The organism is Roseomonas sp. CAU 1739 (assembly GCF_039839775.1).
Classification (GTDB): Bacteria; Pseudomonadota; Alphaproteobacteria; order Acetobacterales; family Acetobacteraceae; genus Neoroseomonas.
Window position 1 is genome coordinate 1 of sequence record NZ_JBDOQQ010000024.1, and the last position, 56,486, is coordinate 56,486.

Annotated in this window: 52 protein-coding genes (1 of these 52 running past the window's edge); 33 read left to right on the plus strand and 19 right to left on the minus strand. The window is 70.5% G+C overall.

Annotation, left to right across the window (positions count from 1 at the left end):
* Window positions 1-223: 223 nt before the first annotated feature.
* Genes thiL through ribD form a run of 6 tightly spaced genes read right to left on the minus strand, consistent with a single transcriptional unit; the run spans window position 224 to window position 5,012 of the window.
* Window positions 224-1,192, minus strand: a complete 969-nt coding sequence (gene thiL, locus AAFN86_RS26465; RefSeq protein WP_347546617.1) for a thiamine-phosphate kinase — start codon at window positions 1,190-1,192, stop codon at window positions 224-226.
* The gene (gene nusB, locus AAFN86_RS26470; protein WP_347546618.1) at window positions 1,189-1,683 is read right to left on the minus strand and encodes a transcription antitermination factor NusB; all 495 of its coding nucleotides are present in this window, start codon (window positions 1,681-1,683) and stop codon (window positions 1,189-1,191) included. The genes thiL and nusB overlap by 4 nt, the downstream gene beginning before the upstream one ends.
* A complete protein-coding gene (gene ribH, locus AAFN86_RS26475; RefSeq protein ID WP_347546619.1) occupies window positions 1,680-2,165 on the minus strand; it encodes a 6,7-dimethyl-8-ribityllumazine synthase in 486 nt (161 codons plus the stop codon). Before ribH ends, nusB begins: the two co-directional genes overlap by 4 nt.
* Window positions 2,162-3,298 carry a 3,4-dihydroxy-2-butanone-4-phosphate synthase gene (ribB, locus tag AAFN86_RS26480; RefSeq protein ID WP_347546620.1) on the minus strand — a complete coding sequence of 379 codons (1,137 nt, stop codon included), beginning with the start codon at window positions 3,296-3,298 and terminating at the stop codon, window positions 2,162-2,164. The genes ribH and ribB overlap by 4 nt, the downstream gene beginning before the upstream one ends.
* Window positions 3,295-3,906, minus strand: coding sequence for a riboflavin synthase (locus AAFN86_RS26485; RefSeq protein ID WP_347546621.1), 612 nt, complete (start codon window positions 3,904-3,906; stop codon window positions 3,295-3,297). The genes ribB and AAFN86_RS26485 overlap by 4 nt, the downstream gene beginning before the upstream one ends.
* The gene (gene ribD / locus AAFN86_RS26490) at window positions 3,906-5,012 is read right to left on the minus strand and encodes a bifunctional diaminohydroxyphosphoribosylaminopyrimidine deaminase/5-amino-6-(5-phosphoribosylamino)uracil reductase RibD (protein WP_347546622.1); all 1,107 of its coding nucleotides are present in this window, start codon (window positions 5,010-5,012) and stop codon (window positions 3,906-3,908) included. The genes AAFN86_RS26485 and ribD overlap by 1 nt, the downstream gene beginning before the upstream one ends.
* Before the next feature lie 240 nt (window positions 5,013-5,252).
* On the opposite strand from ribD, the gene AAFN86_RS26495 reads away from it, so the two are divergent.
* Window positions 5,253-6,074 (plus strand): class I SAM-dependent methyltransferase, encoded by an 822-nt coding sequence (locus AAFN86_RS26495; protein ID WP_347546623.1) that lies wholly within the window; start codon window positions 5,253-5,255, stop codon window positions 6,072-6,074.
* Between the two features lie 105 nt (window positions 6,075-6,179).
* Here AAFN86_RS26495 and nrdR read toward each other — a convergent pair whose 3' ends face one another.
* Genes nrdR through rpiB form a run of 3 tightly spaced genes read right to left on the minus strand, consistent with a single transcriptional unit; the run spans window position 6,180 to window position 8,450 of the window.
* Window positions 6,180-6,635, minus strand: a complete 456-nt coding sequence (nrdR, locus tag AAFN86_RS26500) for a transcriptional regulator NrdR (RefSeq protein ID WP_347546624.1) — start codon at window positions 6,633-6,635, stop codon at window positions 6,180-6,182.
* Between the two features lie 13 nt (window positions 6,636-6,648).
* On the minus strand, window positions 6,649-7,983 hold the full coding sequence (glyA, locus tag AAFN86_RS26505; protein WP_347546668.1) for a serine hydroxymethyltransferase: 1,335 nt from the start codon (window positions 7,981-7,983) through the stop codon (window positions 6,649-6,651).
* The gene (rpiB, locus tag AAFN86_RS26510) at window positions 7,983-8,450 is read right to left on the minus strand and encodes a ribose 5-phosphate isomerase B (protein ID WP_347546625.1); all 468 of its coding nucleotides are present in this window, start codon (window positions 8,448-8,450) and stop codon (window positions 7,983-7,985) included. The genes glyA and rpiB overlap by 1 nt, the downstream gene beginning before the upstream one ends.
* Before the next feature lie 95 nt (window positions 8,451-8,545).
* Here rpiB and AAFN86_RS26515 point away from each other — a divergent pair, with 95 nt between their 5' ends.
* Entirely contained in the window at window positions 8,546-9,673 is a 1,128-nt protein-coding gene (locus AAFN86_RS26515; protein ID WP_347546626.1) for a glycosyl transferase family 90, read from the plus strand.
* Window positions 9,674-9,998: 325 nt separating this feature from the next.
* Here AAFN86_RS26515 and AAFN86_RS26520 read toward each other — a convergent pair whose 3' ends face one another.
* Together AAFN86_RS26520 and AAFN86_RS26525 are read right to left on the minus strand one after the other, a co-directional pair.
* A complete protein-coding gene (locus AAFN86_RS26520) occupies window positions 9,999-10,751 on the minus strand; it encodes a methyltransferase domain-containing protein (RefSeq protein ID WP_347546627.1) in 753 nt (250 codons plus the stop codon).
* A 174-nt stretch (window positions 10,752-10,925) separates the two neighbouring features.
* A complete protein-coding gene (locus AAFN86_RS26525) occupies window positions 10,926-11,729 on the minus strand; it encodes a sulfotransferase (protein WP_347546628.1) in 804 nt (267 codons plus the stop codon).
* Between the two features lie 81 nt (window positions 11,730-11,810).
* Here AAFN86_RS26525 and AAFN86_RS26530 point away from each other — a divergent pair, with 81 nt between their 5' ends.
* The 7 genes from AAFN86_RS26530 (at window position 11,811) to AAFN86_RS26560 (ending at window position 19,578) form a co-directional block, all read left to right on the plus strand.
* Window positions 11,811-12,764, plus strand: coding sequence for a sulfotransferase (locus AAFN86_RS26530; RefSeq protein WP_347546629.1), 954 nt, complete (start codon window positions 11,811-11,813; stop codon window positions 12,762-12,764).
* 106 nt (window positions 12,765-12,870) lie between these two features.
* Window positions 12,871-13,485, plus strand: a complete 615-nt coding sequence (locus AAFN86_RS26535; protein ID WP_347546630.1) for a hypothetical protein — start codon at window positions 12,871-12,873, stop codon at window positions 13,483-13,485.
* Window positions 13,478-14,455, plus strand: coding sequence for a glycosyltransferase family 2 protein (locus AAFN86_RS26540; RefSeq protein ID WP_347546631.1), 978 nt, complete (start codon window positions 13,478-13,480; stop codon window positions 14,453-14,455). Before AAFN86_RS26535 ends, AAFN86_RS26540 begins: the two co-directional genes overlap by 8 nt.
* A complete protein-coding gene (locus AAFN86_RS26545) occupies window positions 14,445-16,718 on the plus strand; it encodes a glycosyltransferase (protein WP_347546632.1) in 2,274 nt (757 codons plus the stop codon). Before AAFN86_RS26540 ends, AAFN86_RS26545 begins: the two co-directional genes overlap by 11 nt.
* A 172-nt stretch (window positions 16,719-16,890) precedes the next feature.
* Window positions 16,891-18,216, plus strand: coding sequence for a PLP-dependent transferase (locus tag AAFN86_RS26550; protein ID WP_347546633.1), 1,326 nt, complete (start codon window positions 16,891-16,893; stop codon window positions 18,214-18,216).
* Window positions 18,213-19,268 carry a porphobilinogen synthase gene (gene hemB, locus AAFN86_RS26555; RefSeq protein WP_347546634.1) on the plus strand — a complete coding sequence of 352 codons (1,056 nt, stop codon included), beginning with the start codon at window positions 18,213-18,215 and terminating at the stop codon, window positions 19,266-19,268. Before AAFN86_RS26550 ends, hemB begins: the two co-directional genes overlap by 4 nt.
* Window positions 19,261-19,578, plus strand: a complete 318-nt coding sequence (locus AAFN86_RS26560) for a hypothetical protein (RefSeq protein WP_347546635.1) — start codon at window positions 19,261-19,263, stop codon at window positions 19,576-19,578. Before hemB ends, AAFN86_RS26560 begins: the two co-directional genes overlap by 8 nt.
* Window positions 19,579-19,630: 52 nt before the next feature.
* On the opposite strand, the gene AAFN86_RS26565 is transcribed toward AAFN86_RS26560, so the two are convergent.
* A complete protein-coding gene (locus AAFN86_RS26565; RefSeq protein ID WP_347546636.1) occupies window positions 19,631-19,966 on the minus strand; it encodes a GYD domain-containing protein in 336 nt (111 codons plus the stop codon).
* A 222-nt stretch (window positions 19,967-20,188) separates the two neighbouring features.
* On the opposite strand from AAFN86_RS26565, the gene AAFN86_RS26570 reads away from it, so the two are divergent.
* Complete coding sequence (locus AAFN86_RS26570) at window positions 20,189-20,983, plus strand: SDR family oxidoreductase (RefSeq protein WP_347546637.1); 795 nt, start codon at window positions 20,189-20,191, stop codon at window positions 20,981-20,983.
* On the opposite strand, the gene AAFN86_RS26575 is transcribed toward AAFN86_RS26570, so the two are convergent.
* Both AAFN86_RS26575 and AAFN86_RS26580 read right to left on the minus strand, forming a co-directional pair.
* Window positions 20,977-21,813, minus strand: a complete 837-nt coding sequence (locus tag AAFN86_RS26575) for an alpha/beta hydrolase (RefSeq protein WP_347546638.1) — start codon at window positions 21,811-21,813, stop codon at window positions 20,977-20,979. The two genes, AAFN86_RS26570 and AAFN86_RS26575, sit on opposite strands and share 7 nt — an antisense overlap.
* A 32-nt stretch (window positions 21,814-21,845) precedes the next feature.
* A complete protein-coding gene (locus tag AAFN86_RS26580; protein ID WP_347546639.1) occupies window positions 21,846-23,051 on the minus strand; it encodes a CaiB/BaiF CoA-transferase family protein in 1,206 nt (401 codons plus the stop codon).
* Window positions 23,052-23,185: 134 nt separating this feature from the next.
* Between AAFN86_RS26580 and AAFN86_RS26585 the strand changes: the two genes are divergently transcribed.
* Window positions 23,186-24,697: an aldehyde dehydrogenase family protein gene (locus AAFN86_RS26585; RefSeq protein ID WP_347546640.1), complete on the plus strand. Its 1,512-nt coding sequence runs from the start codon at window positions 23,186-23,188 to the stop codon at window positions 24,695-24,697.
* Between the two features lie 265 nt (window positions 24,698-24,962).
* Window positions 24,963-25,460 (plus strand): surface-adhesin E family protein, encoded by a 498-nt coding sequence (locus AAFN86_RS26590; RefSeq protein WP_347546641.1) that lies wholly within the window; start codon window positions 24,963-24,965, stop codon window positions 25,458-25,460.
* A 102-nt stretch (window positions 25,461-25,562) separates the two neighbouring features.
* On the opposite strand, the gene AAFN86_RS26595 is transcribed toward AAFN86_RS26590, so the two are convergent.
* A complete protein-coding gene (locus tag AAFN86_RS26595; protein ID WP_347546642.1) occupies window positions 25,563-29,114 on the minus strand; it encodes a tetratricopeptide repeat protein in 3,552 nt (1,183 codons plus the stop codon).
* 144 nt (window positions 29,115-29,258) lie between these two features.
* Between AAFN86_RS26595 and AAFN86_RS26600 the strand changes: the two genes are divergently transcribed.
* Both AAFN86_RS26600 and AAFN86_RS26605 read left to right on the plus strand, forming a co-directional pair.
* Window positions 29,259-31,652 (plus strand): penicillin acylase family protein, encoded by a 2,394-nt coding sequence (locus tag AAFN86_RS26600; RefSeq protein ID WP_347546643.1) that lies wholly within the window; start codon window positions 29,259-29,261, stop codon window positions 31,650-31,652.
* Between the two features lie 169 nt (window positions 31,653-31,821).
* Window positions 31,822-32,595, plus strand: coding sequence for an arginyltransferase (locus tag AAFN86_RS26605; protein ID WP_347546644.1), 774 nt, complete (start codon window positions 31,822-31,824; stop codon window positions 32,593-32,595).
* Between the two features lie 105 nt (window positions 32,596-32,700).
* Here the strand turns inward: AAFN86_RS26605 and AAFN86_RS26610 are convergent, their stop codons facing one another.
* Window positions 32,701-34,308: a GMC family oxidoreductase N-terminal domain-containing protein gene (locus AAFN86_RS26610; protein WP_347546645.1), complete on the minus strand. Its 1,608-nt coding sequence runs from the start codon at window positions 34,306-34,308 to the stop codon at window positions 32,701-32,703.
* A 79-nt stretch (window positions 34,309-34,387) separates the two neighbouring features.
* A complete protein-coding gene (locus AAFN86_RS26615) occupies window positions 34,388-35,350 on the minus strand; it encodes an MBL fold metallo-hydrolase (RefSeq protein ID WP_347546646.1) in 963 nt (320 codons plus the stop codon).
* 118 nt (window positions 35,351-35,468) lie between these two features.
* Here AAFN86_RS26615 and AAFN86_RS26620 point away from each other — a divergent pair, with 118 nt between their 5' ends.
* From AAFN86_RS26620 to AAFN86_RS26640, 5 genes are read left to right on the plus strand one after another with little or no spacing between them, the layout of a single operon-like run.
* A complete protein-coding gene (locus AAFN86_RS26620) occupies window positions 35,469-36,509 on the plus strand; it encodes a uroporphyrinogen decarboxylase family protein (RefSeq protein ID WP_347546647.1) in 1,041 nt (346 codons plus the stop codon).
* Window positions 36,509-37,366, plus strand: coding sequence for an amidohydrolase family protein (locus AAFN86_RS26625; RefSeq protein WP_347546669.1), 858 nt, complete (start codon window positions 36,509-36,511; stop codon window positions 37,364-37,366). Before AAFN86_RS26620 ends, AAFN86_RS26625 begins: the two co-directional genes overlap by 1 nt.
* Window positions 37,367-37,393: 27 nt before the next feature.
* Window positions 37,394-37,720, plus strand: a complete 327-nt coding sequence (locus AAFN86_RS26630; RefSeq protein WP_347546648.1) for a hypothetical protein — start codon at window positions 37,394-37,396, stop codon at window positions 37,718-37,720.
* A gap of 46 nt (window positions 37,721-37,766) precedes the next feature.
* The gene (locus AAFN86_RS26635) at window positions 37,767-38,111 is read left to right on the plus strand and encodes a hypothetical protein (protein WP_347546649.1); all 345 of its coding nucleotides are present in this window, start codon (window positions 37,767-37,769) and stop codon (window positions 38,109-38,111) included.
* Window positions 38,112-38,127: 16 nt separating this feature from the next.
* A complete protein-coding gene (locus tag AAFN86_RS26640; protein ID WP_347546650.1) occupies window positions 38,128-38,571 on the plus strand; it encodes a hypothetical protein in 444 nt (147 codons plus the stop codon).
* A gap of 77 nt (window positions 38,572-38,648) precedes the next feature.
* On the opposite strand, the gene AAFN86_RS26645 is transcribed toward AAFN86_RS26640, so the two are convergent.
* The gene (locus AAFN86_RS26645) at window positions 38,649-39,110 is read right to left on the minus strand and encodes a hypothetical protein (protein WP_347546651.1); all 462 of its coding nucleotides are present in this window, start codon (window positions 39,108-39,110) and stop codon (window positions 38,649-38,651) included.
* Window positions 39,111-39,160: 50 nt separating this feature from the next.
* The gene (locus tag AAFN86_RS26650) at window positions 39,161-39,661 is read right to left on the minus strand and encodes a hypothetical protein (RefSeq protein WP_347546652.1); all 501 of its coding nucleotides are present in this window, start codon (window positions 39,659-39,661) and stop codon (window positions 39,161-39,163) included.
* A gap of 258 nt (window positions 39,662-39,919) precedes the next feature.
* Here AAFN86_RS26650 and AAFN86_RS26655 point away from each other — a divergent pair, with 258 nt between their 5' ends.
* From AAFN86_RS26655 to AAFN86_RS26720, 14 genes are all read left to right on the plus strand, one after another.
* The gene (locus AAFN86_RS26655; protein ID WP_347546653.1) at window positions 39,920-40,894 is read left to right on the plus strand and encodes a helix-turn-helix domain-containing protein; all 975 of its coding nucleotides are present in this window, start codon (window positions 39,920-39,922) and stop codon (window positions 40,892-40,894) included.
* 54 nt (window positions 40,895-40,948) lie between these two features.
* On the plus strand, window positions 40,949-41,518 hold the full coding sequence (locus tag AAFN86_RS26660) for an ANTAR domain-containing protein (protein WP_347546654.1): 570 nt from the start codon (window positions 40,949-40,951) through the stop codon (window positions 41,516-41,518).
* A gap of 234 nt (window positions 41,519-41,752) precedes the next feature.
* A complete protein-coding gene (locus tag AAFN86_RS26665) occupies window positions 41,753-42,865 on the plus strand; it encodes a CmpA/NrtA family ABC transporter substrate-binding protein (protein WP_347546655.1) in 1,113 nt (370 codons plus the stop codon).
* Window positions 42,862-44,136: a CmpA/NrtA family ABC transporter substrate-binding protein gene (locus AAFN86_RS26670; protein WP_347546656.1), complete on the plus strand. Its 1,275-nt coding sequence runs from the start codon at window positions 42,862-42,864 to the stop codon at window positions 44,134-44,136. Before AAFN86_RS26665 ends, AAFN86_RS26670 begins: the two co-directional genes overlap by 4 nt.
* Window positions 44,136-45,017 carry a nitrate ABC transporter permease gene (ntrB, locus tag AAFN86_RS26675; RefSeq protein ID WP_347546657.1) on the plus strand — a complete coding sequence of 294 codons (882 nt, stop codon included), beginning with the start codon at window positions 44,136-44,138 and terminating at the stop codon, window positions 45,015-45,017. Before AAFN86_RS26670 ends, ntrB begins: the two co-directional genes overlap by 1 nt.
* 11 nt (window positions 45,018-45,028) lie before the next feature.
* Complete coding sequence (locus AAFN86_RS26680; protein ID WP_347546658.1) at window positions 45,029-45,820, plus strand: ABC transporter ATP-binding protein; 792 nt, start codon at window positions 45,029-45,031, stop codon at window positions 45,818-45,820.
* A 2-nt stretch (window positions 45,821-45,822) separates the two neighbouring features.
* Window positions 45,823-47,016: an FAD-dependent oxidoreductase gene (locus AAFN86_RS26685; protein WP_347546659.1), complete on the plus strand. Its 1,194-nt coding sequence runs from the start codon at window positions 45,823-45,825 to the stop codon at window positions 47,014-47,016.
* Window positions 47,016-48,746, plus strand: coding sequence for a NirA family protein (locus AAFN86_RS26690; protein ID WP_347546660.1), 1,731 nt, complete (start codon window positions 47,016-47,018; stop codon window positions 48,744-48,746). The genes AAFN86_RS26685 and AAFN86_RS26690 overlap by 1 nt, the downstream gene beginning before the upstream one ends.
* A complete protein-coding gene (locus tag AAFN86_RS26695) occupies window positions 48,743-50,305 on the plus strand; it encodes a sulfite reductase subunit alpha (protein ID WP_347546661.1) in 1,563 nt (520 codons plus the stop codon). Before AAFN86_RS26690 ends, AAFN86_RS26695 begins: the two co-directional genes overlap by 4 nt.
* Window positions 50,305-52,932 carry a molybdopterin-dependent oxidoreductase gene (locus AAFN86_RS26700; RefSeq protein ID WP_347546662.1) on the plus strand — a complete coding sequence of 876 codons (2,628 nt, stop codon included), beginning with the start codon at window positions 50,305-50,307 and terminating at the stop codon, window positions 52,930-52,932. The genes AAFN86_RS26695 and AAFN86_RS26700 overlap by 1 nt, the downstream gene beginning before the upstream one ends.
* A gap of 2 nt (window positions 52,933-52,934) precedes the next feature.
* Complete coding sequence (gene cysG, locus AAFN86_RS26705) at window positions 52,935-54,266, plus strand: siroheme synthase CysG (RefSeq protein WP_347546663.1); 1,332 nt, start codon at window positions 52,935-52,937, stop codon at window positions 54,264-54,266.
* Between the two features lie 108 nt (window positions 54,267-54,374).
* Window positions 54,375-54,659 carry a hypothetical protein gene (locus AAFN86_RS26710; protein WP_347546664.1) on the plus strand — a complete coding sequence of 95 codons (285 nt, stop codon included), beginning with the start codon at window positions 54,375-54,377 and terminating at the stop codon, window positions 54,657-54,659.
* An 86-nt stretch (window positions 54,660-54,745) separates the two neighbouring features.
* Entirely contained in the window at window positions 54,746-56,347 is a 1,602-nt protein-coding gene (locus AAFN86_RS26715) for an efflux transporter outer membrane subunit (RefSeq protein ID WP_347546665.1), read from the plus strand.
* A gap of 5 nt (window positions 56,348-56,352) precedes the next feature.
* Window positions 56,353-56,486, plus strand: partial view of an efflux RND transporter periplasmic adaptor subunit gene (locus AAFN86_RS26720; RefSeq protein WP_347546666.1) — the 5' portion only. Its footprint extends 1,216 nt past the window's final position; 134 of the gene's 1,350 nt are visible here — the first part of the coding sequence; it begins with the start codon at window positions 56,353-56,355; its stop codon lies beyond the right edge, outside the window.

A 56,486-nucleotide genomic window follows, 5' to 3' on the forward strand; every position in this document is an offset into this window, starting at 1 on the left:
CCGAAGATCCTCCGACAGCGCCTTGGTCATGACCGTCGGCCTCCACTCCGACCGTCAGCTTGAATCAGATCCCTCCCGCGTCGCGGAAGAACAAAGATTCAGGCAGGTCGGAAAACGCTCTAGTGGGGGCGTGAGGCACCGCCTCTCGCGGAGGGGGCAAAGCCCTCGCGGTCTTTTCACCGAGGCACGCGGTCCCGGCCCCGACGGCCCGATCAGACCGGGCTCAGAAATGGCTCCATCCGCCGCGCACCAAGTTGATCGGCCGCCCATTCCGGCCAAGCACCGCCACCTCCGGCTCACCGGCGACCATGCGCCCGATTCGCGTGATGGCCACGCCGGCCTGCGTCGCCGCGTCCAGCAGCGCCGTGGCCGCGCCCGGGGCCGCGGCAAACAGCAGTTCATAGTCGTCGCCGCCGGATAGGATGGTCGTCAGCAACGCCGGATCGGCCATGATAAGGCCGCGCGCGGCCGCCGAAAGCGGCACGGCCTCCGCCTCGATCACCGCACCGCAGCCCGCCGCCCGGCACAGATGCCCAAGGTCCTGCACCAGGCCATCCGACACATCCATACCGGCGCGGGCGATGCCGGCGATCCCCTGCCCCAGCGCCAGCCGGGGTTCCGGCAGGCGGTAGCGCCGCGCCAGATGCCCCGCCACGTCGCCGGGGAGGTCCCCACGAAGAACGCGCAGGCCCAGCGCGCCGTCCCCGATCGACCCTGACACCCACACATCGTCGCCCGGCTGCGCGCCGGCGCGACGCATCACCGCGCCGGGAGCCACGGTGCCAAGGATGGTCAGCGAAAGACAGGTCGGCCCCGGCGTGGCTGCCGTGTCACCACCGAGCACCGTCAGGCCGAAATCGCGCTGATCCTCGGCCAGGCCCTGGGCGAAGCCGGCGATCCAGGCGTCGGGCGTGCCGCGCGCCAGCACCGTCGTCATCAGGTAGCCAAGCGGCACCGCACCCATCGCCGCCAGGTCCGACAGGTTCACCCGCAGCAGCTTGCGCCCGATGGTCCCGGGCGGATCGTCGGGCAGGTAGTGCACGCCCTCGACCATCGCGTCCGCAGCGATCACCAGCCGCCGCCCGGCGGGGATGTCCAGCACCGCCGCGTCATCCGCGAGGTCGAGCGCCCCCTCCCCCGCCAGCGGGCGGAAGTGGCGGGCAATCAGCGCGAATTCAGCGGGCAGGCTCACCGCGCCGCCCCGAACTCCGTCGGGCGCAGCGTGTGGGCCATGGCGTCCAGCACGCCATTGGCGAAGCGCGAGGTTTCCTCATCGAGGAAGCCGCGCACGATATCGAGGTATTCGTTGATCACGACGCGGGCCGGCGGCTCGGTGCCGGCCATCAGCTCGGCCGCGGCGGCGCGCAGCAGGGCGCGCAGCACCGGGTCCAGCCGCTCCAGCGTCCAGTCCTTCTGGAGATGCGTGCGGATCTCGGCATCCGTCGCCTCGGACCGCGTCGCGGCGGCCTTCAGGATCGCCTCAAACAACGGGATATGGGCGAGCGGGATGCGGCCATCCTCGAAGGTATCGTCAGACCCGCCGGCGCCGATGCGGTGGCGGATGAACTGGTGGGCGACCGTCTCGGTCGTCTCGCCGGTCTGCTCGGCCTGGAACAGGGCCTGCACGGCGGCGACGCGCGCGCCGGTGCGCGGCCGGCCGGTCGGCTTGGGCGGCTTGCTCATCCTGCGATGCCCCATCCGCGGGCGAGCGCGATCTGGGCCAGCACGGCGTGCGCCGCCTCGCCCCCCTTGTTCATGCGGTCGTCGCGCGACCGCGCCTCGGCCTGGGCCAGGCTGTCCACCGTCAGCAGGCCGAAGCCGATCGGCGCGGCGGAGGCGGTCGAGATGTTCATCACGCCGTTGCAGATGGCATCGCAGATGAAGGTGTAGTGGTCGGTCTCCCCCTTCACCACGCAGCCCAGCAGCAGGAAGCCATCCCAGCGGCCCGGCAGCTTCAGCGCCATGGCGAGCGCGGCCGGCAGTTCGAAGCCGCCGGCGACCTCGGCGACATCCACCTTGGCATCGACATCGGCGAAGACGCGCCGCGCGCCGCGGAGCATGCCGTCCACCACCTCCCGGTAATAGGGCGCCGCGAGGACCAGGATGCGCGGCGCGGGGCCGGCGAGCGTGGCAGCGCCGCGCTCGGGGGAATCAAGGGTGCTCAATTGGTGCTGTCCGTGGTGATGGGCCGGATCTCGACGTCTTCGATGCCGTAGCCCTCGAGGCCGACGATCGGCCGCGGGTGGTTGGAAAGGCGGATCATGCGCGACACGCCGAGATCGGCGAGGATTTGCGCGCCGATGCCGTAGTCGCGCAACTCCGGCGCGGCGGCGCGGCCACGGCCGCGGCGGATCTGGTCCGACAGCCCGTCGGTGCGGCTATCGCGCAGCAGCACGACGACGCCGCGCCCCGCCTCGGCGATCATGCGCATCGCGCCGTGCAGTTCCCCGATCGTGCGGCCGGCCACGAGGTCGTTGATCAGGGACGCGGCGTGCATGCGCACCAGCACGGGATCGTCGCCGGCGGTCACATCACCCTTGATGAGGGCGAGGTGCTCGCCCGGTGCGACGGTGCTGCCATAGACCACGGCGCGCCATTCGCCGCCGATCGCCTGCGGCAGGATCGATTCCTCGACGCGGCGGACCAGGCGCTCGGTGCGCCGGCGATGGCCGATCAGGTCGGCGATGGTCCCGAGCTTGAGCCCGTGATGCTGAGCGAAGGCGACCAGGTCCGGCATGCGGGCCATGGTGCCGTCGTCGTTCATGATCTCGCAGATCACGCCGGCCGGGTTCAGCCCGGCGAGGCGCGAGAAATCCACCGCCGCTTCGGTGTGGCCGGCGCGGACCAGCGTGCCGCCTTCGCGCGCCACCAGCGGGAAGACATGGCCGGGCGTGACGATGTGGTCGCGCCCCAGGTCGGGGTTGATGGCGACGGCGACGGTCTTGGCGCGGTCGGCAGCGGAGATGCCGGTGGTCACGCCGTCGCGCGCCTCGATGCTGACCGTGAAGGCGGTCGCGTGGCGCGTGCCATTCGACTGTGCCATCAGCGGCAGGCCCAGTTGCTCGACCCGCTGGCGCGTCATCGCCAGGCAGATCAGCCCGCGCGCATAGCGGGCCATGAAATTGATCGCATCGGGCGTGGCGAACTGGGCCGGGATGACGAGGTCGCCCTCATTCTCCCGGTCCTCGTCATCGACCAGGATGAACATGCGCCCCGAACGCGCTTCCTCGAGCAGTTCCTCGGTCGGTGAGAGGAAGTCCGAGAAGGTCGTGCGGACGGTGTCGGTGGTCGCGCTCAACGCTCATACTCCCGCAGCCGCGCGACATAGCGCGCCATCATGTCCACTTCGATATTGACCTTGTCGCCGGGCTGCAGCGTGCCGAAGGTGGTGATCGAGGCGGTATGGGGGATGATGTTGACCCCGAAGACCGGCCCGTCAACCTCGTTGACGGTCAATGAGACGCCGTCGATCGCCACCGACCCCTTGGGCGCCACGAAACGGGCCAGCGCTTCCGGCAAGCGGAAGCGCCAGCGCACGGACGCATTCTCCGGCGTCGCGGACACCACCTCGGCCACGCCATCGACATGGCCCGCGACGAGGTGGCCGCCGAGCTCGTCGCCGATGCGCAAGGCGCGTTCGAGATTGATCCGCGCGCCCTGCTTCCAACCGCCCAGGGTGGTCATGGCCACCGTCTCGGCGGAACAATCGACCGAGAAGGCATCGGCGGCCAGATGCACCACCGTCAGGCACACGCCCGAACATGCGATGGAGGCGCCAATGGCGGCCGGCGCCGGTTCCGCCAGGAAGGCGGGCGAGGTTCCGATGACCAGGCGCAGGTCGTGGCCGCCGCCGATCGGCTGCACCTCCCGCACCGTGCCGAGGTCCGTCACGATCCCGGTGAACATCAGGCGACCTCCGCAATGGATTCGTATTCGGTGAGCAGATCCGCCCCGAGCGGCCGGATGGCCACCCTGCGGAAGCGTGGCATGGCGGCGAGTGCCGCGAGGCGCAAGCCCTCGGTCGCCGGATGGCCATCCCCGCCCATCACGGCCGGGGCGTGGAACCAGGCGAGACGATCGACAAGCCCGGCGCGCAGCAATCCGGCGGCAAGGCCGGCCCCACCTTCGGCCAGCACCCGCGTCACGCCGCGCCGGGCCAGCGCGCCGAACATCGCCCGCAGATCGAGCCCCGTCTCAGCGGCGGGGACGGTCAGCATCTCGACCCCGGCGGCGATGAAGGGGGCGAGCACGCCCGGCGCATGGCCGGGGGTGGTGACGATGCAGGTGGGCGCGGTGGTGGCGGTGGCGACCAACCGCGCGGTGGGCGGGCTGCGCAGCCGCGCATCGGCGACGACGCGCAGCATCCGCACGCGCTCCATGCCCGGGATGCGGCAGGTCAGGTCCGGGTCATCGGCCAGCACGGTGCCGGACCCGACCAGGATGGCATCGTGGCGGGCGCGCAGCGCATGGGCCTCCCGCCTGGCCTCGGGGCCGGTGATCCAGCGGGATTCGCCGGTGGCGGTGGCGATACGGCCGTCGAGGGTGGTAGCGAGCTTCAGCGTCACCACGGGCAGCCCGGCTTCGATGCGGCGGAAGAAGCCGGCGTTGAGGGCGCGGGCCTCGGCTTCCAGCAGGCCTTCCTCGACCACGATGGCGGCGTCGCGCAGCAGGCCGACGCCACGGCCATTCACCCGCGGATCCGGATCGCGCATGGCCATCACCACGCGGGCAACGCCGGCCGCCGTCAGGGCATCGCAGCAGGGCGGTGTGCGGCCGTGATGGGAGCAGGGTTCCAGGGTGACATAGGCGGTGGCACCGCGGGCATTGGCGCCGGCCCGGCGCAGGGCCTCGGTTTCCGCATGGGGCCGGCCGCCCGGCTGGGTCCAGCCGCGGCCGATGACGCGACCATGCTTCACCAGCACACAGCCCACCGCGGGGTTGGGCCAGGTGTTGCCGAGGCCACGACGGGCCAGCGCCAGGGCGGCGCGCATGTGCTGGAGATCGTCCGACATGGAGGGATGGTGATGTAGCCCTTGTGCGGCGCGGCGACCATCCGGCTGTCGCGCAGCCCAGCCCCGCTACCACGCCGGCGTGGCACGCCCCCGGCGGCAGACAAGAGCCCGGCGCCATGATGCCCGGAACCGCGCCGTCGCATCCGGCGCCGCATGGCGCATTTTCCCTTGCGAATTGAAAATTATTTACCGCCCCGGTCGTGTGCCATGATCGGCACCGGATACCGCAAGGAGGCGTGAGTGACTCAGGACGTGGCGAGCCACTACAGCAGCACGGTCGATCTGGCCGGCAGCATCCTCGCCGCGCTGCGCGGGGCGGGAAAGGATCTCGACACGCTGACGACCGCCGACCTGCGATCGGTCGATGAATTCCACATCCGCGGCCACGCCGCGACGCTGGAGATCGCCGGTCAACTTGGCCTCGATTCTGCGTCCCATCTGCTCGACATCGGCAGCGGGCTGGGCGGCCCCGCCCGCAGCATCGCCGAGGCCGAAGGCTGCCGCGTCACCGGCATCGACCTGACGCAGGCCTTCTGTGACGCGGCGACTGCGCTCACGGCCCGGGTGGGCCTCGCCGACCGGGTCGGGTTCCGCCAGGCCGACGCGACCCGGCTGCCATTCGACGACGCGGCCTTCGATGCCGCGATGACCATTCATGTCGCCATGAACATCGCGGGCAAGGACAGCATGTACGCCGAAGCGCGGCGCGTGCTGAAGCCCGGCGGTCGCTTCGTGGTCTACGACGTCCTGCAGGGAGAAGGCGGCGACGTCGTCTTTCCGGTCCCCTGGGCCCGCGACCCGTCGATCAACCATCTGGCGACGCCGGAGACGATGCCCGCGCTGCTGGCACAGGCAGGCTTCCGGCTCCTGGAGACGCAGGACTCGACGGCAGAAAGCCAAGCCTGGTTCGAAGCCATGGCCGCGCGGCTGGCGACAGCCCCGCCGGCCGTCAGCTTCCGGATCTTCCTCGGCGAGGACTTCCCGGTCATGGCGCGAAACCAGGTCACCAACCTGCGGGAGCGGCGGATCCGCACTGTGACCTATGTGTGCGAGGCCCTCTGAAGCGAACGGCAGCGACACCGCCGATGCCGGCTTGCCGGCAGTGGCGGGGCGCTGGCAGCCCCAGGCCAGCACGGTAACCGACAGCTTCAGGGGGCGACGGCGCCGCTACTCCTTGCCGCCCAGCTCGCCCAGGAAAGCCTGGAAATCCTTCGCCTCGCTGAAATTGCGATAGACACTGGCGAAGCGGACATAGGCGACCTGATCGAGTTCCCTCAGCGATTCCATCAGCAATTCGCCGATCTTGCGCGACGGGATCTCGGTCTCGCCCTCGGTCTCCAGCCGGCGCTGGATGGAGTTCACCAGCCGCTCGATGCGGTCCTCGTCGACCGGGCGCTTGCGCAGCGCCACGCGCACCGACCGGGCCAGCTTCTCCCGGTCGAAGGGCACGCGCCGGCCATCGGTCTTGAGGACGGTGATCTCGCGCAGCTGGACCCGCTCGAAGGTGGTGAAGCGCGCCCCGCAGGCGGCGCAGGCGCGCCGGCGACGGATCGCCGCGGCGTCCTCGGCCGGGCGGCTGTCCTTCACCTGCGTGTCCTCGGCGCCGCAGAAGGGGCACTTCATCCGGGCGGGCCCCTCAGCCCGGATAGACGGGGAAGCGGCGGCAGAGTTCGAGCACCTTGGCCGACACCGCGTCCTCGACCGCCGCATTGCCGGCCGCGTCGTTGGCTTTCGCCGCGCCGTCCAGCACTTCCCCGATCAGGCGGCCGACCTCGCGGAACTCGGCCGTGCCGAAGCCGCGGGTGGTGCCGGCCGGGGTGCCGAGGCGCACGCCGGAGGTGACCATCGGCTTTTCCGGGTCGAAGGGAATGGCGTTCTTGTTGCAGGTCAGGTGGGCGCGGTTGAGCGCCGCCTCGCCCGCCTTGCCGGTCAGCTTCTTGGGCCGCAGGTCCACAAGCAGCAGGTGGTTGTCGGTGCCGCCGGTCACCAGGTCGAGGCCCTGGGCCTTCAGCTCCTCGGCCAGCGCCTTGGCGTTCGCAACGACCGCGGCGGCATAGGCGCGGAAGTCGGGCTTCAGCGCCTCCCCGAAGGCCACGGCCTTGGCGGCGATGACATGCATCAGCGGCCCGCCCTGCAGCCCGGGGAAGACCGCCGAGTTGATCTTCTTGGCGATCGCCTCGTCATTCGTCAGCACCATGCCGCCGCGCGGGCCGCGCAGCGTCTTGTGCGTGGTGGTGGTGGTGACGTGGGCATGCGGCACCGGGCTGTCATGCGCGCCACCGGCCACAAGGCCGGCGAAATGCGCCATGTCCACCATGAAATAGGCGCCGACTTCATCCGCGATGGCGCGGAAGCGGGCGAAGTCCCAGGCGCGGGCATAGGCCGACCCGCCGGCGACGATGACCTTGGGCTTCGACTCGCGGGCGATGCGCGCGACCTCGTCCATGTCGATGCGCTGGTCCTCGCGCCGCACCGTATAGGGCGCGACCTTGAACCACTTGCCCGATTGGTTGGCCGGCGAGCCGTGAGTCAGGTGCCCGCCCGCGGCGAGATCCAGACCCATGAAGGTATCGCCCGGCTGCATCAGGGCGAAGAACACCGCCTGGTTGGCCTGCGCGCCGGAATGGGGCTGCACGTTGGCGAAGCCGCAGCCGAATAGTTGGCAGGCGCGCTCGATGGCCAGTCGCTCGGCCACGTCCACTGCCTCGCAGCCGCCATAGTAACGGCGGCCGGGATAGCCCTCGGCGTATTTGTTTGTGAGCACGCTGCCCTGGGCCTCGAGCACCGCCTTCGAGACGATGTTCTCGGATGCGATCAGCTCGATGCCGTCCTGCTGGCGAACCAGTTCCTGCGCAACGGCAGCGGCGATGGCCGGGTCGGCCGCGGCCAGGGGCGCGCGGAAGAAGGTCTCGGGGGGGCTGCCGGCGGCAGGGCCGTCCGGTGCGCGGAGAGGGCTGGGGGCGGGGCGCATCATGCGGCCGGTTTTGCGCCGGGCGGCGCCAGCTTGGCAAGGCGGCGATCATGGCGGCCACCCTCATAGGGCGTCCCCAGGAAGGCGCGGAGCGCGTCGAGGGCGACCTCCACCCCCACCGTGCGGGCGCCGAAGCAGGCGACGTTCGCGTCGTTATGGGCCCGGGTCAGGCGGGCTTCGGTGCCGTCATGCAGCACCGCGGCACGGATGTCCGGATGGCGGTTGGCGGAGATCGCCATGCCGATCCCGGTGCCGCAGACCAGCACGCCGCGATCGGCCCGCCCGCCGGCCACCGCCGCGCATACGGCGTGGGCGAAGTCCGGATAATCGACGGAATCGGGTCCGTGGGTGCCGTGGTCCGTCACCGCATGGCCGGCGGCTTCAAGCGCCGCGCGCAGTGCGTCCTTGAGCGTCAGCCCGGCATGGTCGGAACCGATGGCGATGGATGCAGGCGTGGTGCTGGTCATGGTGCGATGGATCTGCCCGATGCATAGGGTGGAAGCGGCGCGAAACCCCGCGCGGCATCGACTGGCCGCGGGGTTTCTGGCAGAAGCCGGCCCGGATGGAAATCCTAGAAAACCGACAGCCCGGCCTCGACGCGATTCGAGCCTCGGACCTCGCCTTCCATTTCGGCGAGCTGATCGAAGGCCCGATCTTCGACCCGCGCGACTTCCGCGGCGACCCGACCCGGCTGGATGCCAACCTGGTGGGCGTGGTGAAGGGCCAGCCGGGACTGCTGCTGGGCCGCGAATTCGCCGGCAAGGTCGACCATGGGGAAGGCCGGCTGCGATCCGTCGAAGCGAAGCCCGTCGCCATGACCGAACGGCTGGTCAATATCGCCAATCGCGCCCTCGGCCTTGTCTCGGACGGCACCGCGATGCTGCTGTCGATGAACGACGCGCGTTCCGTGGACTGGACGCGGCAGTTGCGCGCGCAGCGGCCGGTGGCGGTGTTCCAGCACAACCGGAGGATCGACCGGCAGGCGGTCATCGTCCCGCTGCTGACCCACCACACCTACCCCTCCCCGTCCATCCCGATGCTCGATGACCGGACGGCGCTGCGCGACAAGGCTTCGCGCATCGTCTGGCGCGGCACCCTGCGCGGCACCCGGCCTTTCGATGCGGATTACCGGTTCCTGATGCGCGTGCTGCGCGAGGATCATCTGCCCGAGGCAGAGGCCGTCGCGCTGCTGGCGAAATTCCCCCGCTTCGCGCTGACCATGGCGACCCGCCAGGCGGATTTCTGCGACATCGGCTATGTTCGCAGCCCCGACGTGGCGGCTGCCGCGGCGCGCTACCCGATCCTCGAAGCCGGGTTCCGCGCACCGATGCGGGCGGCCGAGCAGATCGCCTCGCGCTACATCCTCGCACTCGACGGCAATGACTGGGCATCGAACGTCTATTGGGCGTTCAACAGCAATTCCCTGGTGATCCGCGAGGCGTCGCCCTGGCAGGCCTATGGCGACAACTACTTCCGGCCCTGGGTGCATTTCGTGCCGTTCGACGGCGGCGTCGCCGACTTGGCCGACAAATTCGCCTGGTGCGAGACGCATCTGCCCGAGGCGGAACGCATGGTCGCCAACGCCCGCGCCGCCTGGGCGCTGCTGTTCGATCCGACGCTGCACCCGGCGCGCATCCGCATGGTGCATGAGCATTACGACACGCTGTTCCGGCGTTCGATCGGCGGCTGATTCGCAACGCCCTGTCCTGGGCGCAGGCGGCTCTGCCGCGGTCGGCAAGATCACCATCTTCCGGCGCCTCGACGATCTCGCGACGCGGCCCCCGGCGCAATGACCGTGCGCCGTGCCGAGATGTCGCTTTCCTCCCGTAGAGTGGCCGCACGACCATCCATATGGCGCTCAGCACGACGCACACCCAGGCGAGGCAACACCTCGATGCCCAACACCAAAAAGACCGCATTCCAAAGGGCCGCAGCCCTTTGGTGGGGTGGCTTGGAGGGGCAACGCCCCTCCAACCTGCGCGCGTACCGCCCCCCCCTTGCGGCGCCGCGCTTCCCTACCGCCGCCGCAGCAGGAACGCCGCGCCCGACACCTCGTAGCTCTCCTGCGGCCCCAGTGGCGAGGCGGCGAGCCGTTCGGCCATGGCCGCATCCGGCCGGCGATAGATGTTCGGATACACCTCGGCGAGCGCCATCCCGCCGCTGCCCATCTCGGCGCACAGCCGCGAATAGGGCACCCGGTTGATGTTGGCGTCGACGTAGACGAAATGCGCGACGGCCGCGGCATGGGACGCCGGCATCGCCTTCTCCGCCACCAGATAGGCGGCGAGCGAGACCTGGTCGTGCAGCAGGTGGTCCCAGGCGGCAAGTGGGTTCGACTTGTCGGTGAAGCGGTAGTCCACGCCCTCGATCGACACCCAGACATGATGGCCGTGCGGGCCGGACCAGATCGGCCCGCCATGCACCAGCGCATGGCCGCCCGGCGCCATCACCTGGGCCAGGCTTTCGGTCCAGGCCGCCGGGTCGGGGATGTGTTCGGCGACCGCGACGCCAAAGGCGGCATCGAAATGCCCCGGCGGGAAGGCTTCATGCAGGCGGCGGGCGTCGATCTTACGAAAGCTGATCGCCTCCGACAATTGGCCGGTGCTGATGCCATGGCCGACATTGGTGACGACCACCTCCCGCGCGCCGGCCTCGAGCAGCATGCGTGCGGTCTCGCCGCGGCTGTCGCCGCCGATCTCTAGCACCCGCTTGCTGGCGATGTCGCCATGCTGGCGCAGCAGGTCGACATTGTGCCGCCGGTAATCCATCCAGTTTCCCGTTTCATGCCGAGTCCTGCGGGACGATGGCCCAGATCGTGATGCGGCGGAAGGCGACCCCGCCGTCCTCCGTTCGGGATATCGGCCACCGGCGCAGGTCGCCATTCCAGCGCGGCGCGGCGGTGGCGGCGCCCGGACAGTGGCCATGGCGGGGCGAACGGCCCCTCAGGCGGCGTGCCGAGACAGCCCGGCGACCAGCGCGTCCCGCACGGCGGCGGGCATGGGCAGTTCGGGGCCCACGAAGACCGGCTCCCCGGCCCGCGACCCGACCGCCGGGTGCCAGGGCAGGCCGAGGAATTCCACGACGCGCGCCAGGAAGTCCCCCGGTGCCGCCGCCACCTCTTCGATCCGGGCCGTCAGCACCTGCTCGGCGCCGAAGGCGGCGGTCCAGGCCGCAATGATGCGCCGGTAATCCGCCCGCGCCAGCACATCGGGCAGCGCGGCCGCCGCGAGGAAATCGAAATCCTGCTGGCCGCGCGACAGCATGCGCAGATGCGACCAGCAGCGTTCGACCGGGTCGCGCATCAGGAAGATGATCTTCATGCGCGGATTCAGCCGCTGCACATGCGCGATGCCGCCAGCCGGCAGCAGGCTGTATTCCGGGGTGATCTCGCCACAGGACCGGTCGGGGGGCGCATGGGCGAAGACGCGCCCGTACCACTCGTCCGACAGCGGCTCGGTGGCGACCGCGCTGATGCCGTGCAGCGTCACGAGGTCGAGCGGACCATCCCCGCATTGGCGGATCAGGCGCCGTGCCGCGGCCTCGGCATGGGTCTGCCGATGGCGGCCGGTCCAGCCCCGGTGGCCCGGGATATGGACGTCGTTGAAGTACTGGAGTTCCTTGATCCAGGGCATCCAGAGCCCCGGATGCCGGCGCAGATTGGCGTCAAGCCAAGTGGTGCCCGCCTTCTGCGCCCCGATGCAGAGGAAGTCGGGATAGCGCAGGCCAGGCACGGATGGGTGGGGCATGTTGCCCTTTCCTCTGGCATGACCGGGCGCTAAGGGAAAGCCTTGCCAGCGTTTCGGAGCGCCGGCCGGCTGGAGCCCTGGATGCTGGACAAGATCGCGCCGGAGGATGGCGGTACACCCGCGCTGCCCGACCGCCGCAGCCCCCATTTCGCGCCACTGTCCTTCGAACGCGCCGCGCGCCCGGATTTCCTGTGCATCGGGGCGCAGAAGGCCGGCACCACCTGGCTGCACGCCAATCTGCGCACCCATCCCGCCCTGCTGCTGCCCCCGGTGAAGGAGGTCGCCTATTTCTCGACCCGCTACATCCCCGGCTGGGCCAAGGCCGATGCGGATCATCGCGCCCACCAGGTCGCCCAGGCGCGCGAGCACTGGAACCGCCCCGACCTGATGGATCCGGTGCGGGTCCGCCCGCAGTTCCGTGCACGCATCCTCGCCATCCTCGATGCGCTGTCGCGCGAACCGATGGACGATGCCGACTACGCCGCGCTGTTCAAGGATTGCGGCATCGACCAGTTGTGCGGGGAGATCTCCCCGCAATACGCCGTGCTGCCGCGCGAGGGCATCCGCCACGCCCTGTCGTTCAATGCGAACCTCAAGGTCATCGCGCTGCTGCGCCACCCGGTCGCGCGCGCGATGTCCCACCTGGCGATGCTGTGCGGCAAGGACCCGACCACCGAGCGCATGAAGGAGATCGCGCTGTCCAACTGGTGGAACGGCGTCGCCTGGTATTCCGACTACGCGACCTGGCTGCTGCGCTGGAAGGGCATGCTGCCGCCGGGGCAGCTGCATATCGACTTCAACGGGCTGATCCGCGACGACCCGATGGGCGTGCTGCGCCGCATCTGCGACTTCCTTGGCGTGCCCTTCGCCGAGGACCGCTTCCCCAAGGCGCGCGAGCGCGTCTTCGAGGGCAGCCGCCCGACCGGCGATACCAGCGAGGTCCGCGCCATCGTCACCGAGAAACTGGCACCGCTGTTCGACGACCTGCACCGTCGCCTGCCCGAGGTCGCCGCGGCGCTCGAACGCCACGGCTGATCCATCCGCGTCGCCGGGAGCGTCACCGCCACGATCTGCCGCTTTCGCGGTTGCACCATGGCACCTATAACGCAGACGCAGGCCTGCCCCGAACCCGCGAGCTGACATGATGGACGCGACACCGGACCGATCCGCAGCCGTGCCGCCGGCAGAGCCGGTGGAGGTGGCGGCGCTGCGGGCAGAACTCGCCGAGTTGCGCGCCCGCTTCGACGCCTTCGAACGCATCATCCAGCTGCGCGATGCGATGGATCGGGCGGCCGCGGCCGGCGCCGCCGTCGTGCCGCCGGCCCCTGCCGCCGCGCTGCCGTCCGACTACGAGATCGCCGCCGACCAGCTGCTACCGGCGCAGGATGGTTTCTACCAGCTCGAATGGGGTCCCGAGGGGGCCTTCCGCTGGACCGGCCCGGGCGAGGACGTGCATTTCGAGGCCTGGCTCGATCGCTCCGCGCCGCTGCGGGCCACCCTCACGCTGTTCCATTTCGGCACGCCGGCCAATGCGAAGGACATGACGATCCTGGTCGATGGCATCGCCGTCACGCTGGAGCGGGAGGGAGCCGGCAAGGTGCTGCACGCCGCGCCGATCCCGCCGCGCGATGGCGATGGGCCGACGCTCTTCACGCTGCATGTGCCGCATGTCCATTCGCCCGCCGCCGCCCGCGGCGCGGCGGACAGGCGACGCCTTGGCATCGCTTTCCAGCGCCTGCGCATCGCCCGTGACTGACCTGCCCGGCGTGCCTGGGCCCCTGCCCGCCTGCCGGATCACCGCGGCGATCTGCACCTATGAACGCTATGACCTGCTGCCCGGCGCCATTGCCTCGGTCCTCGGACAGTCCCTGCCGGACGGCGCCTTCGAACTCATCGTCATCGACAATTCGCCCGACCCGGCCCGTTCGGCGCGCGAAGCGGCCGCCTTCGCCGATCATCCCGGCCTGACCTGGCGGCACGAGCCGCGGCCCGGCCTGTCCAATGCGCGCAACGTCGCCGCACGCCTGGCCCGCGCGCCGGTCATCGCCTTCCTGGACGACGACGCCCGCGCCGATCCCGTCTGGCTGGCCAGCATCGCCGAATGCTTCGACCAGTTCGGCGATGCGGTGAAGGTCGTCGGCGGCCGCATCCGCCCCTGGTGGGGCGCCCCGCGCCCCGATTGGCTGCCCGATGAGATGCTCGGCGACATCACCGTGGTTGATCTTGGCCCCGAACGCCGGCTGCTCGACGAGGGCGAATGGGTCGCCGGGGCCAATATCGCCTTCCGTGTCGCCGCGTTGCAGGACGCCGGCTGGTTCGACACCTCGCTCGGGCGCACCGGCAGCGGTGCCAGCCTGCTCTCGGCCGAGGAGACGGCGCTGACCGACCGCATCAAGGCGCAGGGCGGTCTGGTGGCCTATGACCCGCTCGGCGCTGTCGACCATTGGGTGGACCCGGAACGGCTGACGCAGCGCTGGTTCCGTCGCCGGGCGGCCTGGCAGGCGGTGTCCGACTACCTGCGCGATCCCAAGGGCAAGATGGCGCGGCGCGACCAGGCCTGGGCCGGGATGAAGGACTTCCTGATCACCTGCAACCCGGCCGACCGGACCATGCGCGGCCTGGCCTTGCGGCGGGAGGCACCGGCCGATTTCCGCTGGCAGACCTCGGCCGTCTACAACGCCGTGACGGCGATGCTCGCCGGACTGGACGAGCAGGATGACGTCTGAGGCGCCTGCGGGGTCATGGGCGGGGCTGCGCGTCCTCGTCGTCTCGCCGGTGCCGACCTGGCCGGTCACCTTCGGCAACCGCAACCGCATCGTCCAGGTGAACCGTGCCCTGCAGCGCGAAGGCGCGCGGGTCGCGCTGCTGCACTATCCGTCCGACGAGGAATGGCGCACCCGGCTGCCGCGCGACGCCATGGCCGGGATGGCCGCGCAATGGGACGAGGTCTTCCACTGTCCCGTCACCCGCCCGCTGCACACCCGCCCCGCCGAGGGGCTGGACCACGCCGCGGATGACTGGTGGGACCCGGCGCTCGGCCAGATGCTCGACTGGCTGTTCAGGATCGGGCGCTATGACGCGCTGCTGGTGAACTACACATGGCTGTCCAGGGCGCTCGAACACGCGCCGGCCGGCGTGCTGCGCATCCTCGACACCCATGACCGCTTCTCCGGCCGGCGCGAACTGCTCGCCGCCCAGGGCCTGCCGGCCGAATACTTCCACACCACCGAGGCGCAGGAGCGCCTGGCGATCGAGCGCGCGGACCTGGTCTGGGCGATCAAGGACCAGGAGGCGGATTTCTTCCGCGGCCTGACCGTCAAGCCGGTGCGCACGCTGCTGCACCTGGAACCGGCCGCGCCTCCGGGTCCGGCGCGGCCGGCCGACGGCGTGCTGCGGCTCGGCATCGTCGGCGGACGCAACAACATCAACGCCACCAATATCCGCCGCTTCCTTCGCGCCGCCGACGCCTATCTGCGCCGCACCCTGCTGCCGGTCGAGATCGTGGTGGCGGGATCGGTCTGCGACCTGCTCGAAGGGCTGCGCATGCCCTTCCTGCGACAGCTCGGCGGGGTCGAGAGCATGGATGCGCTGTATGACCAGGTCGATGCCGTGCTGGCGCCGCTGGCCTTCTCGACCGGGCTCAAGATCAAGGTCGGCGAGGCGCTGTCGCGCGGCAAGCCGCTGGTCAGCCACGCCCATGCCTTCGAGGGCTATGTCCCGACCCACCCTTTCCACGAATGCGCCGATTTCGACGCCATGCTGCGCGCCGTTCACCGCCTGGCGCGCGAACCGGGGATGCTCGCGGAACTGGCGGAGGCATCGGCCCGGTCCGTTGCCGCAGCTGGTACCGGCATCGCCGCCACCCTGGCCCATGCCGGGGCGCTCGCCCTCGCATTGCCGGCCTCGCTGGTGGTGGTGCTGCGCTTCGACCAGGCGCGGCGGGGCAGCCTGCTGTTCGATCATATCCTGGACGTGGCGCGCTATGCCGGCTTCCGCGCGCCGGTCGCCCTGCATCTGAGCGGCGATCCCGCCACCGCCGACCTGGGGGCGCTGCGGCTGCTGGCCGCGCGCGGCCGGCTGGTCGTGGACCCCGCGGGCGGAACGCTGCCCGATGCCGTTGCCCGCGCCCTGTTCGACGACGGCAAGCCACGCTATGCGGGGCTGGCCGAAGTGCTGGCCGCGCCGCACCTGGCGGCCTGGTTCGCCACGCTGCCCGAACCGCCGGCGGCAGGGACGGTGCGCACGAGGCTGGGCATCGCCCATGCCGGGGCACTCGCCCTCGATGGCAGCCTCGACGACCGCCTGACCGGGCTGGCCGCCGCCTTTCCGCGCTTCCTGCTCGCCGAGGAAGCGCCGTCCCGCGCCGCCGCGGCGATCGCCCATGCCGGCGGGCTCGAACGCGCGGCCGTCCCGCTGCTGTGGCGCGGGGAGGACAGCCGGCTGCTGGCGGCAATGCGCCAGGGTGCGCCCGGCGGCCCGGTCGCGCTGCTGGCCGAGGACGCGGCCGCGGCGGATCTGGTGCCGCTGCTCGCCTTTCTGACGACCACGCTGGGCCGCGAGGTGACGATCTTCGCACCCGAGGCGCGGGTCCCGGACTGGCCATCGGACGGGCCGCTGGCGGTGCGCCGCGCCGCGATCTCGATGGCCGCGCCCACGGATGCCTTCGATCCGGCGCGCTGGCAGCGGCGGCGCCCGGCATTCTTCATCGAGCACGGCCGCCCGGCTGCCGCACGCCCGGCGCGGGAGATCGCGCTGCGTGCCGGCATCGCCCATCTGCGCAGCGGCGATGCGGCGGCGCCCGACGCGGTCTCGACCGCCCCGGCACACGGCTACCGCGCGCGCGGCTTCGTCTCGGCGGCACTGGTGCTGGCCATGCTGCACCACCGCGCAGAATTGCCGGCAGCCGGCGCGGATGCCGCCGAGGAACTGGGCCGGGATGCCGGCTGGGCCCATATCTGGGGGCAACTGAGCCGACTCCTCGCCGCGTGACGCGCCCCGGCCGGAGCGCGCGGCGGGTTATGAAATTCCTCCCCCGCGCCATCGGCGGGCAATGTCATTGTCCGGAGGCCGGGACGCACGCCATGCTTGCATTTCCCTTTCGTTGCGGCGCAACCCGTGGCACTTGATGCCCCCTGGGAAGACGCCGCAACGGAGGTTACCGATGTCCGCACCGAATTGGACGAACCCCGAAACCATTGCCTTGCATACCGGCTGGCGGGCAGACCCCTCGACCGGGTCAGTGGCGGTGCCGATCCACCAGACCACCTCCTACCAGTTCCAAGACACCGGGCATGCGGCGCGGCTGTTCGGCCTGGAGGAAATGGGCTTCATCTACACCCGCCTGATGAACCCGACCCAGGACGTGCTGGAAAAGCGCATCACGGCGCTGGAGGGCGGCGTCGCCGCGCTCGCGCTCGGGTCGGGCCAGGCGGCGACGGCCTTTTCCGTGATGAACCTGTGCCAGCCGGGCGACAACATCGTCAGTAGCACGGACCTGTATGGTGGCACCTGGAACCTGTTCGCCAACACGCTGAAAAGCGTGGGCATCGAGGTCCGCTTCGTCGATCCCGCCGACCCCGAGGCCTTCGGCCGCGCGACCGACGCCAGGACGCGCTGCTACTACGCCGAGACGTTGCCCAATCCGAAGCTCGAGGTCTTCCCGATCGCCGAGGTTGCGGCGGTCGGGCGCAAGATCGGCGTGCCGCTGATCATGGACAACACGGCCGCGCCGGTGCTGTGCAAGCCTCTCTCGCTCGGCGCCGCCATCGTCATGCATTCCACCACCAAGTGGATCGGCGGGCATGGCACAAGCATCGGCGGCGTCGTCGTCGATGGCGGCAATTTCGACTGGGAGGCGCATGCCGACCGCTTCCCGACGCTGAACAAGCCCGACTCGTCCTATCACGGCGCGGTCTGGACGCAGGCGGTCAAGCCACTGGGACCGATCGCCTACATCATCCGCATGCGGGTGATCCTGCTGCGCGACCTGGGCGCGCCGATGGCGCCGATGAATGCCTTCCTGACGCTGCAGGGGCTGGAGACGCTGCCGCTGCGCATGGAACGCCATTGCGAGAATGCGCTGCGCGTCGCGGCGCATCTGGCGCAGCACCCGGCGGTGGCGAAAGTGATCCATCCATCGCTGATGACCGGGGAGACGAAGCGGCGCGCCGACGCGGCCCTGCGCGGCGGCTACGGCAGCCTGATGGGCATCGAGCTGAAGGGCGGCAAGGAAGCCGGACAGCGCTTCATCGAGGCGCTGAAGATGTTCTACCACGTCGCCAACATCGGCGATGCGCGCAGTCTCGCCATCCATCCGGCGACCACCACGCACAGCCAATTGTCGGAAAGCGAGCAGGCGGCCTCCGGTGTCTCGCCGGGCTATATTCGTCTGTCGATCGGCATCGAGCATATCGACGACATTCTCGCCGACCTCGACCAGGCGCTGGCCGCCGCGACGGGCCCCAGCATGAAGGCCGCGGCCGAATGAACGCCGACCGTCGCCAGGGGGCGCCCTTCGCCATCGAGGCGCCCGACATACGGGGCGCCTACCCGACGGTGCGGATGCGGCGCAACCGGCGCGACGGCTGGACCCGCAGGCTTGTCGCGGAGAACACCCTGTCGGTCGATGACCTGATCTGGCCGATCTTCGTCATCGAGGGGACCAACGAGGAACGGCCGGTCGCGTCCATGCCCGGCCAGACGCGCGTGACGGTGGACCGTGTGGCGCGGCATGTGGAAAAGGCCGCGAAGCTCGGTATCCCCGCGATCGCCATCTTTCCGGCGACGCCGGTCGAGGCGAAGGATGCCGAGGGCACCGAGGCGCTGAACGCCAACAACCTGATCTGCCGCGCGGCGCGTGAATTGAAGCGCGCCTTCCCTGACTTCGGGCTGGTCGGCGATGTCGCGCTCGACCCCTATACCGACCACGGCCATGACGGGGTGATCCGGGAAACGCGCACGGGCGACTACGTCCACAATGACGACAGCGTCGCCATCCTGGTGCGCCAGGCGCTGAACCAGGCCGAGGCCGGCATCGACGTGATCGCGCCATCCGACATGATGGACGGGCGGATCGGGGCGATCCGGTCCGCATTGGATGCGGATGGCTTCATCGACACGCGCATCATGTCCTATGCAGCGAAGTATGCCTCGGCCTTCTACGGCCCGTTCCGCGATGCGCTCGGGTCGGGCAAGGCGCTGCGTGGTGACAAGAAGACCTACCAGATGGACCCGGCCAATTCGGACGAGGCGCTGCGCGAAGTGGCGCTCGACCTCGCCGAGGGTGCCGACATGGTCATGGTCAAGCCGGGCATGCCGTATCTGGACATCGTCCGCCGCGTGAAGGATCGCTTCGCGGTGCCCACCTTCGCCTACCAGGTGTCCGGCGAATACGCGATGATCATGGCCGCGGTGCAGAATGGCTGGATCGAGCATGAGCGCGCGATGATGGAAAGCCTGATGGGCTTCAAACGCGCCGGCGCAAGCGGCGTGCTGACCTATTTCGCCGTCGAGGCGGCCGAGCGGTTGCGCCATGGCTGAAGCGCGCCCGCACGCCGAGGATCTGCGGCGCCCTTGGCACGGCGCGTCCGACAGCGTCGGCAACCCCGAGGTCGTCGCCATCCGGCTGCACCGCGCCGAAGTCGAGGCGATGATGGTCTATCGGCGCTGCGCACCGGGTTCCGAGGAGCAGGCGCGCGCCTGGCGACGGCTTGCCACGCTGCGCGAAAGGCGCTGCGCGGTGATGCCGCCCGATGCGGTCTCGAGGTTGCCGCCGCTGCCAGCGGCTCCGACCGGAGCCATCTCGGCCTGGCAGAAACTGCGGCGTCGGTTCTTCCTGCGCCGGGATTGAGACGGGCAGTGTGAAGAAGGCGGCGCACGGCCGCCTTCTCCCCGATCAGGTGCTATTGTGGCGGCGGCGCGTAGGCGGCCTTCAGCTTCGCCGCCTTGTGCCGGACGCTCTTCACTTCCTCGGGCGACATCAGGCGCGTCAGCCTGACATTCCGAATGGCGCCGGTGGACGAGACGATGCCGCCGATCGCCGGCGCGGATTGCGGATCCGGGACATCGAAGATGACCAGCACGCCAGGTCCCTCCGCTGCCGTGCTGTAGAAGGAAACCAGCTTGCCGTCCGCTGCCTCGATCAGGCGCGTGACGGCTTCGACCCGGTTGGTATCGGGATTGGCCATCAAGCCGCGGATGGCCTCAGGCGTGTAGTTCGCCGTGATGCAGAACAGCATGGACCTTCCTCCTTCTGGTGGATCCCCGGCCGTGCCCGTCGCAGCACCTGCCGCGCTGCTTGCGGGTCACGACGACGTTATCGTCGAATGCCGATGCCAAGGCGGAATATTTCACTGATACTGCATGGATAAGCACTGCGACCGCATCCGTGACGGCGACCTGCGCATGGGTGGACGGCGCGGCGGCGGCAGGCGACGCTCCCGCCCGGGAGGAACCACCACATGACATCAGACTGGCTTGGACTGTCCGGCCGCGTCGCGATCGTGACCGGGGCTGCGGGTGGCATTGGCGGCGCGATCGCCGCTGAACTGGCCGCGGCCGGCGCAGCCGTCGGGCTGCTCGACCGCGACGGCGCGGCCGCGGCCGCATCAGCCGAAGCCTTGCGCGCCACCGGCGCCGCAGCCTTCGCCATCGGCTGCGACACCACCGATGAAGCCAGCGTCGCGGCGGCCTTCGCCGCCACGCGGGCCGCCCTCGGCCCCGCTTCGGTCCTGGTGAACAATGCCGGTATCCTGCGGCCGGGGCCGCTCGCCGAGATCCCGATCGCCGCATGGAATGCGCTGATGGCGGTCAACCTGACAGGCTACCTGGTCTGCGCCCAGGCGGCGCGCGCGCAGATGCTGGAGGCGGGTGGCGGCGCGCTGGTGCACATCGCCTCGATTGCCGCATCCAACCCGCAGCCGCGCAGCGGCGCCTACAGCCCGTCCAAGGCGGGGGTCGCGATGCTGTCGCGACAACTGGCGCTGGAATGGGGGCCGGATGGCATCCGCAGCAATGTCGTCAGCCCCGGGCTGATCCGCACGCCGCTATCGGAATCCTTCTACCAGGCGCCCGGTATCCTGGAGCGCCGCTCGGCCATGGTGCCCGGCCGGCGCGTCGGTACGCCACAGGACATCGCCGATGCGGTAACCTTCCTCGCCAGCCCCCGCGCGGCCTATGTCAACGGCGCGGAACTGCTGGTCGATGGCGGGCTGGACCAGGTGGTGCTGGAACTGACCCCCCGGCCCGGTTACTGAGCCAGGAAGTCGGCCACCAGAGCGATCTGCGCGGGATCCATCAGCGCCGGCGCGTGGCCGGCGCCGGCGATCTCGGCGAGTTGAACATGCGGGCCGGCGGCCATGGTCCGCGCCGTCTCCTCGAGCAGCAGGTCGCTCTCCGCACCACGGATCAGCAGCACGGGCACGCGTACCAGGCCCCATAGCGCCTTCATGTCCAGCGCCTGGGCCTCCTGCGCGCGGATCGGCGTGGCGATCGCGGGGTCGTAGTGCAGCAGGACGCCGCCATCCCGCGCCGGACGCGCCGAAGTCTCGGCCAAGTGGCGCCATTCGGCGTCGGTCAGGTTGCCGAAGGGCGCATGGACACGGCGCAGATGCGCCTCCAGCGCCGCGATGTCCTGGAATTCCGGCTGGCTGGCCATGTAGTCGCGGATGCGCGCCATGGCTTCCTGCGGCACGAAGCAGCCGACATCATTCAGCACCATGCGCCGGATCGGGTGGCCCGGCGTCGCCGCGATGCCCATGCCGCAGATGCCGCCCAGCGAGGTACCGACCCAATCCACCGGGCCGTCGAAGCGCGCCAGCAGATGCGACAGCGCCGCGACATAGACCGGCGGCTGGTACAGCATGGGATCGGGCAGCCAGTCCGATGCGCCGCGCCCGGGCAGGTCGGGGCAGATCACCCGCCGCCCGGCCCTGCCCAGCGCCTCGGCCAGGGGGTCGAAGTCGCGCCCCGACCGGGTCAGGCCATGCACGCAGATGACGGGCGCGCCGTCCTGCGGGCCCCATTCCCACCAGCGCATGGTGAAAAAGCCGGCAGGCGAGAGCCAACGAACCGCGCCATCGCGCATCGAACCCTACCCCTTCCCGCCGGCCACGCCGGCTACAGGATGCCCTTGGCGCGCAGGGCGTCGATTTCCGCTGCACCCATGCCGAGGATGCCCGACAGCACCGCCTCGGTATGTTCGCCCAGCACCGGCGGCGCCGAGCGGTAGGTGGGCGGCGTAGCGCTGAGTTTCACCGGGTTGGCGATAACCGTCACGGTGGCACCGCTGCCATGATGCATCTCAAGCGTCATGTTGCGCGCCTGGACATGCGGGTCCGCGAACACGTCCTTCAGCGTGTTGATCGGGCCGCAGCCGATCTTCTGCGCTTCCAGCGCGTCCACCCATTCGGTGGTGGTGCGGGACTTCATCACCGGGGTCAGCGTCTGTGTCACCAGGTCGCGGTTGGCGACGCGCTTGGGGTTGGTGGCGAAGCGTTCGTCGGCCAGCAGGTGCTCCTGGCCGAAGGCCTTGCAGAAGCGCTCGAAGGTCGGATCGTTGCCGACCGCGAGGATGATGTAGCCATCCTTGGTCGGGAATTCCTGGTACGGGCTGATGTTGGGATGCTGGTTGCCCAGCCGGGTCGGGTTCTCGCCGGTGGACAGGTAGTTCATGCCCTGGTTGGCCAGCCAGGCCACATGCGTATCGAGCATGCCGATGTCGATCTGCTGCCCCTGCCCCGTCGCGGTGCGGTGGTTCAGCGCGGCGAGGATGCCGATGCAGCCATACAGCCCGGCGAACAGGTCGGCGACCGGCACACCCGCCTTCTGCGGCGACCCGTTCGGTTCGCCGGTCAGCGACATGATGCCGCCCATCGCCTGGATCAGCGCGTCATAGCCCGGGCGCGGCGCATAGGGGCCGGACTGCCCGAAGCCGGTGATCGAGCAGTAGATCAGCCGGGGATACCTGTCCTTCAGCTGATCCCAGCCGAGGCCGTATTTCGCCAGCGCGCCGACCTTGAAGTTCTCGACCAGGATGTCGGAGGACTCCAGCAGGCGGTGCAGGATCGCCTGCGCCTCCGGCTTCGCCATGTCCAGCGTAACCGACTTCTTATTGCGGTTCACGCCGAGGAAATAGGCGGATTCCTTGGTCTCGGGCCAGAAGGGGGGCGCGAAGCCGCGGGTGTCGTCGCCGGCCTCGGGGCGTTCGATCTTGATGACCTCGGCGCCGAGGTCGCCCAGCATCTGCGTGCAGGTCGGCCCGGCCAGGACGCGGGTGAGGTCGAGGACGCGGAGACCCGAAAGCGGGCCGACGGGGCTGGTCATACGAAACTCCCTTGGCTGCTTCGTGATTAGTCGGCGCGCTGCGCTGCGGCAACCCGCCGATGATGGCCGCGGTTCCCTCCGGCCCCGCCCGGGTCTATTCCTGCCCGCCGAAGCAAGACCTCGAGGAGCGCCCCATGCTCGACCGCCCGCACCCCACCCCCGCCGCCCCATCCGCCGACCCCTTCGCCCTCGCCAAGGCGCTGTCCGGCGTCCATTTCATCGGCGGGGCCTATGTCCCGGCGCGCTCGGGCAAGACCTTCGCCGTGGTGAACCCGGCGACCGGTGCCGAAGTCGCCCGCGCGGCCGAGGGCGATGCGGTGGATGTCGACGCCGCCGTGCAGAACGCAGCCAAGGCGCAGAAGGAATGGGCCAAGGTCCCGGCGCGCAAGCGCGGTGCCCTCGTGCATCAATGCGCGCAACTGCTGAAGGAACACGTCGATGAGCTCGGCCGGCTGATCGCGCTCGAGACCGGCAAGGCGCTGCGCACCGAATCCCGCGTCGAGGCCGGCGTCGTCGCCGATGTCTTCGAATTCTTCGGCGGCCTCGGTTCCGAACTTAAGGGTGAATCCGTGCCCTTCGACCCGAAGGTGCTGTCGGTGACGGTGCGCGAGCCGCTTGGCGTGGTGGGTGCCATCATCCCGTGGAACGTGCCGATGCTGCTGATGGCGCTGAAGGTCGCGCCCGCACTGGTGGCCGGCAACGCCGTGGTGGTGAAGTCGGCCGAGGAAGCGCCGCTCGCCGTGCTGCGCATCTGCGAGATCATGAACCGCATCCTGCCGCCCGGCGTGTTCAACATGGTCTCGGGCTTCGGCCCGGACTGCGGCGCGCCGCTCGTTGAGCACAAGCTGGTGCGCAAGGTGACGTTCACGGGTTCGGTCGAGACTGGCAAGATCGTCGCGCGCGCGGCGGCCGAGAAGCTGATCCCGGTCACGCTGGAACTCGGCGGCAAGTCGCCGATGATCGTCTTCGCGGATTGCGACTTCGACAAGACGGTGTCGGGCGCGCTGACCTCCATGCGCTTCACGCGCCAGGGCCAGTCCTGCACGGCCGCTTCGCGCATCTACGTCGAGCGTCCGATCTTCGACCGCTTCGTCAAGGCGATGACCGATGCGGTGAACGGCATGGTCATGGGCGATCCGCTCGACGAGAAGACCGACATCGGCACGATCGTCAGCGAAGGCCAGTTGGAGAAGGTGAAAGGCTTCATCGCCGAGGGCACCGCGACGCCGGGTGCGACCGCGCATGTCTGTTCCGCCATGCCGATCGACCCGGCGCTGAGGAAGGGGCTGTTCATCCAGCCGGTCATCTTCACGGGGCTTACGGGCGACAGCCGCCTGGTGCGCGAGGAAATCTTCGGACCGGTCACGGTCATCCAGGCCTTCGACACGCCCGAGGCGGTGCTCGCCGAGGCGAATGACAGCGAATACGGCCTCGCCGCGTCGCTGTGGACGAACAACCTCAAGGTCGGGCTGGACCTGGCGCATCGGCTCGAGGCCGGGCTGGTGCAGATCAACCAGAACCTCGTGGTGCAGGCGAACCTGTCCTATGGTGGGGTGAAGTCGAGTGGCCTTGGCAAGGAAGCCTCGCTCGAGGCGATGCTGGAGCATTTCACGCACAAGAAGACCATCATGGTGAACATGGCCTGAGGAGCGTCACCGCCCTGCACGCGGCACTGCGCGCAACGTTGCCGCAGGCCGCCGCCGACGCGATCGCCGCCGATTCGGGCCGCCGCACCGTGGCCCACCTCCTCGCCAACCGCATCCCCGCTGCGGCGCGGGTCAGCGAGGTCGCCTGCGAAGCCATGGGCAGCCCTTCCTGCCGGTTCGAGATACGCTGGCCCGGCTCGACGACCCAAGGTCGATCCCGCCGGCGGGATGGACGCCGCCCCCGCGGGGCGGCACCATCCGCGCCATGACCAACCGCATCGCGCCACCCGCCGCCGCGGCCCTCATCGCAACCGCGCGACGCCGCCGGGGATGGGTGGTGGCACTGCTGCTCGCCGTGGCCGCCTGCGCGGCCGAGCCGCCGCCGCCGCCGGCGGAAGCCCCGCCACCGCCCCCGCCGGTGGGATGGCGCGCCATCCCCTCGCTCAGCACATCGGGCGACATCGCTGGCGGCTATGTGCAGGAACGCGGCCTGGTCACCATCGGTGCGGTGCGCCGTGCCTGGATCCTGCTCAACCTGCGCGAGTCGATCCCGATTCCGGAAACCGGCGGCCGCGCGCAATCCGTGCGCTTCGTCGGCGAATACCGGTGTGCGCAACGCGAATGGCGCCCGCTGGAAGGGGCCTGGTTCGCGCGACCGAATGCGCAGGACCCGGTGCATGCCGAACGCCCACGCGGCGGCTTCCGGCCGGCACCGGCCGGCACGCTGGGCGGATCGTTCCTCGACGCCGCCTGCGGGCTGTAGTCCACGGCGGCACGCCTCCGTAGGCAGCGCCGCCACCCCGGTCGCGTGGCCGTTGATCCGCCCTTGCCGGCGGCAGCAACGCCCGGCTGCGCAGACAAGGCCTTACCCGTCATACTCCCCGAACAGCCGGTAACGCAGGTTGCGCAACGCCTGGGTATCGGCCCCGGCCGCGGCGGCGCGGCGATAGGCCTCCAGCGCCGGTTTCACCCGCTTGCACAGCCGCTCCGCATCCGACAGACCGACCCAGGCGGCAGGCAGGTCCGGCGCCACCTCGCAGACCCTCGCGAACAGCCGCGCCGCGTCGTTGTAGCGCCCATCATCCAGCAGCAACTGGCCCAGGCGCAGCTCGGCTTCGATATGGCCGGGCGCCGCATCCACCGCCACCAGCAGCAATTGCATCGCTTCGCGCCGTCGCCCTTGCCGCAGCCAGGCATCGGCCATGGCCAGGCTCACCACCGGGGACCCGGCCTCCTCGTCGATCGCCTCGGCAAGCGCATCGCGCGCCTCCTCGGACTCACCGCGATTCAATAGTAGGTGGCCCAGTATGCCGCGCAGCTCGCGCGCCTCCGGCCTGGCGGCGAGGCCGCGCCGGGCCGCCGCCTCCGCCTCGGCCGGACGCCCCGCGGCTTCAAGCGCCTCGGCGAACCCGACCCAAGCCTCGCGCGGCGGATTGTCCATCTCCGTCGCGCGTCCGAAGGCCTCGGCGGCGGCACCGGGGTCGTGTTCCTCCATCAGCAGGCGGCCGAGCCGGACAGCGACATGCACCGAGCCGGCCGCGGTCTCCAGGGTTGAACGCGCCAGGCGGATCGCATCGCCGCGCCGCTCCTGCCAGCGCAGCACGTCCATCAACACCAGGGGACCGGCATCGATGGCCGGCGCGAGCTCGATGGCGCGCCGTGCCTCGCGCTCGGCCATCGCGCCTTCCTCCAGCGCAAGCAGGAAGACCGCATGGCGCATGGCGATCACCGCATCGCCCGGGTGCAGCGCAGCCGCCTGGGCCGCCGCGTCGCGCCCTTCGGCATGGCGTTGCAGCATGCCCAGCGCATCGGTCAGGCCGTACCACGCCTGCACGTCCTGCGGCATGGCGCGCGTCAGCTCGCTGAAGCAGGCGATCGCCGCATCCTTGTCGCCGGTGCCAAGCAGGATGCGGCCGCGCCGGAGCGCCAGCCCGAGGTGGCGCGGGTACCGGCGCAAGCCATCGGCCACCACATGCATCGCCGCCGCGGCATGCTCGGCGCCGGCGAGCCGGTCGATGACGGCCAGCCAGTCCGCCTCAGGCGCCGGGCCGGCGCCCAGCACCTCCAGCAGCGTCGCGAGGTGCGGTCCGGTCGCCGCCGCTTCCCCCGATGGCACAGGCCCGGCGAGCACCAGGCCAAGCCGCGCATCAAGGTGGTCCGGCTGGACCCTTGCGGCCGCCAAGAAGGCGGCCTCGGCATCCGGCAGGCGCTTCGCCCGCAAATGTATCTCGCCGCGCAGCGCCAGCGTATCGGCGTCGCACGGCAGGGCGGCGACGGCGGCCTCGGCCTCGGCCAGCGCCGGCGCGCCAGGGTCCGATTGCAGCAGCAGCCGCACCAGCGAGGCATTCAGCCGCCGGTGGCGCAGCCCGGCGCGCAGCGCGTCGAGCAGGGTCGCCACGCCCTCCTGCGTCCGGCCCAGCACGTTCAGGCAGCGCGCCAGATTCAGGCGCGGTTCGAGGGCCCCGGGCTCGGCCGCGATCCAGCTTCGACAGACCGCCGCCTCGGCGCCATGCTTGCGCTGCAGCCGCAGGGCGCGGGCCTGGACGGAGAAGCGGCGGGCGACCTCCGCCTTCGGCGCCGCGACGGGCTTGGGTGGCAACGCACCGGCCGGCTTGCGCAGCGCCGCCGCCCAGCGAGGATGGCCCCGCGCATCCAGCGCCGCCGCCACCGTCGCGCGCAGTGTGGGAGAGGCAAGCCTCGCCGCCCGCACGATGGATACGGCGCGGTCCCCATCGCCCCGCAGCGCTGCCTGCAGCAGAGCCACGAGCCGACCCGAATCGCCGAGGATCGACGCCAGCGCCTGCCCGCCCCGGCGGATCGGCACCGCGCGCACCCGGTACATCGCGGCCAGCCGGCGCGCCTGCGCACCGTCCTGCCGCATCAGGGGATCGTAGACTACGATCGGCAGCAGGCTGAGGTCGGCAGGCCGCACCGCCATGCCCGCATTGCGCTGCGGATCGAAGCGGCGTTGCGCGCGCACGTCGTCCGGCATGTCCGCCGGGTCGATGGAATAGACGGGGGACAACGCGACGGCCGCCTCGGCGGCAAGCGCCCTGCCGAATTTCAGCGCCGCGTAGCCCCCCATGCCAAGGCCGTAGGCCACGCGCGGCCCCGGCGGCATGGCTGCCAGGGCCAGCGGCAGCAGAGTCGCCATCTCGCCTCCCGGATACCAGCTCTGCTCATGCGCGGCGAAGGCGATGGTGTTCCAACCGAGCCGAGCCGCCAGCCGCTGCGACCACCAATTGCCCGGCCCGGCGGGTTCCGCCGCAACCGGCGTGAAGATCACCAAGGTGCCCGGCCCCTGGCCCGGCCAGTGCCAAAGCCGGATGCTCCGGGTTTCCCCCAGCAGGCGTGGCGGCTCGCGTTCCACCGGCGCCGCCGCGGAGGTGGCATCGGCCTCCGGCTGTGCCGGGCGGGCGGCGGCTTCGGCCTCCTGCACCGCAGCCTGCAGACGTTCATCGGAGATGCCCGCCGCGATGGATGCGCGCGCTGCCTCGGCCGCCTCCGCAGGCCGGCCCAGCGCCATCAACCGCTCCACCAGGCGCAGGCGCGGCTCGAAATCCCGCGGCATCGCGGCCTGCCACGCACGCAGGGCGGCGATCTCCTGTATCGGGTCGCCAAGACGGGCGAAGGCGCGTGCCCGCGCCTCGACGGCACGGGCCGCATTGATCGGACCGGCCTCGGCACGGCGCTGTGCCTCGGCGGCCCAGCGCGGATGGCCATGCGCCTCGAGCAGCGCCGCGGCGGCGACCAGGACCGTCGGTGCTTCGCGCCGCGCCGCCCGGACGCCGGCGACCGCTTCGTCATGCCGGCCCGCGAGCAGCGCCTCCGCCACGGGCACCAGGCGCCCGGTTTCGGAGAAGATCGCCGCCGTCGCGTGGCCGGCCAGCCGCAGCCGGACCGGGCGGATGCCGGGCAGCCGCGCGATGGCGGCGGCGTGGCGGTCGTCCGCGGATGATTCCGGGTCCCACATCAGCAGCGCGCCGTCCGGATAGTCGCCGGGCGTGATGCGCATGTCGCGATGCAGGGCGGGATCGAAATAGGTCATCCCGCGTTCGCCCGTGGTGCCATCGGCCGGGTCGATCGAATACTGCGCCGACAGCGCCAGCACGCCGCGCGCACCCAGCGCCGAGGCGTATTTCAGCGCCGCATAGCCGCCCATGCTGAACCCGTAGGCAACGATGGCAGGCTTCGCCGCGGCGCGGATCGCGGGCAGCAGCGCCGCCATGGTGTCGCGCGGATACCAGTCATAGGCGGTCGTGCTGACGCCGATCAGGTCGAGCCCTTCGCGCCGGCCCAGCGCCGATCCCCACCAGCGATCGCCGTCGAAGGGCGGCTGCCGGGGCCCGAAGACAACCAGGGTCCAATCGGTGGATCCCGGCCGGTGATGGACACGGATGCTGCCGGTCTCGTGCAAGAGGCGGGCGCTCAGGGACGTCATCATGACGCTGGGGTTAGAGCAGATCGTCGCCGGGTGGAATCACCCCGCCTCATCAACTTCGGAGTGCGGCAGCGGGGACCCGGCCTTCCGTTCGACGCCCGGCGCACCCATTGTGCCGACATGTCCCTGATCCTGCGCTGGTCGGGCCGCGCGGTAGCGGGGCTCCTCCTCCTCGCCCTCATAGCCGTGGTGCTGCTGGTCGGCGCCGTCTGGTGGACGCTGCCGTCCCGCGACGAACGGCTCGTGCTGCCCGGCCTGACGGCGCCGGTCGACGTCGCCTTCGACGGCTACGGCATTCCCCACGTCACCGCCGTCACCGAGACGGATGCCTGGACTGCGCTGGGTTGGCTGCATGCGCGCGACCGCATGTTCCAGATGGAGGCGATGCGCCGTGGCGCCGCCGGGCGACTGGCCGAGATCACCGGCGCGCCGGCCCTGCGGTTGGATCGCTACATGCGCATCCTGGGCCTGGTGTCGCGCGCCGAGGCCGACCTCGCCGCCCTGCCGCCGGAGGCGCGGCGGGGACTCGAAGCCTATGCCGCCGGGGTGAATGCCTGGATCGCCCGGCGCGGCCGCTTCGCCGGACCCGAATTCGTCCTGCTCGGCGCCCCCGAACCGTGGCGGCCGGTCGACAGCCTACTGTGGGGCAAGGTGATGGGGCTGTGGCTGTCGGGGAACTGGCGGACCGAATTGGACCGTGCGCGGCTCGGCGCCATCCTGCCGCCCGACCGGCTCGAGGACCTGTGGCCGATCGACACCACCCCCGGCCGGCCGGACGAACCGCTGCGCCCGAATGGAGCGGCGGCGCGCCCCGCGGCCGACACGGCGCCGACGACGGCACCACGGCTGGCCGGCCTCGATGGCCTGATCGGGCGGCTGCCGGTCTTCCCGCTGGACGCGCCGCTGCCCGAGATCGCATCCAACGCATGGACCGTCACCGGGCCGCGCGCGGCCGGTGGCGCACCCTTGCTCGCGAGCGACCCGCATCTGGGCTATTCGGCGCCGATCCTGTGGTACCTCGCGCGCATCGAATTGCCTGGCGGGCGCGTGCTTGCCGGCGCCACGGCGCCCGGCGTGCCCGGCATAGTGATCGGCCGGAACGATCGCCTCGCCTGGGGCTTCACCACCACCCATTCGGACACCCAGGACGTCTTCGTCGAACGCCTGGCCGGTGCGGATGCCTACCAGACCCCGGACGGCCCCCGGCCCTTCGCGGCGCGTCAGGAGGTGATCCGGGTGCGCTGGGGCGATCCGGTGACGATGACGGTGCGGGAGACGCGGCACGGGCCCGTGATCTCGGACCTCGATGCCCCGCAGGGGCGCGGCGACGGCACCGTGCTCGCTATCGCCATGGCGAACCTGGCGCCGCGCGACACTGCGGCCGCCGGGCTGCTTGCCCTCAACGCCGCGGGCACCATCGGGGCTGCGCGGGACGCGGCGCGGCTGATCAGCAGCCCCGCGCAGAACCTGATGGTCGCCGATGCCGAGGGCGGCATCGCACTGTTCCTGACCGGACGCGTGCCGGTCCGCCGCTCCGGCGACGGCAGCCTGCCGGCGGCGGGATGGGATGGGCGGGCGGATTGGGACGGCTTCATCCCGTTCGACGCGCTGCCCCATGTCGAGAATCCGGCTAGCAACCTGCTGGCGAATGCCAACAACCGCATCGCCCCGGCCGGCCAAGCGGCTTTCCTTGGCCGCGACTGGTTCGGCGATTGGCGGTTCCGCCGGATCGGCGAGATGCTGGCCGCCCGCCCCCGTCTGGAAGCCGCGGATTTCTCGGCCATGCAGGGCGATACCGTGTCCCTGTTCGCGCGCGACCTGCTGCCGGCGATCCTCGCCGCACCACGCCCTGACGGTGCCGGCGGGGCGGCCTTCGACCTGCTCGCTGCCTGGGGCGGAGAGATGGAGGGCCCACGGCCGCAACCGCTCATCTTCCATGCGATGATCGGCCGTTTCGCCCAGGCCGTGCTGGCGCACGGCGGCGTGCCGGAGGATGCCCGGCGCACCAGCCCCGAATTCCTCCGCCGGCTGCTGACCGTGCCCGAGCGCGGCCGCGACTGGTGCGGCGAGGCCGGCTGCGGCCCGCTGCTGTCGGAGGCGTTGACCCGCGCGGTCAGGGACCTCGCACCGATCCATGGGCCGGACCCATCCAACTGGCGCTGGGCCGCGGCGCACCAGGCACGCTTCGAGCACCCGCTGTTTCGCTTCATCCCCGGCCTGGACAGCCTGACAAGGGTCGCCACGCCGTCGGCCGGCGATGGGGAGACGGTCAATCGCGGCGGGCTGCGCGCCGAGCAGGACGGGCTGTTCGGTAATATCCACGGGGCGGGCTTTCGCGGCGTCTTCGACCTGGCGGACCCGGCCGGCGCCTGGGTGGTGATCGCCACCGGCCAATCCGGCCATCCGATGAGCCGCCATTGGTCCGACTTGCTGCCGGCCTGGCGCGACGGAGCCCTGCTGCGCCTGGGGCCGATCCGGGGGGAGCCGGAAGGCCGGCTGCGGCTGCTGCCGTGATGCGCCCTGGTGGTTGATTCCAGGCGCTGGCGCGCCGACACTATCGTCTGATTCCAGAGCCCGCCGCGGTGGCGGCTCCGGTTTCAGGCCAGTTGCGCGTGGCCTGCTTTTCCACTCCGTTCGTGGCCGAGGCGGCGAACTTCGCGGGCAGGACACCAGGGACCCATCGATGCATCAGCGTTCTGCCCGCCGACCGCAGTTCTTCTACACCACCGCGCCGCTCCCCTGCCCCTATCTGGCGGGGCGGACCGAACGCAAGGTCGTCACGGAACTGTCCGGCACGGATGCCGAGACGCTGCACGACCGCCTGTCGCGCGCCGGCTTCCGGCGCAGCCACAACATCGCCTATTCGCCGGTCTGCCCGGGCTGCCAGGCCTGCATCCCGATCCGCATCGACGCGGCAGCCTTCGAACCCGACAAGACGCAGCGGCGCGTAGCCCGCTCCAATGGCGACATCGTGTCGGCCGAGATGCCGCCGCGCGCCACGGCGGAACAATTCGCGCTGTTCAACCGGTACCAGAAGGCCCGTCACGCCGATGGCGACATGGCGGCGATGGGCTTCTACGACTACCGCGCCATGGTCGAGGACACGCCGATCAGCACCAGCGTCGTGGAACTGCGCGACGAGACCGACAGGCTGCTCGGCGCCTGCCTGACCGACCGGCTGTCGGACGGGCTGTCGGCCGTCTATTCCTTCTATGAACCGGGCGAGGATAAGCGCTCGATCGGCACCTACATCGTGCTGTGGCTGGTCGAGCGCGCGCGGGCGCTGCGCCTGCCCTACGTCTATCTCGGCTATTGGGTGCCGGAGAGCCGGAAGATGGCCTACAAGGCCCGCTTCCGGCCGAGCGAGGTGCTGATGGGCGGCACCTGGCGAGTGCTGACGGAGGCGGTGCTGCCGACCCCGGTCAGCGCGGGCATGACGACCAGCGCCGACGTCTAGAACAGATCCCAATCAGGTTGACTCACCTGGTCGGTTGAAGATGCCCGAAAAAACAAAAGGCTAGAGTCGCTGCCGTGAGCCAAGGCGAACGAGAGCGGCTCCGGTTCAGGCGGCGCGCCGCACCATCTCCGCCGCCCGCTCCGCCAGCATCAGCACCGCTGGATGGATGTTCGACGACGGCACCAGCGGGAACACCGAGGCATCCACCACCCGCAGCCCGGTCACGCCGCGCACCCGCAATTCCGGATCCACCACCGAACGATCATCCGATCCCATCCGGTTCGTGCCGCAGGGGTGATAGACCGTCGCGCCATTGGCGCGGATGTAGTCCAGCACCTGGTCGTCGGTCTGCGTCCCGGCGCCCGGGAATTCCTCGCTGTCGATCAGCCCGGCGAAGGGTTCGGTCTCGGCGATGCGCCGACCGAGCCGGTGGCTTTCCAACATGATGCGGATGTCCGACGGCGCGGTGAGGTAGTTCGGGCGGATCACCGGCTTGATCTCCGCATTGGGCGCGCGGAGGGTCAGCTCGCCCCGGCTGTCCGGGCGGCAGACACAGTAGTTGAAGGTGAAGCCGGGATGCTTGGCGAGTGAGCTGGCACCACGCGACTGGTCGCCCAGGCTGAAATTGACGAACTGGAACTGCACTTCCGGCTCCTCGGAGCCCGGCAGCACGCGGGCGAACAGACTCGCCTCCGAGGCCCCCACCGCCATCTGGTTCTTCCGGCGCAGGAACCAGCCGAGGCCAAGGCCTGCCGCGCGAACCGGATTCGCCATGATCTCGTTCAGCGTGCCGCAGGGTTTGGTGCGGAAGGCGTAGCGGACCATGAAATGGTCCTGCAGGTTCTTACCCACCTCCGGCGCATGGGCGGTGACCGGGATTCCCATGCCCTGCAGCGCCGCGCCGTCGCCGATGCCCGACAGCATCAGCAACTTCGGGCTTTCGATCGCACCGGCGCAGACGATGACTTCGCGGCGGGCCAGCCAGGTCTCCTCGCCATCCGGGCCGCGAACCACGACGCCGATGGCGCGGCCGTCGCGGAACAGGATGCGCTGGCCGACGCGCTCGACCTCCACATGCAGGTTCGGCCGATGCAGCGCGGGCTTGAGGTAGGCGGTCGCCGGCGACCAGCGCCAACCCCGATGCACGTTCAGCTGGTTGGGCGCTACGCCCTCGAACCAGTCGGCGTTGTTGTCCGCGTTGCGCTCGAAGCCAAGCCGCGTGCACGCCTCGACGAAGGCTCGGCAGCCCTCCGATGGCTCCGGCACTTCGCCGACCTGGACGGGGCCATCCTTGCCGCGGAATTCGCTGTCCGGCCCGGCGAAGGTCTCCATCTTGCGGAAGGCCGGCAGGCAATCGTCATAGGACCAGCCGCGCGCGCCCGATTGCGACCAGCGGTCGTAGTCGCGCGGCGAACCACGCAGGAAGACAAGGCCGTTCACGCTGCCCGATCCGCCGATGACCCGCCCGCGCGGCCAGTAGAGGCTGCGTCCGCCGAGTTCCGGCTCCGCCTCGGTCTGGTAGTTCCAGTCGAATTTCCGGGTCACGTACAGCCGGGCGAAGCCCATCGGGATGTGGATCCAGGGATTGCGATCCCACGGGCCGGCTTCGAGCAGCGTGACCTGCGATGCCGGATCCTCCGACAGCCGCCCGGCCATGACGCAGCCAGCGGAGCCGCCGCCAAGGATCACGTAGTCCGCTTCCTGCACCGCCATCGTTCCATCCCCTGGGGCTTGCTTGCGGCGATGTTTGCATTGCGCGCGGGGCGGCGGAAGCCTGCCCCGCGCCAGGCTGTCAGGCGTTCCAATCGGCCGGGACGAAGCGGAAGGCATTGCCGTCCCGAGCGATGAAGCCATTGGACGGGAACGGGAAGTGATAGCCGGTGACGCGCAAGCGGTCCGTCGCGGCACGGTCGAGGACACGCCGGCGCGATGCCGCCGCCGCCTGCCCGTCGAAGTCGAATATCGAGACGTAGTCGGGCCGCCGGGCGAACAGCTCCGGCCGGTGGGTGATGTCGGCGAGCATCAGGAACTGGTCGCTGCCATCGGCGACCTGCACCACCGTGTGGCCCGGGCTGTGGCCATGGGCGGCGATGGCGCGCATGCCGGGCGCGATTTCGCCATCCGGTGCGAAGCGGCGGATGCGACCCTGATACGGTGCGAAGCGACGGGCGAAGTTCGCGAAGTTGACGCGCTGCCCCTCGGGGCTGCGCGATTCGTTCGCGGCATCGGCCCACCAGGCGTATTCGGCCTCGGACAGGGCGATCTCGGCATTGGGGAAGACAGCCGCGCCATCGGCCGTCGTCAGGCCATGGATGTGGTCCTGGTGGCAATGGGTGATGACGATCAGCCCGACGCGCGCGGGGTCGAGCCCCGCGGCCGCCATGTTCGCGCCAAGCCGGCCAGCGGTCGGCGTCATCTGCCCGCCGGTGCCGGCGTCAAACATCACCAGCTGGCGGCCGGTATCGACGAAGGTGACGTTGTAGGGACCGATGTAGTGGTCGGTCGGCAGGAAGGATTCGGCGAGCACGGCGCGCACGTCGTCGATCGGCGCATTGCGCACCAGGCCTTCGACCGCGCGACGGGCGAAGCCGTCATTGACGATGGTGACGGTGAAGCTGCCCACCCGGAACCGGTGGAAGCCTGCCGCCTGCGGCGGCGCGGCCGCGGGTTGCGCAGCGGTGACGGCCGGCAGAAGCCCGGCAGACGCGGTGGCAGCCGCGGCAAGACCGGCGGCACGGCGGGTCAGCATCGTCATTCGTATTCCTCCCTGGTTCGTTTGCTGATGAGTGTGCCACCGAACCGCACCGCGCCAAATCCCCGCCCCTGGTGGGGTGCCCTGGCCACGGCTAGCGTTCACTACGGAGGATCCGTTCATGACACACACGCTGCTGCCGACCTCGCTCGTCGGTTCCTATCCGCAACCCGATTGGCTGATTGACCGCCAGCGCCTCGCCGGGCGATTTCCGCCTCGGGTGCGGGCGCGCGAATTGTGGCGCGTGGCGCCCGAATTCCTCGACCAGGCGCAGGACGACGCGACACTGCTGGCGATCCGCGCGCAGGAGGCCGCGGGCCTCGACATCATCACCGACGGGGAGATGCGGCGCGAGAGCTACTCCAACCGCTTCGCCACCGCGCTCGACGGCGTCGACATCGACAATCCCGGCGAGGCACTCGACCGCAGCGGGCACCCGAATCCGGTACCACGCGTGGTGGGTCGCATCCGCCGCCGCCACGCGGTCGAAGCGCGCGACGTGCAGTTCCTGCGCGCCAATACCGACCGGATGATCAAGATCACCGTGCCCGGCCCCTTCACCATGGCGCAGCAGGCGCAGAACGATTTCTACGAGGACGAGGCCGAGATGGCGTTGGACTACGCCGCCGCCGTCAACGAGGAAATCCGGGACCTTTTCGCCGCCGGCGCCGACATCGTGCAGATCGACGAACCCTACCTGCAGGCACGTCCGGACAAGGCGCGCGCCTATGGCATGGAGGCCGTGAACCGCGCGCTCGATGGCATCGACGGCATGACCGCGCTGCACATCTGCTTCGGCTATGCCGCCATCATCCATGAACGGCCCAACGGCTATTCCTTCCTGCCCGAATTGTGCCGCTGCAAGGTGCGGCAGATCTCGATCGAAACGGCGCAATCCAACCTCGACACAACCGTTCTGAATCAGCTGCCGGACCAGACCATCATCCTTGGCGTGATCGACCTGCTGAACCAGGCAATCGAGACACCGGAGACAGTCGCCGCGCGCATCCGCAAGGCCTTGCCGAACATCGACCCGTCCCGCGTCATCGTCGCGCCTGATTGCGGCATGAAGTACCTGCCGCGCGCGGTCGCCGACGGGAAGATGCGCGCCATGGTGGATGGCGCGGCCATCGTGCGGCGCGAACTGGCCGGGGCCGCGTGATGCGGCCCTGCCTGCCGCCGCTCGACCGCGTGCCGGCGCCGTCCTGGCGCGCGCCGCCGCTGTCCTGCGATTGCCATTTCCACATATTCGGACCCTACGACCGTTTCCCGCTCGATCCGCGGAGACACTACGACCCGCAGGCAGCGCCCATTCCGGCCTACAGGCGTGTCGCGGACGCGCTGGGGATCGAGCGCATGGTGATCGTGCAGCCTTCGGTCTATGGCACCGACAATCGTTGCTCGCTGGATGCGGCGGCACAGTTCGGGCTCGACCGCGCACGCGTGGTCGCCGTGGTCGATCGGGACATCGATGATGCGGCGCTGCGCGCGCTGCACGCAGGCGGCACCCGCGCGCTGCGCTTCAACCTGGTCAGCGGCAATGGATCCCCGGTCGAGGCGCTGGAGACGATGGCGCGGCGCATCGCACCGCTCGGCTGGCATCTCCAGCTCTATGTCTCTGGCGACGTGCTGACCGAGATCGCGCCGCGCCTGCCGACCCTGCCGGTCGAGGTGGTGATCGACCACATGGGCGGCGTGCGCACGGAGGATGGCGTGGATGCGCCGGGCTTCCAGGCGCTGCTGCGGCTGCTGGGGAGCGGGCGGGCCTGGGTGAAGCTGTGCGGCTATCGCATTTCCTCGGCCGGGCCACCCTTCGCCGATGTCGCGCCCTTCGCCCGCGCGCTGTTCGCCACGGCGCCCGACCACTGCCTGTGGGGCACCGACTGGCCGCATCCGTCGATGTCGGCCTGGATGCCCGAGGACGGTGCGCTGTTCGACCTGCTCGGCGCCTGGGTGCCGGGGGATGCGGATCGCCGGCGCGTGCTGGTGGACAACCCGGCGCAGCTCTACGGTTTCTGACAGCGGCCGGTCCGCGGCTTGCCGGAAATGGACAAAGTTTCCCCCAAGCTCACTTTTGCGTGGAATGAGACCTCCGAACTCGGACAGGACACCGGCACGCCGGTGGATGATCGCGACGACCAGATGCCCTTCGCCTTCACCGGGCGGATCGGGCGCATCGCCCTCGATCTCGGCAACAGCGCGGTTTCGCTGGAAGTGATGACGCAGTGGATGGCGAACTCGCCCGACAAGTCCGCGATGCGGAACGGCCGGCGCCCGGCGTCGCACCCGCCAATCAACCGGCCACGCCGCTGCGACGTTGAACCCGTGTTGACGGATCGCGTCACACGATACCGGATCGATCCGGGCGGGTAGTCGGTCTAGGCTGCCCACCCTGACGCAATCCTGAGGACACGCACGCATGCGCTTTCTGGCACCAGCCCTTCTCGCGGTTGGACTCGCGACCTCCGCCGCAGCCCAGACGCCACCGGCCGTCACGGTCGAGGGCCTCGATCGTGGCCTGACCAACCTCGGCCTCATGGCAGGCCACGCGATCCAGTGCCTGCCGGACGCCGAGAAGCCGGCAGCGCAGCGCGGCGTCCTGCTGTTCAACAGCATCCTGATTGCCGAGATGGGGGCCAACGCGGCCTTCCGCTTCGCCACCGCCTTCGGCGCCGGCACCTCGCACGAAGTGGACCGGCAGTTCTGCGAGCGCAGCCTGGCCGACTGGCGCAAGCTGGTGCAGGACCACAACCTCAACCGCTGACGGAAGGGATCGGACGATGCGGAAATACCTGCTTCTGACGGCCATGGCCGGGCTGGCGGCATTGCCGGTCGGCGCCGCGCCGGTCGACGCCTCCGGCGCGCTGCGTGCCGCCACGCGCGCCACGAACCTCGGCGTGCAGAACGTCTACTGGCATGCCGGCGGCACCACCGCCTGGGGCAACCACTGGCATGCCGGCGGCACCGGCGCCTACGGCGCCCATCCCGCCTATGGCTATCATGGCTGGGGCGGTGACTATCACAGCTATTACCGCCCGCCGGTGGTGGTGGCGCCTGCCTACCACCCCGAGGGCGGCTTTGCGGCCGGGGCGATCGTCGGTGGCGTGGCCGGCGCCGCGGTGGGCGCTGCCGCGGCCTCCGCCAACCGCCCGCCGCCGGCCGCGACCACCGTCTACAATTACGGTCAGCCGCCGACGGTGGTGAACAACTACTACAACAACTGACGGCGGCCGACGCGATCGGCAGGATCCCGGTTGGGATCCGACAGACAGGGCTGCGCCGGAAAGGCATGGCCCTGTTCCTACTTGCCGGGCCAGGCCTGCTGGATCATCGCATACAGGAAGGCGGTCGACAGCCCGAGCATGATGGCGCCGTTCAAGGCCTCCAGCGCACCAAGCATCTGCCAGTGCGGATCCAGATACAGCGTGGCGTGGCCATAGGTCGTCATCGCGCTGATGGAATAGAGCATCGCCCGGTGCGCCGTCGGCATCGCCCCGGTGAGCAGGAAGGCCGCCGCCCACAGCGTCGCCTGCAGCACATGCAGCACGGTCACCAGCGATACCGTCACGCTCATCACCAGGGCGAAATGCGCCACGTCGCCGTGAATCAGCCGGCGACGCTGCCGGAAGGCCTGATGGAACATCGACCGGATCAGACCCAGGCCGAGCACATGCACCACGACCGTCAGCACGATGAGCGGCGCCCCCACCGCCCAGGATCGGCCCCAGCTGGCGAATTCGACGACCGGCTCGATGTCATTCATCCCGGATGCTCATTGCCCTTCGCACCCATCCCATGCGACGGGACGGCGCCTCACGGCATCAGCGTCACCGTCGCACCCGCGGGCGGCACGCCGAGGGCAAGGCCCGGTGGCGCCGAGCGCAGTTCGATCAGCACCAGATTATCGTTGCCCAGGCGCAGAGCGGCCCCGAGGTCGGAGGCCACGCCGCCGACATCCCGATAGGTCCCGGCGAAATCGCTGGTGCGCTGCAACCCGAAAACGCGCCCGGTCACCGTGGCGCGGGCGGGCGCGCCGTCCTGCACGGACAGGCCGCTGATGGTGAAGCGGAAGGTCTGCGCATTGGTCTGCAGCACCCCCCGTGCCGTTCCCGCGCCGCGCTGCAGCGTCATCCGCAGCGTCCCGTCCACCGGCGTGCCCGGTCCGATGGCGTACAGCCCGGGCGAAAGCACGGCATCGGGCGGTGGCGGCGTCTGCGGCAGATCGACGCCTGCCCCGGCACCGGCGCAGGCACCAAGCAGGAATGGCGCGAACAGCGCGAGTCGACGCGGCATGCGGGTGCGGTCGGAGTTCATGGCGGCATCCTCAATTCAGGACCGGCCGGCGGGTGGATGAATCGATCCGCCCTTGGCTCGTCCACGGGTCAGTCGGTAGAACAGCATCGTCGTGCCGGATTCGGGACCTGGCTCGTCACCAGAATACCGTTGCGGCCCGGATTGCGCACGGGGATGCGGCCAGGCCGTCACGCCGACCGCACGGCGGAATGTCCGCGAGCCGAAGGTCGCCGTCGCAGGGGTGCCCCGCCTCGACGCAACGACAGGGAGTGCGAGCCATTGGACGGGCATGATGCTCCTCCACCGGTCCAGGTGGCCTCGATTGCCGATCCCGAGATCCTCGCCACCGCGCTGCGCGACGCGCAGGTCGAATACCTGCGCCTCGCACCCGGCGCCTTCACCGCGACGCTGACAGCCATAGACCTGGGGCCAGTCCGCCTGCAGGTCGCTTCGGACCATGCGCACATCTCCCGCGGCCAGGTCGCGGCAGACCGATCCATGCTGCTGCTGGGCCTGGAGCTTGCGGCAGGATGCACGCACATGAACGGCATCCGGGTCGCCGAGCATGACGTCGTTCATCTGGGATCCGGCGCCGCGCTCTTCGCACGCGTCCTCGCACCCGTACGCTGGGCGGCCTTCAGTTTCCGTGCCGATGCCCTGCAGGCCGACATCCCCGACAATGCCCTACCGGCCCGGGAGGAATTCCTGCTCCGACGGCGTGACGGCGCACATCAGCGGCTCGCCGCCTTCGCGCGGGAAGCCGCTGCCCTGGCGGAAAGGGATCCGATGCGATTCGCCCTGCCGGCAGTGCGCAAGGCCATGGCGGAGGACGCATTGCGTGCCAGCGTGGCAGCGATCACCGACCCAGCCGAGTCCGATACCGCCTTCCGCGCGGTGCAGCGTCGCGTGGCACTGGTCGCCCGCGCCGAGGAACTGCTCGCCGCCCGCATGGGAGAAGCGCTGTATTCCGAGGACCTGCAGCACCTGCTCGGCGTGCCGATGCGCACGCTGCACAATGCCTTCATCGCCGTGCATGGCATGTCGGTGCATCGCTATCTGCGGTTGCGCCGGCTCCATATGGCGCGGGCCGCGCTGCGGGCGGGGCCCGGCTCGGTCTCGCATGTGAAAATGGCGGCGCTGGATCACGGATTCTGGCACCTGGGCCGCTTCGCACACGAATACCGGGGCCTGTTCGGGGAATTGCCATCCGAAACGATCGGGCGCGGACACGCCACGCTTCTCAGCGCACCGTGAGTCGGGGCATAAGCATCGAAGGGAAACAGCAGCACGGCCCGATCTGGAACGGGAGTGGCGCATCTGCGCGTTCTGCTTGTCGACACCGATGCCAACCGCGCCAGCCAGGTCCAGGCGGGGCTTGAAGCGGCCGGCTTCCAGGTGGTGGCCGTGTCCTCCGACACCGCCGACCTGATCGGGCTGGTGCGCGAAAGCCAGGCTGACATCATCGTCTGCGACCTCGACGACCCTTCGCGTGATGCGCTTGAAAGCATGCGCGTGCTGAACCGGGATGAACCACGTCCGGTGGTGGTCTTCGCCAGCCGCGGCGATGCCGACCAGATCGAGGCCGCGCTTGAGGCCGGGGTCGCCGCCTATGTGGTGGAAGGCCTCGCCCCGGCGCGCGTCCGCCCGGTCCTGGAAGTGGCGATCCGCCGCTTCCGTGCCTTCCAGGCGCTGCGCGCCGAACGCGACGAGGCCCGCGCGACGCTGGCCGACCGTGCCGTGATCGAACGGGCCAAGGGCATCCTGATGCAGCGCCGCCGCCTGTCGGAGTCCGAGGCCTATAAGCTGATGCGCCGCTGGTCGATGGATCGCGGGATGAAGATGGTGAAGCTGGCGGAGCAGATATTGCTCGAAGATTGATCGCACTGCCTGTTTTCACGTCTTTTGCGGCGTCAGTTTGCAATTCTGCCCATTCATCGCGCTGTTTTTCCCTTTTTCCCGGACCGGCGTTCGGGCAAAAGAATGGTGCGTTGCATCATTCAGCGCGTCCTCGGCCGCAATGGCGTGGCTGATGTGACCCTCTCCGGTTGACCTGGCGGTCCAACGGCGGCCCGCCCCCTGGGATGCAGCGCATCCCGCCCGGAGACGCGCGACGTGGACCGCCCGGCCCCCTCCAGCAACCGCCCCTTTCGCATCGGCTTCGTACCGTTGACCGACACTGCTCCGCTGATCGTGGCGGATGCGCTCGGCCTGTTCGCGCGGCACGGCGTGGCGGTGACGTTGTCGGCCGAGGCCGGCTGGGCGGCGTTGCGCGACAAGCTCGCCTTCGGTGCCCTGGATGCGGCGCAGATCCTCGGGCCGCTCGCCATCGCGCTCGCCGCCGGCGCGGGCGGGTTGCGCCGCCGCCTGGCCGTCACGGCGGGGCTCGCGCGCAACGGCAATACGGTCATCCTCTCCCCCGCGCTGGCCCAGGCCATCGGCCCCTTCGCGGCGCCGCTCGACCCGCACCGCTTCGCCGAGGCGCTGCACGCCCGTGCCGAGGAAGGCCTGCCCCCGCCGACCATCGCCGTGGTCTTCCCCTTTTCCTCCCACAACTATCTATTGCGGCACTGGCTGGCGGCGGGCGGGCTCGATCCCGACCACGATGTCCGGCTCGTCGTGGTGCCGCCGCCGCGCATGGCGCGCGCGCTTGCCGACGGCGCGATCGAAGGCTTCTGCGTGGGCGAACCCTGGGGCAGTCATGCCGTGGCAACCGGGGCCGGTCGCTTCGCGCTCGCCACCGCCGACATCTGGCGCGACCACCCCGAGAAGGTCTTCGCCTTCGCCGAGGGCCTCGCCGAGCGTGACGAGGACGCCGTCATCGCCGTCACCGCCGCGGTGATCGAGGCCGCGTTGTGGCTCGACGATCCGGCCAATCGCGGCGATGCCGCGCGCATCCTGCAGGAACGCGCCTTCCCCGAATTGCCGCGTTCGACCATCGCCGCCGTGCTGGAAGGCCGCGTGGCCGGCCCACCAGGCGCGGCATCGCAACCCATCGCTGCGCCGATCCGCTTCGCCGCCGCCTCCTGCCCGCAGCGGGAGGAGGCAGCCGCCTGGCTCGCGGCCATGCGCCGCTGGAACCATGCCGCGGCCGACGACGCCGAGGCGCTGGCACCCTGGTGCACTGACCTTTGGGAGCGCGCCGCGCAGCGCGTCTCTCCCCGGCCGGCGATCGGCCGCGCCGCCCCCTCTCCCCTCATCGCACCGCCACTGGAGTCCGACGCATGAGCCAGACCCCGATCCATCGCCGCACCGCCATCGCCGGGGCCGCCGCCCTGTTCGCCGCGGCGCGGGCCGCGCTGCCCCGCGGTGCCTTCGCGCAGGGGTCGACCGCGCCGGAAGTGCGCAAGGCTATGCTCGGCTACATCGCTCTGACGGACGCCGCGCCGCTGATCATCGCCAAGGAGAAGGGCTTCTTCGCCAAGCACGGCATGCCCGATGTCGAGGTCGCCAAGCAGGCCTCCTGGGGAGCGACGCGCGACAATCTGGTGCTCGGCGGGGAGCGTGGCGGCATCGACGGCGCGCATATCCTCACGCCCATGCCCTACCTGATGCACACGGGGCGAGTGACGCAGAACAGCCAACCGGTGCCGATGGCGATCCTCGCGCGGCTGAACACCAACGGCCAGGCGATCTCGGTGGCCAAGAAGCACCAGGCGCTCGGTGCGCGGCTCGACGCCTCCGCGCTGCGCCCGGCGCTGAACGGCGAGAGCAAGTTCGCCATGACCTTCCGCGGCGGCACCCATGACCTGTGGATCCGCTACTGGCTCGCTGCCGGCGGGATCGACCCGGACAAGGATGTGCAGACCATCGTCGTGCCGCCGCCGCAGATGGTCGCCAACATGCGTGTGGGCACCATGGATGCCTTCTGCGTCGGCGAACCGTGGAATGCCCAGCTGATCAACCAGAACCTCGGCTACTCGGCGCTGGTGACGGGGCAATTGTGGCAGGACCATCCAGAGAAATCCTTCGGCCTGCGTGCCAGCTTCGTGCAGCAGCATCCCCATGCGACGGAAGCGATGACCGCCGCGGCGATCGAGGCTGCGCGCTGGTGCGACACGCCGGCGAACCATGTCGAACTCGCAGCGATCCTTGGTCGCCGCGCCTGGTTCAACGTGCCGCCGACGGACATCCAGGGCCGCATCCAGGGCATCATCGACTTCGGCGACGGGCGCCGCGTGACCGACCCGAACATCGCCATGAAGTTCTGGCGCGACCATGCCTCCTACCCGTTCCGCTCGCATGACCTGTGGTTCCTGACCGAGGACATCCGCTGGGGCGTCCTGCCGGAGGACACGGACACCGCCAAGCTGATCGGCGAGGTGAACCGCGAGGACATCTGGCGCGCCGCGGCCGCGCGCGCCGGCGTGCCGAATGCGGAGCTGCCATCGGGCACGTCGCGCGGGCGCGAGACCTTCTTCGACGGCAAGGTCTTCGATCCCGAGACCCCGCGCGCCTATCTCGACAGCCTGGCCATCAAGAAGCTCGGTGCGGCGTGATGAACGCCATCGCACCGCCTGTCGCCGCCGAGGCCACGCTCTCCACCGCTTCCGCCGCGCCGCGTCGCCCGCCGACGCTGACCGACCGCATGCGTCCGCATGTCCAGCACGTGCTGGCGGTGACCATCCCGCCGGCACTGCTGATTGGTGCGCTGCTCGCATTGTGGGAATGGGCGGCGGGTGGGCCGAATGCCTCCCTGCCGCCACCCTCGCGCGTCTGGACCGATGCGCATGACCTGATCGTCGATCCCTTCTATGACCGCGGCGGGCTCGACAAGGGGCTTGGCCTGCACCTGTTCGCCAGCCTGCAGCGCGTGGCCGTCGGCTTCACGCTGTCGGCCATCGGCGGGGTGGCGCTGGGGATGCTGGTGGGCTCCTCGCGCTTCGCGATGCGCGCGCTCGATCCGCTGTTCCAGGTGCTGCGCACGGTGCCGCCGCTGGCCTGGCTGCCGCTGTCGCTCGCTGCCTTCCGCGAAGCGCAGCCGTCGGCGATCTTCGTCATCTTCATCACCGCGGTCTGGCCGATCATCATCAACACCGCGGTCGGCGTGCGCAACGTGCCGCAGGACTATCGCAACGTCGCGCGCGTCATCCGCCTGTCGCCCTTCGACTGGTTCCTGCGCATCGTCGTTCCCGCCGCAGCACCCTACATCTTCACGGGCCTGCGCATCGGCGTCGGGCTGTCCTGGCTTGCCATCATCGCGGCCGAGATGCTGATCGGCGGCGTGGGCATCGGCTTCTTCGTCTGGGACGCGTGGAACTCCTCCAACCTCTCCGACATCATCGTGGCGCTGGTCTATATCGGCGTGGTCGGCTTCGTGCTCGACCGCGTGATGGCGCTGATCGGCCGCGCGGTGACCCGCGGCACCTCCGCACAGTGAAGGGGCCGGCCATGGAACGCGCATTCCTCGACATCTCCCGCGTCGTGGTCCGCTTCGGCGCCGGCGCGGTGCCGGTGCTGAACGGCGTCGACCTGAAGATGAAGCAGGGCGAATACGTCGCCGTCATCGGCCATTCCGGCTGCGGCAAATCGACGCTGCTGAACGTGGTGGCCGGGCTGTTGCCGGCCACGCTCGGCGGCGTCGTTCTGGAAGGCAGCGAGGTCACCGAACCCGGCCCCGACCGCGCCGTGGTGTTCCAGAACCACTCCCTGCTGCCCTGGCTGACGGTCTACGAGAATGTGCGCCTCGCCGTGGACCGCACCGTCGGGCGTTCCATGTCGCGTGCCGAGCGCGATGCCTGGACGCGCGAGAACCTCGCCCTGGTGCGCATGGAAGCGCATGCGCAGAAGCGACCGAACGAGATCTCGGGCGGCATGAAGCAGCGCGTCGGCATTGCCCGTGCGCTGGCGATGCGCCCCAAGGTACTGCTGCTCGATGAACCCTTCGGCGCGCTCGACGCGCTGACGCGGGCGCATCTGCAGGACCAGGTGATGGACATCCATGCCCGGCTCGGCACCACGGTGATGATGATCACCCATGACGTGGACGAGGCGGTGCTGCTGTCGGACCGTATCGTGATGATGACCAACGGGCCGAATGCGACGATCGGCGAAATCCTCGAGGTCGACCTGCCGCGGCCGCGCGACCGTCTGGCACTCGCCTCCGACCCGCGCTTTCTCTCGGCACGCGAGGCGGTGCTGCGCTTCCTGCACGAACGCCACGCCCTGCCGGCGGTGGCCTGACCATGCATGTGCTGGTGATCGGCGCCGGTCCGGCCGGGGCGCGCTGCGCCGAACGCGCCGCGGAGGCCGGCTTCGCGGTCACGCTGTGCGGCAGCGAGCCCGCCCTGCCCTATGACCGCGTCGCCCTCGGCCGCGTGCTGTCGGGCGAGGCGGAAGTGCCGGCGCTGATCACGCATGGCGCCGCACGGCTTCGGGCACTCGGCATCACATTCCGGCCGTCGACGCGGATCGCCACGCTCGATGCCGGCGCCGGACGTGCCGTGTCGGCACGCGGCGAAGTTGTTGCCTTCGACCGCGCTGTCATCGCGACGGGGTCGGACGCGGTGCGCCTGCCCTTCCCTGGCGCCAACCTGCCCGGCGTGTACCTGTATCGCAGCATGGCCGACGTGCTGGCGATGCGGCGCGCCGTCGTCACCGGCACGCGCGTCGCGGTGATCGGTGGCGGTCTGCTGGGCCTCGAAGCCGCGGCGGCACTGTCGCAACGCGGCGCGCGCGTCACCGTGGTGCATGCGGTCGGCTGGCCGATGGAACGCCAGCTGGATCCTGCGGCCGGCGCGTTGCTCGCGCGCCAGCTCGGCGCAACGCGGCGGCTGTCCTTCGCCATGCCGGCGAAGACCGAGGCGATCGAGGGCGAGACGCAGGTCCGCGCGCTGCGCCTCGCCGACGGTACGCGCATATCCTGCGAGATGGTGGTGATGGCCGTCGGCGTACTCCCTTCGGTCGGTCTGGCGCGCGCGGCCGGGCTCGACGTCGGGCGCGGCATCGTGGTCGATGATGCGATGCGGACCAGTGCGGCGAAGGTGCTCGCCATCGGCGAATGCGCCGAGCATCGCGGCACGGTCTGCGGCCTGGTCGCGCCCGCGCTCGCCATGGCCGAGACGGCGGCCGCGACGCTGCGCGGCGAGGCCGCGATCTACGCCCCGCGTCCCGATCCCACCGCGCTCAAGGTCTCCGGCATCGACGTCTGGTCGGCCGGCGAGATCGAACCGGCCGATGCCGAGGCCATCACCCTGTCCGATGCCGCCATCGGCCGTTACCGCCGGCTGTGGCTGCGCGGTGGCCGGCTGGTCGGCGCGGTGCTGTATGGCGACACGGCGGATGCGCCCTTCTACCTCTCCCTGATGGCCCAGGGCCGTGACATCGCGCCGATGCGCGCGCTGCTGCCCTTCGGTCCTGCCTTCCAGGACGCCGCGTGATGAACGACGCCCCCTTCAATCCGGAGCAGCAGGAATATCTCAAGGGCTTCATGGCCGGCGTCGAGGCGCGGCGCGGCAGCCTGCTGCCCGCCGGCGAGGGTGGTGGTCCGCCTGACGCGCTGCGCGCCGCGCAGGACGCGACCATCGCGCGTGGCGGCAAGCTTGTGCCGCAGGAGGATGCGAAGCGCGCGAAGCACCCGCTCGACCGTTGGGATGAGCTGACGGAGCGGGCTGCGGCCGACAAATTCCCCAAGCCGATCGACGATTTCATCGGGCGCTACCACGGGCTGTTCTTCGTCGGTCCGGCGCAGAATGCTTTCATGTGCCGGCTGCGCATCCCCGGCGGCATACTCGCTGCGCATCAGCTCGATGCCATCGCCGACATCGCAGCGGATTGCGCCGGCGGCTACGCCGATGTGACGACGCGCGCCAATTTCCAGTTCCGCGAGATCCCGGCGGCGAAGGGGCCGGAGGTGGTGATGCGCCTCGGCGACATCGGGCTGCTGCCGCGCGGCACGGGGGCGGACAACATCCGCAACATCACCGCGAGCCCGACGGCCGGGATCGATGCGGCCGAACTGATCGACACGCGCCCCATCGTGCGCGCGCTGCACCACCACATCCTGCACACCCGCGACCTGTTCGCCCTGCCGCGCAAATTCAACATCTCGGTCGCCGGCGGCGGCGCGGTCGAGGTCCTGCAGGAGACCAACGATATTGCGCTGTCCGCCGTGATGACGGATGCGGGCCTGCGCTTTCGCCTCACCCTTGGCGGCATCACCGGCCACCGCGACTTCGCGCGCGGCACCGGCGTCGTCCTGGCCGAAGCCGACATCATCCCGGTCTGCGACGCCGTCCTGCGTGTCTTCATCGCCGAGGGCGACCGCACGGACCGCGCCAAGGCACGGCTGAAATACGTGCTCGACCGCCTTGGCATCGAGGCCTTCCTGGCGCTGGTCGAGCAGCGACTGGGCCGGGCGCTGGAACGGATGGACGACAACGCGATCCACCCGCCCGCACCACCGGCCAAGCACGGCCATGTCGGTTTGCATGCGCAGAAGCAGGAGGGGCTGTCTTATATCGGGGTGGTCTGCCCGCTCGGGCGGTTGACGGTGGATCGGCTGCGCGGCCTGGCCGATGTCGCGCGGCGCTTCGGCTCCGGCACCATCCGCCTCACCGTCTGGCAGAACCTGCTGGTCAGCGACGTGCCGGCCGACCGGTTGGATGATGCCTTGGCGGCCATCGCCGATCTTGGCCTGACGCATGAGGCATCCGCCATCCGCGGCGGCCTCGTTGCCTGCACCGGCAATGCGGGCTGCAAATTCGCCGCGTCCAACACCAAGCGCCATGCCGCGGAGCTCGCGGATTTCCTGGAACAGCGCCTGACGCTCGACCAGCCGCTCAACATCCACCTGACCGGCTGCCACCATTCCTGCGCACAGCACTACATCGCCGATATCGGCCTGCTGGGTGCCAAGGTCGAACGCGGCGAGGACCTGATCGAAGGCTACGACCTGCATGTCGGCGGCGGCGCCGGGCCGGAACAGAGGATCGGCCGGCTGATCCGCTCCAAGGTCGCGCATGACGAACTCGGGCCGGTCGTGCTTGGCCTGTTGCAGGCGTGGCTTGGGCAGCGTGCGCCAGGGGAAACCTTCCACCTGTTCTGTGCCCGGCAGGAGGATGCGGCGCTGTCCGCCCTCGCCGCCGCGCGCATGGAGGAAGCGGCATGAACGCCATCATTCCGACGGCTTTCCCCGGCCCCGCGCCGGTTCCCCTTATCCCGGAGAGCGCGCCCTTCACGCCGGCGCAGCGCTCCTGGCTGAACGGGTTCCTCGCGGGGCTGTACGGCGGCGCGGCAGAAGGGGCGTCGAACGCCTCCGCCGCGCCGCCGGCACCGGCGGAGGATCTTCCCTGGCACGATCCCGCGCTGGACCTGGATGAACGCCTGACGCTGGCCGATGGGCGCCCGTTGAACCGGCGGCTGATGGCGGCGATGGCGCAGCTCGATTGCGGGCAATGCGGCTATCTCTGCCAAACCTATTCCGAGGCGCTGGCCTCCGGCGCCGAGACCTCGACGGGCCTCTGCGTGCCCGGGGCGAAGGCGACGCAAAAGGCGCTGAAGGCGATGCTGGCCGAGGCGCCCGCCGTCGCCGCCGCGCCGGCCCCGGCGGTCGTGGCGAAGCCGAAGGGTGTGCCGGTACCGGTGCTCTCCGCCGCCCGCCTGACCGGCGCGGGGTCGGAGAAGGATGTGCGGCATGTGGTGATCGACCTTGCCGGCAGCGGATTGCGGTACGAACCAGGCGACAGCCTCTCGCTGGCCTGTCCGAATGATCCGGCGCTGGTTGATGCTGTCGTCGCGGCGCTGCACGCCGACCCCGGGACGCCCGTGCGCGCAGGCGGCATCGAATCCTCCCTTCGCGAAGCGCTGACGACGATGCTCGACATCGCCCGCCCGCTCGATCGCACGCTCGACCTGCTGGCCGGTGCGGCGACGCATGCGCCGCACGCGGCGGCCCTGCGCAAGCTGGCCGATGGCGATGACGGCGCCGAACCGGGGGATGCCGATCTGCTCGATCTGCTGGCCGCCTTCCCATCGGCGCGGCCGCCGCTTCAGGCACTGCTCGACAGCCTGCCGAGCCTCAAGCCGCGGCTCTATTCCATCGCCTCATCGCAGGCTGCGGTCGGTGAACGCGTCGAACTCTGCGTCGGCGTGGTGCGCGACACGCGGCGCGGCCGTGCGCGGGATGGCGTCGCCTCCTGCCACCTCGCCCATCGCGCGGCGCCGGATGCGCCGCTTCGTGCCGAGATCCAGGTCAGCCATTTTCGTCTGCCGACCGATGCCACGACGCCGATCATCATGGTGGGTCCGGGCACCGGCATCGCCCCCTTCCGTGCTTTCCTCCAGCACCGAGCGGCGCATGGCGACAGGGGCCGGTCCTGGCTGTTCTTCGGCGATCGTCGCCGTGCCACGGACTTCCTGTTCGAATTCGAAATCGATGCCTGGCGACAGACCGGCACGTTGTCACGGCTCTCGCTCGCCTGGAGCCGCGACGGCACGCGCAAGGACTACGTCCAGCACCGCATGGCGGAAGACTCGGCCGACCTCTGGCGCTGGTTGCAGGATGGCGCGCATTTCTACGTCTGCGGCGATGCCTCCCGCATGGCGAAGGATGTCGATGCGGCGCTGCGCGGCGTCGCGCAATCCGAAGGTGGCATGAATGCCGACCAGGCGCGCGACTGGATCGTCGCCCTGGCGCGGCAGGGCCGCTACCAGCGGGATGTCTATTGATGGATGGCGGCATCCCCACCCGCGTGGTGCGGACCACCTGTCCCTATTGCGGGGTGGGCTGCGGCGTGCGCGCGACGCCTGACGGTCGCGGCGGCGCGGCCGTCGAGGGCGATGCCGAACACCCGGCCAATCGCGGCCGGCTCTGCAGCAAAGGCGCCGCACTGGGCGAGACTTTGTCGCTGTCCGGCCGGCTGCTGCATCCGGAAGTCGGCGGCAAGCGGGCGTCCTGGGATGCCGCGCTGGATGCCGTGGCGGAAGGCTTCTCCCGCACGCTCGCCAGCCTCGGCCCGGAGGGTGTCGCGCTGTACGTCTCCGGCCAGTTGCTGACCGAGGACTACTACGCGGCCAACAAATTCGCGAAAGGCGTGCTCGGCACCGGCAACATCGACAGCAATTCCCGCCTGTGCATGGCCAGCGCCGTCGCCGCCCATCGCCGTGCCTTTGGCGAGGATGTCGTCCCCGGAATCTATGACGACCTGGAGCAGGCCGACCTGCTGGTCCTCACCGGCTCGAACCTCGCTTGGTGCCATCCGGTCCTGTTCCAGCGCGTGATGGCGGCCAAGGCGGCGCGGCCGACGATGCGCATCGTCGTGATCGACCCGCGCCGCACGGCGACCTGCGAGGGTGCCGACCTGCACCTGCCGATCGCACCGGGCGGCGATGTCGCCTTGTTCGCGGCTCTGCTCGTCCATCTCGCCGACCATGGCCATGGCGATACTCGCTATCTCGCGGACCACACGCAAGGGATGGCCGAGACGCTCGCCGCCGCGCGTATCGTCGCCGCCGAGGCCCCGGCGCTGACCGGACTCCCGGCCGAGGACATCGCCCGCTTCTGCACGATGTGGGCGGAAACACCGCGCGTCGTCACGCTGTGGAGCCAGGGCGTCAACCAATCCAGCGCGGGAACCGACAAGGCCAACGCCATCATCAACGCCCATCTGTTCACCGGACGGATCGGGCGGCCGGGCATGGGGCCGTTCAGCGTCACCGGCCAGCCCAATGCCATGGGCGGGCGGGAGACCGGCGCATTGTCGAACATGCTGGCCGGGCATCTCGACTGGGATCGCCCCGGTGACCACGCGGCGCTCGCCGGGTTCTGGGGCCTGCCGCGGCTGGCCACGGCGCCGGGACTCAAGGCCGTGGACCTGTTCAATGCGCTCGGCGCGGGCCGCATCGGCGCGCTGTGGGTCATGGCCACCAACCCAGCCGTTTCGCTGCCCGACGGAGACCGCGTGCGCCGCGCGCTGGCCACTGCGCCGTTCCTGGTGCTGTCCGAAGTCACGCAGCGATCCGACACCGCCGCCTACGCCCATGTGCGCCTGCCGGCCCTGGCCTGGGGCGAGAAGGATGGCACGGTGACCAACAGCGAGCGCGTCATCAGCCGCCAGCGCGCCTTCCTGCCCTGGCCCGGTGAGGCAAAGCCGGATTGGTGGGCCGTTGCTGAGGTCGCGAAGCGCATGGGCCACGCCAACGCCTTCACCTGGTCTGGCCCGTCGGCTATCTTCCGCGAGCATTCGGCAGTAACGGGGCTGGCCCGCCCGGCAGCCCGCGCCTTCGACATCTCCGGCCTCGCGGCCCGTTCGGATGCCGACTACGCGACGATGCCGCCGACACGCTGGCCGGTCCCGGCCGGCGGCCCCGCGTCCGATCGCTTCTTCTCGGATGGCAATATCCCCTCCGGCCGCGCCCGGCTGGTGCCGACGCCGTTCCGCGCGCCGCGCGCCCAGCCCGATGCCGCCTTTCCGCTGCGCCTGCTGACCGGCCGGCTGCGCGACCAGTGGCACATGATGACGCGTACCGGCAGCGTGCCGCGGCTGATGGCCCATGCGCCGGAACCCGTGCTGACACTGCATCCGGACGATGCGCCGGGCCTCGCGGCCGGCAGCCTGGTGCAGGCCGAGACGCCCGCCGGCGCCGCCGTGCTGCGCCTCGCGCACGATCCAGGCCAGCGTCGCGGCACCGCCTTCGTGCCGATGCATTGGACCGCGCAATTCGCCCCCGCTGCGCGCATCAACGCCGCGCTGATCGCCGCGACCGACCCGGTCAGCGGCCAGCCGGAGCTCAAGCACACGCCGCTGCGCGTCTCACCCTATGCCGCCGCCTGGCATGGCTTCCTGCTCACCCCGCAGCGCTGCGAAACCGACATCGCCGGCTGGTGCGCCAGCGCGCCGCTGGAAGGCGGTGCCTGGCGCCACGAGTTGGCGGGTCCCGAAGCCCCCCAGGAAGCCTTCGCCCGGTTGCGCGGCTTGCTGCGCGCCGAGGATTGGGCGCTGCTCGAGGACCCCGTCGCCGGCGTGTTCCGCGCCGCGGCACTGTGCGGCGGCGTGCTGACCGGCTTCGTTGCCGTCGCACCGGCCGCGCTGCTGCCGCCACGCGACTGGCTCGCCGCGCTGATGACATCGGGCTTGCTCGCACCGGCCGATCGCGCCGCGCTGCTCGTCGGCCGTCGGGCCGATGGCCCGCCGCCCTCGCCCATGGTCTGCGCCTGTCATGGCGTCACCGCCGCCGCCATCGCGGGATGCGGCGCGGATGACGTCGCCGGCGTGGGTGCGGCGACGCGCGCGGGCACCGGCTGCGGGTCCTGCAAGCCGGAGATCGCCTCGCTGCTGGCCCGGGAGATCGCCTAACCATGCGCCACTTCCCGGCCTTTCTCGATCTGCAAGGACGCCAGGTGCTGGTGCTCGGCAGCGGCGAGGTCGCCGAACGCAAGGCCGCGCCACTCGCCGCCGCCGGGGCGAGCATCCGGCGCGCCGACCGCTTTGCACCAGGACTGTTGGACGGCGTCGCCCTGGCGGTCGGTGCCGATGCGGACGATGATGATCTGCGCGCGCTGTCCGCTGCCGCCCAGGCGCGCGGCATCCCCGTCAACATCGTCGACCAGCCGGCGCTTTGCTCCTTCATCATGCCCGCCATCGTCGACCGTGATCCGGTGACGATCGCGATCTCCACGGGTGGCGCAGCACCCGTGCTGGCACGCATGCTGCGGCAGAAGATCGAGGCGGTGCTGCCGCCCGCCCTCGGTGCGCTGGCCGCCCTCGCCGGTCGGATGAGCGCGGCAGTGCGTCGTGCACTACCGGACCTTGGCGCGCGCCGCCGCTTCCTCGAACGGGTGCTGGCCGGCGCGCCTGCCGATCTCGCCCTGGCCGGCCGCACCGAGGAGGCAGAGACCGCCTTCGCCCGCGCCTTGCACGATGCCGAAGTGACGCCCACCGGCTTCGTCCATCTGGTCGGCGCCGGCCCGGGCGCGGCTGATCTGCTGACGCTGCGCGCCCTGCGCCTGCTCGGCGAGGCTGATGTCATCGTCCATGACCGACTGGTCTCCGACGCCGTGCTCGACATGGCGCGGCGCGATGCGGCGCGCATCTTCGTCGGCAAGGCGCGCGCCAATCACTGCGTTCCGCAGAATGAGATCAACGCGCTGCTGGTCGGCCTCGCCCGCCAGGGCAAGCGCGTGGTGCGCCTGAAGGGCGGCGACCCCTTCGTCTTCGGCCGCGGCGGGGAGGAAGCCGCTGCCCTCGCCGAGGCCGGCATCGCGCATGAGGTGGTGCCGGGCGTGACCGCCGCCCTCGCCTGCGCCGCGCAATCCGGCATTCCGCTCACGCATCGCGACGCCGCGCGTGCCGTCACCTTCGTGACAGGCCATACCCGGGACGGGCGGCTCGACCTCGACTTCGCGGGACTCGCGCGCCCCGGGCAGACGCTCGCCGTCTATATGGGCATCACCACGCTGCGTGACCTGGAGGTGGGGCTGGTACGTGCCGGACTCGACGCTTCGACGCCCGCGGCGATCATCGAGAATGGCGGGACCCCGGCCATGCGGGTGCTGGCCGGCACGCTCGCCTCGGTCGCGCGCGACGGCCGGGGCTGGTCGCGCGGCGGCCCCGCGCTGGTCCTGGTGGGTGAGGTGGTCGGCCAGGCCACGCCGGCGCGCCGCCCTGTGTCGGCGCCCGTCGCGGCGTGATCGGGCAGGTGCCGTGGCCAGGTTGGCACTGACAGGCTGGACGCGCACCGTCGCCTGCTGCAACAAACGCGGGAGTTGATGGCCGCAGGCACGGAGCCGATCGCCGCTATGTCAAGCCAGACCTTCAGCGACGTGACGATCGACCTGTTGGAACGCATCGCCGCGCGCGATGACCTTGGGCGATTCGCCTTCGACTTCGATGAGGACCGCCGCGCCGGCACCGCCCGCGGCGCCACGCCGCTCGGCGAGGTCGAAGTCCGATTCGGCCTGGTCCCCGACAGCGCGGAGTTGATCGTGACAGTCCTGCGAAAGCCTCCCTTCCTGCCGGCATCGCTGCTGTGGTCCGAATTCTCCCGAGCCATTGCGCGCGCCCGCACCGAATCGGTCGCCTGATGCCGTCGCCATCCCGCGCCTTACCGAGGGATTCGGCAGCGCAACCACAATGTGTATTCTCCGCTCGAACCTCAGGCTCGGCTCCTATGACACGCTCGGTCTTCCTGCGCTTCCGCGCGCCGATGCTGGCAGTGCTGCTGCCGCTCGCGGCGTGCAAGGTCGGTCCCGATTTCACCGAACCATCCGCCACCCTCGCCGAACGCTGGCTCCAGGCCGGGGAAAGCGCCGTGGCGACCGACCGGACGACCTATGAACGCTGGTGGACGGTCTTCAACGACCCGACGCTGAACGACCTGGTCGAGATGGCGTATCGGCAGAATCTCACGCTGCTGTCGGCCGGGACGCGGGTGCTGGAAGCCCGCGCGCAACTCGGCATCGCCGGCGGCGAGTTCTACCCACAGTCACAGACGGTCGGCGGCGGCCTGTCCTACCTGCGTCCGAGCGAGAACGACCCATCCGGTGTGACCCAGGCGGGGCTGGGCGAATTCTGGCGCGGCGCGCTGACGGCCAGCGCTGCGTGGGAACTGGATTTCTGGGGTCGGTTCCGTCGCGGCGTGCAGTCGGCCGACGCGGCCTATCTCGCCTCCATCGCGCGCTATGACGACGTGCTGGTGACGCTCGTCGGCGATGTGGCCTCGACCTATATCGGCATCCGCACGCTGCAGACGCAGATCGGCATCGCGCGCGCCAATGTCGCGCGGCAGCGCACGGCGCTGCAGATCGCGCGGGACCGTTGGCGTGGTGGGGTCAGCACGGCGCTCGACGTTGCGCAGGCCGAGAACGTGCTGGCGCAGACCGAGGCCACGGTGCCGCAGCTGACCGCGCAGCTTGAACAGGGCCAGGCGGCGTTGCGCGTGCTGCTCGGCCTCGCGCCGCAGCCGATGGAAGCGTTGCTGGCCGGGCGGGCCGTGATCCCGGTGCCGCCTGAAACCGTGGCCGTCGGCATCCCCGCCGACCTCGTGCGCCGCCGGCCGGACATCCGCGTCGCCGAACTGCGCGCCGCGGCGCAGAGCGAACAGATCGGCATGGCGCTCGCCGAGCTCTACCCGGCTTTCAAGCTGACCGGCGTCTTCGGATCCCAGGCGAGCAATGTCGGCGGCAACCGCGTTTCCGACATGTTCACCTCCAGCGCCATCCAATTCGCCTTCGGGGCCAGCTTCTCCTGGCCGATCCTGAACTACGGGCAGATCACCAACAATGTCCGGGTGCAGGATGCGCGATTGCAGGGCCTGCTGATCGACTACCGAGACACCGTGCTGCGCGCCCAGCGCGATGTCGAGAACGGGCTGAGCGGCTACCTCCAGGGCGGGCGGCAGGTCGCGCTGCTGCGGCGGTCCGTCGCCGCGGCGGAACAGGCGCTGACCATCGCGATGGATCAGTATCGCATGGGCACGCGCGACTTCACCACGGTGCTGACGGCCACGCAGAACCTGCTCGCCGCGCAGAACAGTCTGGCCACGGCGCAGGGGCAGCGGGCCACATCGCTGACGGCGCTGTACCGCTCGCTTGGCGGTGGCTGGCAGCTGCGCGAGGGCAATGACTTCGTGAACGACGCCACGCGCGACCAGATGCGCGCGCGCACCAACTGGGGGTCGCTGCTGCCGCCCTCCGGCACGCTGCAACCCGCCGCCCCCGGCCTTCCCAGCCCCGCCGACCGCGGTCCCGACATCCGCGCACCGCAATGGTGATGATCATGCATCAGGCTCTCATCCACGGACTCGCCCTGGCCCGCCGCGTCGCGTCGCGACGGACGGCGATTGCCGCCGGCCTCGCCCTGCCGCTCGCCCTCGCGGCGGAACGGTCGGGCGCACAGGGCCTGATCGACCG

Bases quoted from the DNA above. Each gene is read 5' to 3' on its own strand.
- nusB (WP_347546618.1), bottom strand. From the start codon at position 1,683: ATGAGCAAGCCGCCCAAGCCGACCGGCCGGCCGCGCACCGGCGCGCGC.
- AAFN86_RS26485 (WP_347546621.1), bottom strand. From the start codon at position 3,906: ATGTTCACCGGGATCGTGACGGACCTCGGCACGGTGCGGGAGGTGCAG.
- ribD (WP_347546622.1), bottom strand. From the start codon at position 5,012: ATGTCGGACGATCTCCAGCACATGCGCGCCGCCCTGGCGCTGGCCCGT.
- nrdR (WP_347546624.1), bottom strand. From the start codon at position 6,635: ATGAAGTGCCCCTTCTGCGGCGCCGAGGACACGCAGGTGAAGGACAGC.
- glyA (WP_347546668.1), bottom strand. From the start codon at position 7,983: ATGCGCCCCGCCCCCAGCCCTCTCCGCGCACCGGACGGCCCTGCCGCC.
- rpiB (WP_347546625.1), bottom strand. From the start codon at position 8,450: ATGACCAGCACCACGCCTGCATCCATCGCCATCGGTTCCGACCATGCC.
- AAFN86_RS26515 (WP_347546626.1), top strand. From the start codon at position 8,546: ATGGAAATCCTAGAAAACCGACAGCCCGGCCTCGACGCGATTCGAGCC.
- AAFN86_RS26520 (WP_347546627.1), bottom strand. From the start codon at position 10,751: ATGGATTACCGGCGGCACAATGTCGACCTGCTGCGCCAGCATGGCGAC.
- AAFN86_RS26525 (WP_347546628.1), bottom strand. From the start codon at position 11,729: ATGCCCCACCCATCCGTGCCTGGCCTGCGCTATCCCGACTTCCTCTGC.
- AAFN86_RS26530 (WP_347546629.1), top strand. From the start codon at position 11,811: ATGCTGGACAAGATCGCGCCGGAGGATGGCGGTACACCCGCGCTGCCC.
- AAFN86_RS26535 (WP_347546630.1), top strand. From the start codon at position 12,871: ATGATGGACGCGACACCGGACCGATCCGCAGCCGTGCCGCCGGCAGAG.
- AAFN86_RS26545 (WP_347546632.1), top strand. From the start codon at position 14,445: ATGACGTCTGAGGCGCCTGCGGGGTCATGGGCGGGGCTGCGCGTCCTC.
- AAFN86_RS26550 (WP_347546633.1), top strand. From the start codon at position 16,891: ATGTCCGCACCGAATTGGACGAACCCCGAAACCATTGCCTTGCATACC.
- hemB (WP_347546634.1), top strand. From the start codon at position 18,213: ATGAACGCCGACCGTCGCCAGGGGGCGCCCTTCGCCATCGAGGCGCCC.
- AAFN86_RS26560 (WP_347546635.1), top strand. From the start codon at position 19,261: ATGGCTGAAGCGCGCCCGCACGCCGAGGATCTGCGGCGCCCTTGGCAC.
- AAFN86_RS26565 (WP_347546636.1), bottom strand. From the start codon at position 19,966: ATGCTGTTCTGCATCACGGCGAACTACACGCCTGAGGCCATCCGCGGC.
- AAFN86_RS26570 (WP_347546637.1), top strand. From the start codon at position 20,189: ATGACATCAGACTGGCTTGGACTGTCCGGCCGCGTCGCGATCGTGACC.
- AAFN86_RS26575 (WP_347546638.1), bottom strand. From the start codon at position 21,813: ATGCGCGATGGCGCGGTTCGTTGGCTCTCGCCTGCCGGCTTTTTCACC.
- AAFN86_RS26580 (WP_347546639.1), bottom strand. From the start codon at position 23,051: ATGACCAGCCCCGTCGGCCCGCTTTCGGGTCTCCGCGTCCTCGACCTC.
- AAFN86_RS26585 (WP_347546640.1), top strand. From the start codon at position 23,186: ATGCTCGACCGCCCGCACCCCACCCCCGCCGCCCCATCCGCCGACCCC.
- AAFN86_RS26590 (WP_347546641.1), top strand. From the start codon at position 24,963: ATGACCAACCGCATCGCGCCACCCGCCGCCGCGGCCCTCATCGCAACC.
- AAFN86_RS26600 (WP_347546643.1), top strand. From the start codon at position 29,259: ATGTCCCTGATCCTGCGCTGGTCGGGCCGCGCGGTAGCGGGGCTCCTC.
- AAFN86_RS26605 (WP_347546644.1), top strand. From the start codon at position 31,822: ATGCATCAGCGTTCTGCCCGCCGACCGCAGTTCTTCTACACCACCGCG.
- AAFN86_RS26610 (WP_347546645.1), bottom strand. From the start codon at position 34,308: ATGGCGGTGCAGGAAGCGGACTACGTGATCCTTGGCGGCGGCTCCGCT.
- AAFN86_RS26615 (WP_347546646.1), bottom strand. From the start codon at position 35,350: ATGACGATGCTGACCCGCCGTGCCGCCGGTCTTGCCGCGGCTGCCACC.
- AAFN86_RS26620 (WP_347546647.1), top strand. From the start codon at position 35,469: ATGACACACACGCTGCTGCCGACCTCGCTCGTCGGTTCCTATCCGCAA.
- AAFN86_RS26625 (WP_347546669.1), top strand. From the start codon at position 36,509: ATGCGGCCCTGCCTGCCGCCGCTCGACCGCGTGCCGGCGCCGTCCTGG.
- AAFN86_RS26630 (WP_347546648.1), top strand. From the start codon at position 37,394: ATGGACAAAGTTTCCCCCAAGCTCACTTTTGCGTGGAATGAGACCTCC.
- AAFN86_RS26635 (WP_347546649.1), top strand. From the start codon at position 37,767: ATGCGCTTTCTGGCACCAGCCCTTCTCGCGGTTGGACTCGCGACCTCC.
- AAFN86_RS26640 (WP_347546650.1), top strand. From the start codon at position 38,128: ATGCGGAAATACCTGCTTCTGACGGCCATGGCCGGGCTGGCGGCATTG.
- AAFN86_RS26645 (WP_347546651.1), bottom strand. From the start codon at position 39,110: ATGAATGACATCGAGCCGGTCGTCGAATTCGCCAGCTGGGGCCGATCC.
- AAFN86_RS26650 (WP_347546652.1), bottom strand. From the start codon at position 39,661: ATGAACTCCGACCGCACCCGCATGCCGCGTCGACTCGCGCTGTTCGCG.
- AAFN86_RS26670 (WP_347546656.1), top strand. From the start codon at position 42,862: ATGAGCCAGACCCCGATCCATCGCCGCACCGCCATCGCCGGGGCCGCC.
- ntrB (WP_347546657.1), top strand. From the start codon at position 44,136: ATGAACGCCATCGCACCGCCTGTCGCCGCCGAGGCCACGCTCTCCACC.
- AAFN86_RS26680 (WP_347546658.1), top strand. From the start codon at position 45,029: ATGGAACGCGCATTCCTCGACATCTCCCGCGTCGTGGTCCGCTTCGGC.
- AAFN86_RS26685 (WP_347546659.1), top strand. From the start codon at position 45,823: ATGCATGTGCTGGTGATCGGCGCCGGTCCGGCCGGGGCGCGCTGCGCC.
- AAFN86_RS26690 (WP_347546660.1), top strand. From the start codon at position 47,016: ATGAACGACGCCCCCTTCAATCCGGAGCAGCAGGAATATCTCAAGGGC.
- AAFN86_RS26695 (WP_347546661.1), top strand. From the start codon at position 48,743: ATGAACGCCATCATTCCGACGGCTTTCCCCGGCCCCGCGCCGGTTCCC.
- AAFN86_RS26700 (WP_347546662.1), top strand. From the start codon at position 50,305: ATGGATGGCGGCATCCCCACCCGCGTGGTGCGGACCACCTGTCCCTAT.
- cysG (WP_347546663.1), top strand. From the start codon at position 52,935: ATGCGCCACTTCCCGGCCTTTCTCGATCTGCAAGGACGCCAGGTGCTG.
- AAFN86_RS26710 (WP_347546664.1), top strand. From the start codon at position 54,375: ATGTCAAGCCAGACCTTCAGCGACGTGACGATCGACCTGTTGGAACGC.
- AAFN86_RS26715 (WP_347546665.1), top strand. From the start codon at position 54,746: ATGACACGCTCGGTCTTCCTGCGCTTCCGCGCGCCGATGCTGGCAGTG.